Source organism: Streptosporangium sp. NPDC051022, from assembly GCF_040683035.1.
In the GTDB taxonomy this organism is placed as follows: domain Bacteria; phylum Actinomycetota; class Actinomycetes; order Streptosporangiales; family Streptosporangiaceae; genus Streptosporangium.
This window is the reverse complement of the sequence record NZ_JBFBCF010000012.1, coordinates 64,811-121,691: the sequence shown is the minus strand read 5'-3', so window position 1 is coordinate 121,691 and position 56,881 is coordinate 64,811. Positions and strand designations below refer to the sequence as shown.

51 protein-coding genes (1 of these 51 only partly in view) are annotated in these 56,881 nt (G+C 71.6%); 15 read left to right on the top strand and 36 right to left on the bottom strand.

What is annotated here, in order from left to right; all coding sequences use genetic code 11:
- A protein-coding gene (locus AB0N02_RS20985; protein WP_363948892.1) for a sulfotransferase crosses the window boundary here: on the top strand, positions 1–205 show its end. 677 nt of this gene lie to the left of the window's left edge; 205 of the gene's 882 nt are visible here — the last part of the coding sequence; the start codon falls outside the window, past its left edge; its stop codon occupies positions 203–205.
- 43 nt (positions 206–248) lie between these two features.
- Here the strand turns inward: AB0N02_RS20985 and AB0N02_RS20980 are convergent, their stop codons facing one another.
- From AB0N02_RS20980 to AB0N02_RS20960, 5 genes are all read right to left on the bottom strand, one after another.
- Positions 249–2,135, bottom strand: a complete 1,887-nt coding sequence (locus tag AB0N02_RS20980) for an ABC transporter ATP-binding protein (protein WP_363948890.1) — start codon at positions 2,133–2,135, stop codon at positions 249–251.
- 51 nt (positions 2,136–2,186) lie between these two features.
- Positions 2,187–2,996, bottom strand: a complete 810-nt coding sequence (locus tag AB0N02_RS20975; protein ID WP_363948888.1) for an enoyl-CoA hydratase/isomerase family protein — start codon at positions 2,994–2,996, stop codon at positions 2,187–2,189.
- Between the two features lie 132 nt (positions 2,997–3,128).
- Complete coding sequence (locus AB0N02_RS20970; protein WP_030507271.1) at positions 3,129–3,344, bottom strand: helix-turn-helix domain-containing protein; 216 nt, start codon at positions 3,342–3,344, stop codon at positions 3,129–3,131.
- A gap of 114 nt (positions 3,345–3,458) precedes the next feature.
- Complete coding sequence (locus AB0N02_RS20965; protein WP_363948885.1) at positions 3,459–5,057, bottom strand: ABC-F family ATP-binding cassette domain-containing protein; 1,599 nt, start codon at positions 5,055–5,057, stop codon at positions 3,459–3,461.
- A 239-nt stretch (positions 5,058–5,296) separates the two neighbouring features.
- A complete protein-coding gene (locus AB0N02_RS20960; protein WP_363948883.1) occupies positions 5,297–5,953 on the bottom strand; it encodes an acVLRF1 family peptidyl-tRNA hydrolase in 657 nt (218 codons plus the stop codon).
- Between the two features lie 135 nt (positions 5,954–6,088).
- Here AB0N02_RS20960 and AB0N02_RS20955 point away from each other — a divergent pair, with 135 nt between their 5' ends.
- The gene (locus AB0N02_RS20955; RefSeq protein WP_363948881.1) at positions 6,089–7,189 is read left to right on the top strand and encodes an EAL domain-containing protein; all 1,101 of its coding nucleotides are present in this window, start codon (positions 6,089–6,091) and stop codon (positions 7,187–7,189) included.
- A 226-nt stretch (positions 7,190–7,415) separates the two neighbouring features.
- On the top strand, positions 7,416–8,258 hold the full coding sequence (locus AB0N02_RS20950) for a siderophore-interacting protein (protein WP_363948879.1): 843 nt from the start codon (positions 7,416–7,418) through the stop codon (positions 8,256–8,258).
- A gap of 120 nt (positions 8,259–8,378) precedes the next feature.
- Here AB0N02_RS20950 and AB0N02_RS20945 read toward each other — a convergent pair whose 3' ends face one another.
- The 17 genes from AB0N02_RS20945 to AB0N02_RS20865 all read right to left on the bottom strand — a co-directional run bounded on the left by AB0N02_RS20945 (position 8,379) and on the right by AB0N02_RS20865 (position 24,518).
- Entirely contained in the window at positions 8,379–8,984 is a 606-nt protein-coding gene (locus tag AB0N02_RS20945) for a response regulator transcription factor (RefSeq protein WP_363949211.1), read from the bottom strand.
- Positions 8,981–10,153, bottom strand: coding sequence for a sensor histidine kinase (locus AB0N02_RS20940; protein ID WP_363948877.1), 1,173 nt, complete (start codon positions 10,151–10,153; stop codon positions 8,981–8,983). Before AB0N02_RS20940 ends, AB0N02_RS20945 begins: the two co-directional genes overlap by 4 nt.
- Positions 10,150–10,884, bottom strand: a complete 735-nt coding sequence (locus AB0N02_RS20935; protein ID WP_363948874.1) for an ABC transporter permease — start codon at positions 10,882–10,884, stop codon at positions 10,150–10,152. The genes AB0N02_RS20940 and AB0N02_RS20935 overlap by 4 nt, the downstream gene beginning before the upstream one ends.
- Entirely contained in the window at positions 10,884–11,768 is an 885-nt protein-coding gene (locus AB0N02_RS20930) for an ABC transporter ATP-binding protein (protein ID WP_363948872.1), read from the bottom strand. Before AB0N02_RS20930 ends, AB0N02_RS20935 begins: the two co-directional genes overlap by 1 nt.
- A gap of 160 nt (positions 11,769–11,928) precedes the next feature.
- The gene (gene hisG, locus AB0N02_RS20925; RefSeq protein WP_363948869.1) at positions 11,929–12,774 is read right to left on the bottom strand and encodes an ATP phosphoribosyltransferase; all 846 of its coding nucleotides are present in this window, start codon (positions 12,772–12,774) and stop codon (positions 11,929–11,931) included.
- A 55-nt stretch (positions 12,775–12,829) separates the two neighbouring features.
- Complete coding sequence (locus AB0N02_RS20920) at positions 12,830–13,093, bottom strand: phosphoribosyl-ATP diphosphatase (RefSeq protein WP_110705733.1); 264 nt, start codon at positions 13,091–13,093, stop codon at positions 12,830–12,832.
- A 218-nt stretch (positions 13,094–13,311) separates the two neighbouring features.
- On the bottom strand, positions 13,312–15,150 hold the full coding sequence (locus AB0N02_RS20915; protein ID WP_363948866.1) for a DEAD/DEAH box helicase: 1,839 nt from the start codon (positions 15,148–15,150) through the stop codon (positions 13,312–13,314).
- A gap of 378 nt (positions 15,151–15,528) precedes the next feature.
- Positions 15,529–15,894: a metal-sulfur cluster assembly factor gene (locus AB0N02_RS20910; protein WP_363948864.1), complete on the bottom strand. Its 366-nt coding sequence runs from the start codon at positions 15,892–15,894 to the stop codon at positions 15,529–15,531.
- The gene (gene sufU / locus AB0N02_RS20905) at positions 15,891–16,328 is read right to left on the bottom strand and encodes a Fe-S cluster assembly sulfur transfer protein SufU (RefSeq protein WP_363948862.1); all 438 of its coding nucleotides are present in this window, start codon (positions 16,326–16,328) and stop codon (positions 15,891–15,893) included. The genes AB0N02_RS20910 and sufU overlap by 4 nt, the downstream gene beginning before the upstream one ends.
- A 19-nt stretch (positions 16,329–16,347) precedes the next feature.
- Positions 16,348–17,607, bottom strand: coding sequence for a cysteine desulfurase (locus AB0N02_RS20900; RefSeq protein ID WP_363948860.1), 1,260 nt, complete (start codon positions 17,605–17,607; stop codon positions 16,348–16,350).
- Entirely contained in the window at positions 17,607–18,338 is a 732-nt protein-coding gene (gene sufC, locus AB0N02_RS20895; protein WP_363949208.1) for a Fe-S cluster assembly ATPase SufC, read from the bottom strand. Before sufC ends, AB0N02_RS20900 begins: the two co-directional genes overlap by 1 nt.
- A gap of 44 nt (positions 18,339–18,382) precedes the next feature.
- Entirely contained in the window at positions 18,383–18,700 is a 318-nt protein-coding gene (locus AB0N02_RS20890; RefSeq protein WP_363948858.1) for a non-heme iron oxygenase ferredoxin subunit, read from the bottom strand.
- Entirely contained in the window at positions 18,697–19,815 is a 1,119-nt protein-coding gene (gene sufD, locus AB0N02_RS20885) for a Fe-S cluster assembly protein SufD (RefSeq protein WP_363948856.1), read from the bottom strand. The genes AB0N02_RS20890 and sufD overlap by 4 nt, the downstream gene beginning before the upstream one ends.
- Entirely contained in the window at positions 19,815–21,227 is a 1,413-nt protein-coding gene (sufB, locus tag AB0N02_RS20880; RefSeq protein WP_363948855.1) for a Fe-S cluster assembly protein SufB, read from the bottom strand. Before sufB ends, sufD begins: the two co-directional genes overlap by 1 nt.
- Positions 21,224–22,015 (bottom strand): helix-turn-helix domain-containing protein, encoded by a 792-nt coding sequence (locus tag AB0N02_RS20875; protein WP_363949205.1) that lies wholly within the window; start codon positions 22,013–22,015, stop codon positions 21,224–21,226. The genes sufB and AB0N02_RS20875 overlap by 4 nt, the downstream gene beginning before the upstream one ends.
- Positions 22,016–22,120: 105 nt before the next feature.
- On the bottom strand, positions 22,121–23,362 hold the full coding sequence (locus tag AB0N02_RS20870) for a multidrug effflux MFS transporter (RefSeq protein ID WP_363948853.1): 1,242 nt from the start codon (positions 23,360–23,362) through the stop codon (positions 22,121–22,123).
- A 391-nt stretch (positions 23,363–23,753) separates the two neighbouring features.
- Entirely contained in the window at positions 23,754–24,518 is a 765-nt protein-coding gene (locus AB0N02_RS20865; RefSeq protein ID WP_363948850.1) for a VOC family protein, read from the bottom strand.
- Between the two features lie 256 nt (positions 24,519–24,774).
- Between AB0N02_RS20865 and AB0N02_RS20860 the strand changes: the two genes are divergently transcribed.
- From AB0N02_RS20860 to AB0N02_RS20850, 3 genes are all read left to right on the top strand, one after another.
- Positions 24,775–25,683, top strand: coding sequence for an ABC transporter ATP-binding protein (locus tag AB0N02_RS20860; RefSeq protein ID WP_363948848.1), 909 nt, complete (start codon positions 24,775–24,777; stop codon positions 25,681–25,683).
- A 103-nt stretch (positions 25,684–25,786) separates the two neighbouring features.
- Entirely contained in the window at positions 25,787–26,515 is a 729-nt protein-coding gene (locus AB0N02_RS20855) for an ABC transporter permease (RefSeq protein WP_363949202.1), read from the top strand.
- 67 nt (positions 26,516–26,582) lie between these two features.
- Positions 26,583–27,512, top strand: a complete 930-nt coding sequence (locus AB0N02_RS20850) for an EamA family transporter (protein WP_363948846.1) — start codon at positions 26,583–26,585, stop codon at positions 27,510–27,512.
- Between the two features lie 5 nt (positions 27,513–27,517).
- On the opposite strand, the gene AB0N02_RS20845 is transcribed toward AB0N02_RS20850, so the two are convergent.
- From AB0N02_RS20845 to AB0N02_RS20790, 12 genes are all read right to left on the bottom strand, one after another.
- A complete protein-coding gene (locus AB0N02_RS20845; RefSeq protein ID WP_363948844.1) occupies positions 27,518–28,198 on the bottom strand; it encodes a GntR family transcriptional regulator in 681 nt (226 codons plus the stop codon).
- A gap of 508 nt (positions 28,199–28,706) precedes the next feature.
- Complete coding sequence (locus AB0N02_RS20840; RefSeq protein WP_363948841.1) at positions 28,707–29,411, bottom strand: ABC transporter ATP-binding protein; 705 nt, start codon at positions 29,409–29,411, stop codon at positions 28,707–28,709.
- Positions 29,404–30,171 (bottom strand): ABC transporter ATP-binding protein, encoded by a 768-nt coding sequence (locus AB0N02_RS20835; protein WP_363948838.1) that lies wholly within the window; start codon positions 30,169–30,171, stop codon positions 29,404–29,406. Before AB0N02_RS20835 ends, AB0N02_RS20840 begins: the two co-directional genes overlap by 8 nt.
- Positions 30,168–31,142 (bottom strand): branched-chain amino acid ABC transporter permease, encoded by a 975-nt coding sequence (locus tag AB0N02_RS20830; RefSeq protein WP_363948835.1) that lies wholly within the window; start codon positions 31,140–31,142, stop codon positions 30,168–30,170. The genes AB0N02_RS20835 and AB0N02_RS20830 overlap by 4 nt, the downstream gene beginning before the upstream one ends.
- A complete protein-coding gene (locus AB0N02_RS20825) occupies positions 31,139–32,050 on the bottom strand; it encodes a branched-chain amino acid ABC transporter permease (RefSeq protein WP_363948833.1) in 912 nt (303 codons plus the stop codon). Before AB0N02_RS20825 ends, AB0N02_RS20830 begins: the two co-directional genes overlap by 4 nt.
- Positions 32,051–32,237: 187 nt before the next feature.
- Positions 32,238–33,434: a branched-chain amino acid ABC transporter substrate-binding protein gene (locus tag AB0N02_RS20820; RefSeq protein WP_363948830.1), complete on the bottom strand. Its 1,197-nt coding sequence runs from the start codon at positions 33,432–33,434 to the stop codon at positions 32,238–32,240.
- A 167-nt stretch (positions 33,435–33,601) separates the two neighbouring features.
- On the bottom strand, positions 33,602–35,014 hold the full coding sequence (locus tag AB0N02_RS20815; RefSeq protein ID WP_363948827.1) for an aldehyde dehydrogenase family protein: 1,413 nt from the start codon (positions 35,012–35,014) through the stop codon (positions 33,602–33,604).
- Positions 35,011–36,012, bottom strand: coding sequence for a proline racemase family protein (locus AB0N02_RS20810; protein ID WP_363948825.1), 1,002 nt, complete (start codon positions 36,010–36,012; stop codon positions 35,011–35,013). The genes AB0N02_RS20815 and AB0N02_RS20810 overlap by 4 nt, the downstream gene beginning before the upstream one ends.
- Positions 36,013–36,021: 9 nt before the next feature.
- Positions 36,022–36,918 carry a dihydrodipicolinate synthase family protein gene (locus AB0N02_RS20805; RefSeq protein ID WP_363948823.1) on the bottom strand — a complete coding sequence of 299 codons (897 nt, stop codon included), beginning with the start codon at positions 36,916–36,918 and terminating at the stop codon, positions 36,022–36,024.
- The gene (locus AB0N02_RS20800; RefSeq protein ID WP_363948820.1) at positions 36,918–38,330 is read right to left on the bottom strand and encodes an FAD/NAD(P)-binding oxidoreductase; all 1,413 of its coding nucleotides are present in this window, start codon (positions 38,328–38,330) and stop codon (positions 36,918–36,920) included. Before AB0N02_RS20800 ends, AB0N02_RS20805 begins: the two co-directional genes overlap by 1 nt.
- Positions 38,327–38,803: a (2Fe-2S)-binding protein gene (locus AB0N02_RS20795; RefSeq protein ID WP_363948817.1), complete on the bottom strand. Its 477-nt coding sequence runs from the start codon at positions 38,801–38,803 to the stop codon at positions 38,327–38,329. The genes AB0N02_RS20800 and AB0N02_RS20795 overlap by 4 nt, the downstream gene beginning before the upstream one ends.
- Complete coding sequence (locus AB0N02_RS20790; protein ID WP_363948815.1) at positions 38,800–39,987, bottom strand: FAD-binding oxidoreductase; 1,188 nt, start codon at positions 39,985–39,987, stop codon at positions 38,800–38,802. Before AB0N02_RS20790 ends, AB0N02_RS20795 begins: the two co-directional genes overlap by 4 nt.
- Positions 39,988–40,222: 235 nt before the next feature.
- On the opposite strand from AB0N02_RS20790, the gene AB0N02_RS20785 reads away from it, so the two are divergent.
- Positions 40,223–41,218, top strand: coding sequence for a COX15/CtaA family protein (locus AB0N02_RS20785; protein ID WP_363948812.1), 996 nt, complete (start codon positions 40,223–40,225; stop codon positions 41,216–41,218).
- A 57-nt stretch (positions 41,219–41,275) separates the two neighbouring features.
- Positions 41,276–41,992 (top strand): ElyC/SanA/YdcF family protein, encoded by a 717-nt coding sequence (locus tag AB0N02_RS20780; RefSeq protein ID WP_363948809.1) that lies wholly within the window; start codon positions 41,276–41,278, stop codon positions 41,990–41,992.
- Here the strand turns inward: AB0N02_RS20780 and AB0N02_RS20775 are convergent.
- The gene (locus AB0N02_RS20775; RefSeq protein WP_363948806.1) at positions 41,956–43,275 is read right to left on the bottom strand and encodes a PrsW family glutamic-type intramembrane protease; all 1,320 of its coding nucleotides are present in this window, start codon (positions 43,273–43,275) and stop codon (positions 41,956–41,958) included. The two genes, AB0N02_RS20780 and AB0N02_RS20775, sit on opposite strands and share 37 nt — an antisense overlap.
- 223 nt (positions 43,276–43,498) lie before the next feature.
- Positions 43,499–44,452: a heme o synthase gene (locus AB0N02_RS20770; RefSeq protein ID WP_363948803.1), complete on the bottom strand. Its 954-nt coding sequence runs from the start codon at positions 44,450–44,452 to the stop codon at positions 43,499–43,501.
- Positions 44,453–44,758: 306 nt separating this feature from the next.
- On the opposite strand from AB0N02_RS20770, the gene tkt reads away from it, so the two are divergent.
- The 7 genes from tkt to AB0N02_RS20735 all read left to right on the top strand — a co-directional run.
- The gene (gene tkt / locus AB0N02_RS20765) at positions 44,759–46,870 is read left to right on the top strand and encodes a transketolase (protein WP_363948801.1); all 2,112 of its coding nucleotides are present in this window, start codon (positions 44,759–44,761) and stop codon (positions 46,868–46,870) included.
- Positions 46,871–46,872: 2 nt separating this feature from the next.
- Positions 46,873–47,976 carry a transaldolase gene (tal, locus tag AB0N02_RS20760; protein WP_363948798.1) on the top strand — a complete coding sequence of 368 codons (1,104 nt, stop codon included), beginning with the start codon at positions 46,873–46,875 and terminating at the stop codon, positions 47,974–47,976.
- A gap of 5 nt (positions 47,977–47,981) precedes the next feature.
- A complete protein-coding gene (locus AB0N02_RS20755) occupies positions 47,982–49,610 on the top strand; it encodes a glucose-6-phosphate isomerase (protein ID WP_363948795.1) in 1,629 nt (542 codons plus the stop codon).
- Positions 49,610–51,289 carry a glucose-6-phosphate dehydrogenase gene (gene zwf, locus AB0N02_RS20750; RefSeq protein ID WP_363948792.1) on the top strand — a complete coding sequence of 560 codons (1,680 nt, stop codon included), beginning with the start codon at positions 49,610–49,612 and terminating at the stop codon, positions 51,287–51,289. The genes AB0N02_RS20755 and zwf overlap by 1 nt, the downstream gene beginning before the upstream one ends.
- Positions 51,290–52,201 (top strand): glucose-6-phosphate dehydrogenase assembly protein OpcA, encoded by a 912-nt coding sequence (locus AB0N02_RS20745; RefSeq protein ID WP_363948790.1) that lies wholly within the window; start codon positions 51,290–51,292, stop codon positions 52,199–52,201.
- 194 nt (positions 52,202–52,395) lie between these two features.
- The gene (pgl, locus tag AB0N02_RS20740; RefSeq protein WP_363948787.1) at positions 52,396–53,169 is read left to right on the top strand and encodes a 6-phosphogluconolactonase; all 774 of its coding nucleotides are present in this window, start codon (positions 52,396–52,398) and stop codon (positions 53,167–53,169) included.
- A 106-nt stretch (positions 53,170–53,275) separates the two neighbouring features.
- On the top strand, positions 53,276–56,881 hold a 3,606-nt coding region (locus AB0N02_RS20735; protein ID WP_363948784.1), incomplete at its 3' end, for a pentapeptide repeat-containing protein.

Sequence of the window (56,881 nt, the reverse complement as noted above, 5' to 3'; positions counted from 1 at the left end):
CCTGCGCTACGAGGACCTGGCCGCCTCCCCCTCCGAGGCGGCCGAGGGGCTGTCGGCCTTTCTGGGGACGCGGGTGTCCAGGGTCGCGCTGTACGGCGAGAACGCGCCGAAGGTCGGCGTCTGGCGCACCCGGCTGCGCGGCGCCGACGCCGAGCTCGTGGAGAAGGTCGCCCGCCAGGAGCTGACCCGGCTGGGCTATCAGTGAGCCCGGCGTGCCCCGCCGCGCGGGGCACGCGTGGCCCGCGGGCTCAGGCCCCGGCGTCGAGCTGGGTGCTGAACTGGGTGCGGTACAGCTCGGCGTAGACGGCGCCCCTGGCCAGCAGCTCCTCGTGACGGCCCCGCTCGACGACACGGCCGTCCTGGACCACCAGGATCTGGTCGGCCTCGCGGATGGTGGACAGCCGGTGCGCGATGACCAGTGAGGTCCGCCCGGCCAGCGCGGTCTTGAGGGCGCGCTGGACCGCGGCCTCCGACTCGGAGTCCAGGTGCGCGGTCGCCTCGTCGAGCACGACCACCCTGGGCGCCTTCAGCAGCAGCCGGGCCAGCGCCAGCCGCTGCTTCTCGCCGCCGGACAGCCGGTATCCCCGGTCTCCGACCACGGTCTCCAGCCCCTCGGGCAGGCTCTCGACCAGGTCGGCGATCTGCGCGGCGCGCAGGGCCTCCCAGATCTCCTCCTCGGTGGCGCCGGGCCTGGCGTAGGCGAGGTTGGACCCGATGGTCTCGTGGAACAGGTGCGCGTCCTGCATGACCACGCCCACGGTCTCGCGGAGGGAGTCGAAGGTGGCCTCGCGCACGTCCAGGCCGTTGATCCGGACCGTGCCCTCGTTGACGTCGTAGAGCCGGGAGACCAGGCTCGTGATGGTCGTCTTGCCCGCGCCAGAGGGACCGACCAGCGCGATCATCTCACCCGGGCGGGCGGTGAAGGAGATCCCGCGCAGCACCTCCTGTCCCGGCCCGGTCTCGGGGCGGGCGACCACCTCCAGCGAGGCCAGCGACACCTCCGAGGCCGCCGGATATCCGAACCGGACGTCCTCGAACTCCACGGCGGCGGGGCCGGGCGGGACGGCCACCGCCTCCGGCCGCTGGGCGACCATCGGCTTGAGGTCGAGCACCTCGAAGACCCGGTCGAAGCTCACCAGCGCGGTCATCACGTCCACGTGCACGTTGGACAGGCTGGTCAGCGGGCCGTACAGGCGCATCAGGAGGGCGGCGAGCGCGACCAGGGTGCCGAGCTCGAAGGCGCCGCCGACGGCCAGCACGCCGCCCACGCCGTAGACCAGGGCGGTGGCCAGCGCGGCGACCAGGCCGAGCGCGACCCGGAACACCGTCCCGTACATGGCGACGGTGACGCCGACGTCGCGCACCCGTCCCGCCCTGTCCCCGAAGGCGGCGGCCTCCTCGTCCGGCCTGCCGTACAGCTTGGCGACCGTCGCGCCCGCGACGTTGAACCGCTCGGTCATCATGGAGCTCATCTCGGCGTCGAGCTGCATCTGCTCGCGGGTGAGCCCGGACATCTTCCCGCCCACCCACTTGGCGGGGAGGAGGAAGACCGGCAGCAGCACGAGCGCGACGAGCGTGATCTGCCAGGACAGCGCCAGCATGGCGCCGAGCACGAGCACGAGCATGACCACGTTGGACACGACCGAGGACAGCGTGCTCGTCAGCGCCCGCTGCGCGCCGATCACGTCGCTGTTGAGCCGGGAGACCAGGGCCCCGGTCTGCGTGCGCATGAAGAAGGCCACGGGCATTCGCTGCACGTGGTCGAAGACCTCGGTGCGCAGGTTGTAGATCAGGCCCTCGCCGACCCGGGCGGAGAACCAGCGCTGGGCCAGCGTCAGCGCGGCGTCGGCGACCGCCAGGGCCGCGATGACCACCGCGAGGGTGATCACGACGTCCGTCCGCTTCGGGATGATGCCGTCGTCGATGATCGCCTTCATCAGCAGCGGGTTGACGATCACGATGACGGAGCCGAGCACCACCAGGGCCAGGAAGGCGGAGATGTGCCGCGCGAACGGCCGCGCGTAGCGCGCGATGCGCCGCACCGTGCCGGGGGTGAGGCGCTCCTTGGTCACCGAACTGTCGCGCCGCAGCGAACGCATTGCCTGGGGGCCGAAACCCCCGCCCATCATTGCCATCTGGCCTCCTTCGCCGGTGCGAGCACCGGGAGAGGCCTCCTCATTCCCTCGTCAGCTTCCGGCGAACAGCGCCTTGACCCGGGCGACCTGCTCGCGGCGTTCGGCCGCGCTCTGTTCTTCCAGCGTGCGGTTCCGGGCCCCTTGAAGCAACCGCTTGGTCGCTGTCGCGGCGTCCCTGTCGGCCGTCAGCAGCGCGGCGGTCAGATCGCCTACGGCCCCCGCCAGATCCTCGGGGGCGACGACCAGTTCGGCCAGCCCGATCACGGCCGCCTCCCGCGCCCCCACGACGCGGGCGGTAAGGCAGATCTCGATGGCCCTGGACGGTCCGACCAGGTCGACCAGCGGCTTGGTGCCGGTCAGGTCGGGGACCAGGCCGAGTGCGGGCTCTTTCATGCACAACTTGGCGTCGTCGGCGAGGACCCTCAGGTCACAGGCCAGCGCCAACTGGAATCCCGCGCCGATCGCATGCCCCTGGACGGCGGCGACGGAGACGATGTCGGGACGTCGCAGCCACAGGAACCCCTGCTGGGCCTGGGCTATCCGCTGCTCGAAGGCCGATTCGCCGAGCAGCGCGAAGTCCGCGAGCGACTCCTGTCCCGGAATTCCCTCGGGGGTGAACATACGCAGGTCCATGCCTGCCGAGAAGGACGGCCCCTCACCTCGGACCACGACGACCCTCACCTGCTGCGGCAGGGTTTCACCGATGTGAGCCAGCGCAGACCATGTGGCGAACGTCTGTGCGTTGCGCCGGTCCGGCCGGTCCAGTGTGATCGTCGCGATCTCGCCGTCCACCTCGAAGCGCAGACCGACCTCCTCGTGAGAGGTCCGCCCCGCGCTCCCCCCGATCGCCGATTCCGCCATCGCTCGTTCCCGCTCCTTCGTCTGTGCGTCTCGCCCGAGCCTATCGATTCTCTAGAATGAGGTTCTACAGGCCCGAGCGGGACGTCTCAGCGTGGAGGACGAGCGGCTGCGGTCGCGCGTTCCGAGGCGGGGTCAGCGCTTCGACTTACCTCGGGTGGCGCCGCCGCGCCCGCGCAGAGTCACACCGGACTCGCTCAGGATGCGGTGGATGAAGCCGTACGACCGGCCGGTCGAAGCTGCCAGGGCGCGGATGCTCTCACCCGCGCTGTAGCGCTTCTTCAGATCGGCGGCCAGCTTTTCACGGTCGGCCCCGGTTACCCGGGTGCCCTTCTTGAGAGTCTCGGCCACGAGTACCTCCTGTAGTGCCAGACTTCCGCAGCGTTACTCACGCCATGATCAGTCATTTCAGCGAGATCGGCTACCTACTCCATGGGAAAAGATCCGTACCCGCTCAAATTAAGATCAGGCAAGTGCCACAAGATCGGAAAATTCATCGCTCCAAGCGTCTTCCACTCCGTCCGGTAGCAAGATCACCCTATCGGGTCGGAGAGCCTCTACTGCACCCTCATCATGCGTGACGAGCACAATCGCCCCAGAATAGGACCTTAGCGCCGAAAGTACCTGCTCCCGGCTGGCCGGATCGAGGTTGTTCGTGGGCTCGTCGAGCAGCAGGACGTTGGCCGCCGAAAGCACCAGCGTGGCCAGGGCCAGCCGCGTCTTCTCCCCTCCGGAGAGCACCCCGGCGGGCTTGTCCACGTCGTCCCCGGTGAACAGGAACGAGCCCAGGACCTTGCGCAGTTCGACGTCGGCGAGCTCCCCGCCGGCCGAGCGCATGTTCTCCAGCACGGTCCGGTCCGGGTCGATCGTCTCGTGCTCCTGGGCGTAGTAGCCCAGCTTGAGCCCGTGGCCGGGCTTGACGGAACCGGTGTCCGGCTCCTCGATGCCGCCCAGGATGCGCAGCAGGGTGGTCTTGCCCGCGCCGTTCAGGCCCAGGATGACGACCCTGCTGCCCTTGTCGACGGCCGCGGCGACGTCGGTGAAGACCTCGAGCGAGCCGTAGGACTTCGACAGCCCCTCCGCACTGATCGGCGTGCGGCCGCAGGGCGCCGGGTCGGGGAAGCGCAGCTTGGCGACCCGGTCGCTGCGCCGCTCGACCTCCAGGCCCGCCAGCAGGCGCTCGGCCCTGCGCTGCATGTCCTGTGCCGCCTTGGCCTTGGTGGCCTTGGCCCGCATCTTGTCGGCCTGCGACATCAGCGCGGAGGCCTGCTTCTCCGCGTTGGCGCGCTCGCGCCTCCTGCGCTTCTCGTCGGTCTCCCGCTGGGCGAGATAGGCCTTCCAGCCGACGTTGTAGGTGTCGATCACCGCACGGTTGGCGTCCAGGTGCAGGACCTTGTTTACCGTCGCTTCAAGAAGCCCGACGTCGTGGCTGATAATGATCAAGCCGCCCTGATGCGATCGTAAAAAATCACGAAGCCACCCGATTGAGTCTGCATCGAGGTGGTTTGTCGGCTCGTCAAGAAGGAGAGTCTCCGCTCCGCTGAAGAGGATGCGGGCCAGCTCGACCCGCCTGCGCTGACCGCCGGACAGCGTCTCCAGCGGCTGGCCCAGCACCCGGTCCGGCAGTCCCAGGCTGGAGGCGATGGAGGCCGCCTCCGACTCCGCGGAGTATCCGCCCAGGACGTGCAGCCGGTCCTCCAGACGCCCGTAGGCGCGCACCGCGCGGTCCCTCGTCCGCCGGTCCTCCGACGCCATGCCCTGCTCGGCCGCGCGCAGCTCACGGAGAACCTCGTCCAGCCCGCGCGCCGACAGGATCCGGTCGCGGGCCAGCACCTGCAGGTCGCCGGTGCGCGGATCCTGCGGCAGGTAGCCGACGGCGCCGGTGGTGCTGACCGTGCCCGCGGCCGGGATGCCCTCGCCCGCCAGCACCCTGGTCAGGGTGGTCTTGCCGGCGCCGTTGCGGCCGACGAGACCGATCTTGTCACCCGCATTCACCCGGAACGACGCGCCCTCGATGAGCAGCCGGGCTCCGGCGCGAAGTTCGATGTCAGAAGCTACGATCATGGTTGGAGAACACTCCCAGACTGGACATACACAGGCTCACCTCGCTGGCCGAACCCGCCGCCGCCCTGTGTCTTTCCGGCTCTCGGCTCGGCTGTCTCGCCTCATCCGGGCGGCGTCAATCGGAAGTGCGCATACCGATCAGTGTACGGCGCGCGAACGGCCGAGCCACCCCTGATCAGCCCGTGACCGGCCGTGACCGGAGCCCGGTGATCGGCCACGACACCCGGCGCCCCCGGCGCTCAGCAGGGATCGGTGACCCTGATGCGGACCGCGCGGAACTCCGCGGGAGTGCCCGCCAGCACGACCAGCCGGGGATCGGGGACCGTCAGGAAGGGCCCGCTCTCCAGCGCGAAGACCGGCGCGAGCCTGCGGTCGGACCGCAGCGCGTCCACCGCGCGCCTGTCACCGCCGAGGACCACCGCCTCCAGCTCGGCCACGTGCGGGCCGAGGACGCGCAGCGCCACCTCCGCCGCCGCGTCGTGCGCCTGGTCCACCTGCTTCTCCCTGCGCCGCGCGAACCTCCGCTGGGACCAGCCGCCCGCCGCGCTGCGGCCGTGGACCTGCCTCGACCCCACCTTCGAGGCCAGCAGCTCGTCGCCCTGGAAGATCCCGGCCGCGTGGCCGCCGAGCCGTACCAGCAGGACCCCGATCCTGCGCTCGGTGCGCGCGTGGGTGATGAGACGGGCCAGCGGCCCTCCTCCCGAGGGGGTCAGCGGCGGGAACGGCACCTGGCACTCGGCCACCGCGCCGTCGGCGCCCCGCAGCCGCACGACGTCGTCGCCGGCCGTCACGCTCGGCGCCCCGTGCCGCTCGACGAAGCCGTCGACCCAGCGGCCGAGGCGTGCCGGGCCGACCGAGACCCAGCGACCGCCTCCCTTCGCGGGGCGTGACGTCATGGAACGGGACACTACCGGTTGATCGCCTCCGCGTCCCGGTCCCCGTTGACGATCAGCTTCAACGAACAGCGAAATATCGGTGAACATCGCTGAACGTGACTTATGCGGCTGCTGAAGATGGTTCATTCTCTGTACGTGTCGAGTAGAACGCATCTCCTCCCGCCGGCCTCCGCAGCGGCCACCGTGGACATCACCCCGATCGTCGACCTCGACACCGGGGGCGTCATCGCCCTCCACGCGCCCGGTGACGGTCACGGCAACATCTCCACCGCCATCCGGACGGTCCTGCAGGTCTCCAGGAGCGAGGCGCTCCTGCCCCTGGTGCTGCCGGTGCCGTCGTCGGCGGTGATCGGCGGCTCGGCCGCGCTGGCCCCCCTCCACGAGGCCCTGCGCACCGCCGGCCGACGGCCGCGCGAGGTCATCCTCATGATCCGGGGCGACTTCGCCCAGGTCGAGCGGCAGTCCCTGCTCACCGGGCTCGACGGGTTGCGGGCCATCGGCTACCTGATCGCGGTCGGCGACCTGGGCACCGCGCACATCCCGCTGGACCTGCTCACCGACGCGGCGCCGTACCTCGCGGTGATCTCTCCCGACCTGATCGCCCGGATGCCCCGCGACCCGCGCCGCGCGGCGCTCGCCGAGTCGCTGGCCGCGCTCGCCCGCGGGGTCGGGGCCCACGTGCTGGCGCCGGGCGTGGCCGAGGAGGCGCAGCTGGCCTCGGTGCGCAACTGGGGCGTACGGCTCGCCCAGGGCCCGCTGCTGGTCCCCGGCCCCTCGGGACGGGTCCACGTGCCGCTCGCGGTCACCCAGCAGGAGCCGTCCCAGGCACTGCTCGGCCCCCGTGTCCAGGAGTTCCTGCTGCCGGCGGTGACCCTCCCCGCGGAGGCCACCGCGGAGGAGGCGGTCGACGCCTTCGGCACCGAGCCGTCCATCACCAGCGTGATCCTGGTCGACGAGTACCAGCGCCCCAAGGGCAGCCTCGACCGCAGCCGCTTCCTGCTGTCCATCGCCAGCCGGTTCGGCCACGCCCTGCACGCCAAGAAACCCGCCCTGCGCCTGGCCGACCCGCCCCGCACCGCCCCCAAGACCACCCCGGCCATCGCCGCCATGCAGGTGGCGGGACGCGACGCCGAGCGCGTCTACGACGACCTGGTCGTCATCGACGAGTTCGGCCGCTGCATGGGGATCGTCCGGGTGGCCGACCTGATCCGTCAGGTCGCGGCCATGCAGCGCTGACCGGGCACCGGCCGCGCGGCGACGCCCGCGACCGCCCCGCGGAGACGGCACGCGACCCTCTGTGACGGCCCTGGACGGCCCTGTGGCGGCCCTGGGAGCCGCGTGCGGCCCGTCCGCCCATTCCGGCTACCCCCGAGGCCTCCCGGCCTGCCAGTCGGCCATATCACTCAAATCACCGTATGCTACGACTTAGGTGCACCTAACTTGATCAGCATCAGGAGTGATGATGGCAGAGGGCAAACGAGCGCGGAAGGCCATCCGCGGCGAGGTGAAACGGGTCGAACGACTCACCCCGCACATGATCCGGGTAGTGCTCGGCGGCGACGGCCTCGCGGGGTTCGGCGCGGGCGAGTTCACCGACCACTACGTGAAGCTCCTTTTCGCCCCGGAGGGAGTGACCTATCCCGAGCCGTTCGACCTTGAGCGGATCCAGCGGGACCTGCCCCGCGAGCAGTGGCCGACCACCAGGACCTACACCGTCCGCACGTGGGACTCCGAGAAGCTGGAGCTGACCCTGGACTTCGTCCACCACGGGGACAGCGGCATCGCGGGTCCCTGGGCGGCGGCCGCACAGCCGGGTGAGGAGATCTACTTCTTCGGCCCCGGCGGCGCCTACGCACCCGACCAGGAGGCGGGCTGGCACCTGATGGTCGGCGACGAGAGCGCCCTGCCCGCCATCGCCGCCTCCCTGGAGCGGCTGCCCGCCGGGGTCCCGGCCCACGTGTTCGTCGAGGTGGCGGGGCCGGAGGAGGAGCAGCCGCTGGACTCCCCCGGCGACACGAAGATCGTGTGGCTGCACCGGGGCGACGCGCCGGTCGGCGACTCGCTGGTCGCGGCCGTACGCGAGCTCGACTTCCCCGAGGGACCCCTGCACGCCTTCGTCCACGGCGAGGCCGGCTTCGTCAGGACGCTCCGCCGTCACCTGCGGGCCGAGCGCGGGATCCCGCTGTCGCAGCTGTCCATCTCCGGCTACTGGCGTCTCGGCCGCGACGACGAGACCTGGCGCGCCTCCAAGCAGGAGTGGAACAAGCAGATCGAGGAGGAAGAGTCCAGAGCCCTGTCGTCCTGAGGACTCCGAGAGGATTCTGAGAGAACTCTGAGAGGACTTCCGGGCCCTTTCCGGCCCTTCCTGTCCTCCTCGGGCCCCTCCCCGGTCCTTTTCCGGCTCCCTCCCAGCCCCGGAGCCGGATCAGAGCCACCCCTGCGCCTGGGCGCGCTGCACGGCCTCGATGCGGTTGCGTGCCCGGGTCTTCTGGATGGCCGAGGACAGGTAGTTGCGGACCGTTCCCTCGGACAGGTGCAGGCGCAGGGCGATGTCGCCCACCGTGGAGCCGTCCACCGCGGCGGCCAGGACGTCGCACTCCCGGGGAGAGAGCGGGTTCGGGCCCGCGCTGAGCGCGGCGGCGGCCAGGCCCGGATCGATGACCCGTTCACCGCCGCGGACCCGGCGGATGGCGGCAGCGAGCTCGCGGGCGGGACTGTCCTTGACCAGGAAGGCCACCGCACCCGCCTCCATCGCCCGCCGCAGATAACCGGGACGGCCGAAGGTCGTCAGGATCATGACCTGGCACGCGGGCAGGGCCGCGCGGATCCGCGCCCCCGCGGCGATGCCGTCCTCACCGGGCATCTCGATGTCCAGCAGCGCGACGTCCGGACCGGTCTCCAGCGCCACGCGGAACGCCTCCTGGCCCGAGGCCGCCTCCCCGACCACCTCGATGTCGGGCTCCAGGCTCAGCAGCGAGGCCAGCGCGCCCCGGACCATCGCCTGGTCCTCCACCAGCAGGACCCGGATCACCCGCACGCCCCTCCCGCCGGAACCGCGACCCTGAGCGCGAATCCCTTCTCACGGCCCTTCTCACGCGGCCCGGCGCACACCGTCCCTCCGGCCGCCTCGATGCGCTCGGTCAGCCCGGCCAGCCCGTTGCCGGGGCCGTACGGCGTGGCCGCCCCGCACCCGTCGTCCACGATCTCCAGGACCGTGGTCCTTCCGTCGTAGCGCACGTCGATCTCGCACCGGGCCGCCCGCGCGTGCCGGATGACGTTGGTCACGCCCTCGCGCACCGCCCAGCCGAGCAGCCCGTCCAGTTCCTCGGGCAGCGGGGTTCCCGCCATCCTGACCTTCACCCTCGTCCCCGCCGCCTCCAGCGCCGCACGGGCGCCGTCCAGCTCACCGGTCAGGCCGCGCTGCCGGTAGCCGGTGACGACGTCGCGCACCTCGACCAGCGCCTGCCTGGCCACCGACTCGATGTCGCGGATCTCCGGCAGGGCCCGTTCCGAGCCGTTCTCGGCCAGCCGGCCGGCCAGCTCGCTCTTCAGCACGATCAGCGACAGGCTGTGGCCGAGCAGGTCGTGCAGGTCGCGGGCGATGCGCAGGCGCTCCTCGCTCGCGGCCAGCCTCGCCACCTCGTCCCGCGCCTGGCGCAGCTGGACCAGCAACATCCTGGTCTTGCGCACGCGGATGAACAGGACCGCGAGCGTGAGGACCTGGAGGACGAGCACGACGGTGCTGCCGAGGTCGTGGTCCTTCAGCAGGCCGATCAGCAGGACGACGACCCCCATCACGACGGCGCCGGCCATCGACAGGCGCGGGGGCAGCGCCATGCTGTAGATCACGGTCGTGTAGATCGGCAGGGTCAGCCAGCCGCCGCCGAAGGCCACCGGCAGCACGACGGCCAGGACCGTGGTGGCCGCCAGCAGCCCGTAGGTCAGGGGGGCCGGCCTGTCGTCGTTCCAGTGGCTCAGCGCGGTCCCGAGATAGCTCGCGACGAAGGCGGCCAGGCCGAGGACTCCCCACACGGCCCGGGCGCCTTGCAGCTCGCCCGTGACGATCTCCATCGCCGGGAAGAACAGGTAGACCAGGCCGATGGAGATCCAGATCAGCCTGCGCCACCGGGGCCGGCCGTCGTCCGCCCAGCCCGAGGTGTCGTCCGCTCCGCCGAAGGCGATCGTCACGGCCCGTCTCATGCCCGCGCGGTCGCCCTGTGGTAGGCGAACAGCGCGGCGCCCCCGAGCGTGACCGCCCACGCCAGGATCGTCACCACGTCCTGCGACGGGGGCGCCTGGCCCGCGATGATGTGCCAGCCGATGTCGGCGTAGGAGTAGGAGGGCAGCACGTGAGCGATGGTCCTCATGGTCTCGGGCATGCTGTCCAGAGGAAACCACAGACCGCCCAGGATCGCCAGACCGAACATGCCGATCATCGCGGCCGGCTGGGCGGTGTCGGGGGGCAGCAGCGAGCCGACGATCAGGCCGAGCGCGGCGAACGGCACGGTGCCGATCCACATGGTCAGCAGCAGCGAAACCCACTGGCCCGGCGGCAGTGAGACCCCCTGGGTGACGACCGCGCACAGGAAGACCAGCAGCAGCGACGGCAGCACCAGCAGCAGCGCGGCGATCAGCTTGGTCAGGATGATCGACCAGTTCGGCAGCGGGGTGATCTGCAGCTGGCGGAGCCAGCCCGACTGCCGCTCCTGCGCCCACGGTACGGCGGTGCTCATGATGGAGGCCGCCAGCGCGCCGTAGGCGCCCATGGACACCATCAGGAAGACACTGGCCCTGACCCCGTCGGAGCCCGTCTGGTTGCCGAAGAGGTTGGAGAAGAGCAGGTAGAAGACCACCGGGAAGGCCATGACGAAGACGATGTAGCGCTTGTTGCGCAGCATCCTCAGCGCCTCGATCCTGATGTAGTTCGGCATCATGACTCCCGGGTGAGGGCGAGGAAGGCGTCTTCGAGGTCGGCGCCGGTGATCCGGAGGTCGCGGATCTCCAGCGAGGTGCCCCGGTAGAGGGCGGCCACGGTGGCGTCGAGGTCGGAGGTGCGGAGCGTGGCGTCGCCCGCGGAGACCTCGACGGCGGAGACACCGGGCAGGGCGTCCAGCCCGGCCGTGGGCTGCCCGTCTAGGGCGAAGCGCACGGTGTGACCGCCGACCCCCGCCTTGATCTGCGCGGCGGTGCCGTCGGCCACCACCCGCCCCCTGGCGACCACGATCACCCGGTCGGAGTTCTCGTCGGCCTCCTCCAGATAGTGGGTGGCGAACAGGACCGTACGGCCCCCGGCCGCGTACTCACGCATACTGGACCAGAACCGCTGCCGCGACTCCACGTCCATGGCCGCGGTCGGCTCGTCCAGGACCAGCAGCTTGGGCGCCCCCGCGATGGCCAGGGCGAACCTGACCCGCTGGGTCTGGCCTCCGGACAGCTTGTCGGCCCGCCTTCTCACCAGGTCGGTGAGGTCGGCCATCTTCAGGATCTCGTCCAGGCCGAGCGGCCGGGGGTAGAGCCTGCGGACGAAGTCCACGAGCTCCCTGACGGTGAGTTCGGGGATGAGCTCGCCGCTCTGCAGCATGGCCCCGACCTCGCCCCTGGCGACCGCCTCGTCGGGGAGGTGCCCGAAGACCTCGATCCGGCCCCCGCTCGGACGGATCAGACCCAGCAGCATGTTGATCGATGTGGACTTGCCCGCCCCGTTGGGGCCGAGGAGCGCGACGGTCCTGCCCGCCTCTACTGTGAGGTTCAGGCCGTCGACGGCGAGCACGTTCCCGTAGCTCTTACGCACGTCGGTGAAGGCGATGGCGTTCATGCCGTCAACGCTAGGAGCGGGCGGCCGGGATCATCAGTGCCGACGATCCGGGATCGACCATGACATTTGTCAGACGCCCGGCCGTCAGAGGCCCGGCTCCGCGCGGCCCGCGGCATCGCGGCCCCGGCGGGCGGCGCCCGCCGGAAGGTCCGCGCCGGGGTCAGATGCGGCAGGCGAAGATGGCGGTGACCAGGATGGCCTTGGCGCCGATCTCCCACAGCTGGTCCATCACCTGCTGGTGGCCGTTGCGCGGCACCATCGCGCGGACCGCCACCCAGCCCTCCCGGTGCAGCGGGGAGACCGTGGGGCCCTCCATGCCGGGGGTGAGGGCGATGGCCTCCTCGATCCGCTCGGCCCTGATGTCGTAGTCCATCATCACGTAGTCGCGCGCCATCAGCACGCCCTGCAGGCGGCGGACGAGCTGCCGCAGCCCCGGGGTCTCCTCCGCGCCGATCCGCTTGATCAGCACGCCCTCCGAACGGGCGATCGGCTCGCCGAAGACCTCGAGCCCGATGTTGCGCAGCGTGGTGCCGGTCTCCACGACGTCGGCGACCGCGTCGGCCACTCCCAGCCGGATGGCGGTCTCGACGGCGCCGTCCAGCTTGATCACCCTGGCCTCGACGCTCTGCTCGGCGAGGTAGGACTCCAGCAGGCCGGCGTAGGAGGTGGCGACGCGCTTGCCCTTGAGGTCGGTGACGGAGGAGAAGTCGCCAGGGTTGGCCGCGAAGCGGAAGGTCGACCGGCCGAAGCCGAGCGGCATGATCTCCTCGACCTGCGCGCCGGAGTCGCGGAGCATGTCACGGCCGGTGATGCCCGCGTCGAGGGTGCCCTCGCCGACGTAGACGGCGATGTCCTTGGGGCGCAGGAAGAACAGCTCGCAGGAGTTGTCCGGGTCGACGACCACGAGCTCCTTGCTGTCCTTGCGGGGACGGTATCCGGCTTCCTTGAGGATGGTCTGGGCTGCCTCGGTGAGGGCGCCCTTGTTGGGAACGGCGAGACGGAGCATGACGTGGCTTCCTTACCTGGATGGCGGTCTGAGGACTGGAGCCGGGCGCACCGGCTCACAGATGCTTGTAGACCTCGTCCAGCCCGATCCCTTTCGCGATCATGAGGACCTGCACGTGGTAGAGGAGCTGGGAGATCTCCTCGGCCGCGCGATCGTTCGACTCGTGCTCGGCCGCCATCCAGCTCTCGGCGGCCTCCTCGACGACCTTCTTGCCGATGGCATGGACTCCGGCGTCCAGCGCGGCCACGGTTCCCGAGCCCTCGGGCCGGGTGCGCGCCTTGTCTGACAGCTCGGCGTACAGCTCTTCGAAGGTCTTCATGGTCTCTCTCGGCGTCGTGGGATGTCGTTGCCAAGCCTAACGGGCCCGCGGACCTGCCAGGGTGCGCGTCCACGCTCTGGACACGTTCCGGTTCCGTCCCGGGATCCGTCTCCGCCCTCCCCCGGCCGGCCGCTCCGGGACGGACGGCACAGGGCCGGTACGGCGTCGCCGTACCGGCCCTGGCGGTCGAGGTCACGCGTCACGAGAACGCGCGGCGATCAGCGGCCGTAGTGGCCACCGCGCCTGCCGCGCCCCTCCGGACGGCCCCCGGCGCGGAACTCGCCGCCGCGGAAGCCGCCGTTGCCGGCCCGGTCGCCGCGGAACGGCTCGCGCCGCTCGCCGCCCCGGAAGGCCTCGCGGTCGCCCGCGGGACGCTCGGAGCGGAAACCGCCGTTGCTCGGACGGTCCGTACGGAAGCCGCCGTTGCTCGGACGGTCGCCACGGAACGGCTCACGGCGCTCGCCACCGCGGTAGCCCGCGCCGCGGCCGTCCTGGCGGCCGTCGAAGCGGCGCTCGGGACGCTCGGAGCGGTACTGCCCGCGAAGGTCGCTGACGCCGCCGCCGCCGTTGCCGTTGCCGTTGCCGCGCTCGCCGCCGCGGTACTCACCGCGCTCGCCGCCGCGGTATTCGCCACGGTGCTCACCGCGCTCACCGCCACGGTACTCACCGCGCTCACCACCGCGGCCGCCGTCGGCGGAGCGCTCGCGGGGCTGGTAGCCCTCGCCGCCGTGACCGGGACGGTCGCGGAAACGACGCGGGCCGCGGCCGCCGCCGCCGAAACCGCCGCGCCGCTCACGCTGCTTGGCGGCCGGCGCCGGGGGCTCCCAGACCGGGATCGACTCGCCGCTGGGCTGACGCGCCCCGGCGACCTCCTCCAGCCGCGGGTGACCCGGGGTGGCCTTGAGGCGGAAGGGCTTGATGCCCGCGCGGCGGGTCATCGCGTCGGTCGAGCGGCGCTCGTTGGGGAGCACCAGCGTCATGACGGTGCCCTTCTCCCCGGCGCGGGCGGTACGGCCGCCGCGGTGCAGGTAGCTCTTGTGGTCCTGCGGCGGGTCGACGTGCAGCACGAGGCTGATGTTGTCGACGTGGATGCCGCGGGCGGCGACATCGGTGCAGACCAGGACGTTGATCTCGCCTTCCTTGAACTCGGCGAGGATGCGGGTCCGCTGGTTCTGGCGCTTGCCGCCGTGCAGGCCGCCGGCCTTGACGCCGACCTGGGCGAGCTGCTTGCACAGCCGGTCGACCCCGTGCTGGGTGCGCACGAAGATGATGGTCTTGCCCTCGCGGTTGGCGATCTCGGCGGTCACCGGGAACTTGTCGTCGCGGTGGACCTCCACCACGTGGTGCTCCATGGTGTCGACCGAGGAGGCGGCCGGGGCCATCGAGTGGGTGATGGGGTCGGTGAGGAAGCGCCGCACCAGCTTGTCCACGTCGCCGTCGAGGGTGGCGGAGAACAGCAGACGCTGGCTGTCGGCCGGGGTCTGCTGCAGGATCGCGCTGACGACCGGGAAGAAGCCGAGGTCGCACATGTGGTCGGCCTCGTCCAGGATGGTGACCTGGACCTCGTCCAGCGCGCACTCACCCTGCTGGATCAGGTCGGTCAGCCGGCCGGGGGTGGCGACGACGACCTCGACGCCCCGGCGCAGCGCCTCGATCTGGCGGCCCATGGACATGCCGCCGACGACGGTCTTCATCCGCAGCGACAGGCCCCTGCCCAGCGGTTCGAGCGCGTCGGTGACCTGCATGGCCAGCTCGCGGGTCGGCACCAGGACGACGGCGAGCGGGTGGCCGGGACGGGCCTTGACGCCGGCGACACGGGCCATCATGGGCAGGCCGAAGGCCAGGGTCTTGCCGGAGCCGGTCTGGCCGCGCCCGAGGACGTCGTTACCGGCCAGGATGTCGGGGATGGTGGCGCGCTGAATGGGGAAGGGGCTGTCGATGCCCTGACGGGAGAGCCCGTTCACCAGAGGCTTGGGCAGACCGAGGAGGGTGAACTCGGAGGTGCCGGAGGAGGCCTCGGGGATGTCGGTGATTTCGGGCAGGACAGCGTCAAGCATGGTCACGAAGATTCGTGCCTTTCGATAGAAGAACGGGGCACGTCACTCCTGCGAAAGGACGAGCCTGGGACGCACGGCCTGAGGCCGCGCTCGATCAACGCCCACTGTGGGGGCGGTGGTGCGGTGCAAGTCGAGGCGCACCGCACGGGGCGGGTGAAGCTTACCCGCACGCAGTCAAACCACGATCAAGCATACCCGGCGTTCGCAGTGCCGGGTTCATCCGGGGCGTCCTGCACGTGGCGAACGCTTGTCCGTTGGCGGAGACAACGCTCCGCACCGGGCGTTTCTTCCCGGCGTCGGGCATTCTCTCACACAATCCGCTACGGCCCGCACCCTTTTCGGGCGCGGGCCGTAGCGGGAGATGGGTCGGACGATGGATCAGACGTTGAAACCGAGCATGCGCAGCTGCTCGCGCCCCTCATCGGTGATCTTGTCCGGCCCCCACGGCGGGAGCCAGACCCAGTTGATCTTCACGTCGGAGACCATGCCCTCCAGGGCCGAGTGCGCCTGGTCCTCGATGACGTCGGTCAGCGGGCAGGCCGCGCTGGTCAGCGTCATGTCGATGGTGGCGATCGGCGGCGTCCCCGCCCCGGCCTCGTCCAGGTTGATCCCGTAGATCAGGCCGAGGTCCACGACGTTGATGCCGAGCTCGGGGTCGACGACGTCCTTGAGGGCCTCCATGACCTCGTCGAGGGTCGTCTCCCCGTCGTAGGCCGTGGTCGGCGTCTCAACAGGCTTGCTCATTCAGAACTCCTCACGACCGCGTCCTTGTAGGCCATCCAGGCCAGAAGCGCGCACTTCACCCGGGCGGGATACTTGGCGACCCCGGCGAACGCCACGGCGTCGCCGAGCACCTCCTCGTCCGCCTCGATCTGTCCCCTGCTCTGCATGAGCCGGGTGAACTCCTCCACCACCGCGAGGCTGTCGTGCACCGTCGAACCGGCCGCCAGCTCGTACAGCACCGAGGCGGCGGCCTGGCTGATGGAGCAGCCCTGACCGTCGTAGGAGACGTCCTCGACCTTGCCGCCGTCGCCCAGTTTCACGCGCATGGTGATCTCGTCGCCGCACGTCGGGTTCACGTGGTGCACCTCGGCGTCGTACGGGTCGCGCAGACCTCGCCCCTGAGGGTGCTTGTAGTGCTCCAGGATCAGCTCCTGGTACATGGACTCGGCGATCATCTGGGCTGCTCCGGCATGGCTAGGCGAACACCTTCTGCACGTGGTGGAGGCCGCGGACCAGGGCGTCGATCTCGGCCGGGGTGTTGTAAAGATAGAACGACGCCCGCGTGGTCGCGGGAATCCCGAACCTCAGGTGCAGCGGCCGGGCGCAGTGGTGCCCCACCCGTACGGCCACCCCGAAGTTGTCATCGAGGATCTGCCCGACGTCGTGTGGATGAATCCCCTCAAGGGTGAAAGAGACCGTACCACCACGCTCGTCCAGATTCTCCGGGCCGATCACCCGCAGCCCGGGGATCTCCCGCAGCGCCTCCAGGGCGTAGCCGGTGAGCTCGTGCTCGTGCTCGGCGATGGCGTTCATACCGATCCCGGACAGGTAGTCCAGTGCGGCGCCGAGGCCGACGGCCTCGACGATCGGCGGCGTTCCCGCCTCGAACTTGTGGGGCGCGGGCGCGTAAGTCGAACGGTCCATCCAGACCGCCTCGATCATCTCCCCGCCCCCCAGGAACGGCGGCATGGCCTCGAGCAGCTCACCCCGGGCCCACAGCACGCCGATCCCGGAGGGGCCGACGGCCTTGTGCCCGGTGAAGGCCAGGAAGTCCACCCCGAGCGCGGCGACGTCCACCGGCCGGTGGGGCACCGACTGCGAGCCGTCGAGCATGGTCAGCGCGCCGACCTGGCGGGCCCTGGCGAGCACCTGGGCGACCGGGTTGACGGTGCCGAGCACGTTCGACTGGTGCGCGATCGAAACGATCTTCGTGCGCTCGGTGACGAGCTCCTCGAGGTTCGACAGGTCGAGCCTGCCCTCGTCGGTGACGGAGAACCACTTCAGCGTGACACCGGTGCGCTGCGCGAGCAGCTGCCACGGCACGATGTTGGAGTGGTGCTCCATCTCGGAGATGACGATCTCGTCACCGGGCTCGATCCGGAACCGGGGGTCCTCGCCCATCGGGTTGCCGAAGGCGTAGGCCACCAGGTTGAGCGCCTCCGAGGCGTTCTTGGTGAAGACGATCTCGTCACGGCTCGGCGCGCCGATGAAGGCGGCGACCTTGTCGCGGGCGTTCTCGTAGGCCTCGGTCGACTCGGCGCCCAGCACGTGCATGGCGCGGCCGACGTTGGCGTAGTGCACGGCCAGGTGCTCACGCATGGCCTCGATGACCTGCGTGGGCTTCTGCGAGGAGTTGCCCGAGTCGAGGTAGACCAGCGGCCTGCCTCCGGGCAGCTCGCGGGAGAGGACCGGGAAGTCCTTCCTGATCCGTTCCACATCGAAGCCGGTGTTCATCAGGCGATTGCCTTCGTGTAGGCCTCGTAGCCCTCGGCCTCCAGCTTCTCGGCGAGCTCGGGGCCGCCCTGCTCGACGATCCGGCCGCCGGCGAAGACGTGGACGAAGTCCGGCTTCACGTAGCGCAGGATGCGGGTGTAGTGGGTGATGAGCAGCACCCCGGTCTCGCCGGAGGAGCGGAAGCGGTTGATGCCCTCGGAGACCACCCGCAGCGCGTCCACGTCGAGTCCCGAGTCGGTCTCGTCGAGAACGGCGATCTTCGGCTTGAGCAGCTCCAGCTGGAGGATCTCGTGGCGCTTCTTCTCGCCGCCGGAGAAGCCCTCGTTCAGGTTGCGCTGGGCGAAGGCGGCGTCGATGGACAGCGCGTCCATGCCGGCCTTCAGGTCCTTGGCGAACTGGCGGAGCTTGGGCGCCTCGCCGCGCACGGAGGTGACCGCGGAGCGCAGGAAGTTGGAGACGCTGACGCCGGGGACCTCGACGGGGTACTGCATGGCGAGGAAGAGGCCGGCGCGGGCACGCTCGTCGACCGACATGTCCAGCAGGTCGGCGCCGTCCAGCAGCACCTGGCCGCCCGTGACGGTGTACTTGGGGTGACCGGCGATCGCGTAGGCGAGCGTGGACTTGCCCGAGCCGTTGGGGCCCATGATGGCGTGGGTCTCGCCGGCCCGCACGGTGAGATTGACCCCGCGCAGGATCTCCTTGTCCGCGACGGAGACCTGCAGGTCACGGATCTCAAGGGTGGACCCGGGGTGGACTCGGCTCGAATCAGACACTGTTACGACTCCTTCGAGAGCGAGACGAGAACGTCATCGCCGTCGATCTTGACTTGGTAGACGGGGACGGGCTTGGTCGCGGGCGGCCCGGTGGGCTTGCCCGAGCGCAGGTCGAAACACGAGCCGTGCAGCCAGCACTCCAGGCTGCCGTCGTAGACCTCGCCCTCGCTGAGCTTGACCTCGGCGTGGGAGCACACGTCGTGCAGGGCGTAGACCTCGGTGCCCCGGCGGACCAGGGCGACCGGCGTCTCCTCGACCTCGACGCCGATCACGCCGTCGTCGGGGATGTCGGTGAGCTTGCAGACCTTCTCGAATGTCACTTCTCGAGCTCCGCCTCAACCTTGGCGAACACCCGCTCGCGCAGCTCGTCCAGTTCGATCTTCTCCAGGAGCTGTGCGAAGAAGCCCCGGATGACCAGGCGGCGGGCCTCCTCGAACGGGATGCCGCGGGCCTGGAGGTAGAAGATGTGCTCGTCGTCCAGGCGGCCCGAGGCGCTGGCGTGGCCGGCTCCCGCGACCTCTCCGGTGAGGATCTCCAGGTTCGGCACCGAGTCGGCGCGCGCGCCGTCGGTGAGCAGGAGGTTCCGGTTGAGCTCGTAGGTGTCGGTGCCCTCGGCCTCGACCCGGATGATGACGTCGCCGATCCACACGGCGTGCGCGTCGTCGCCCTGCAGCGCGCCCTTGTAGACGACGTTGCTCTTGCAGTTGGGCGTGGAGTGGTCGACCAGCAGGCGGTGCTCCAGGTGCTGGCCGGCGTCCACGAAGTACAGGCCGGTCAGGTCGGCGTCTCCGCCGGGCCCGGTGTAGGAGACCGACGGCGAAAGGCGCACCAGGTCGCCGCCCAGGGTGACCACGAAGCTGCGGAAGGTCGCGTCCTTGCCGAGCAGGGCGTGGTGGTGGGAGACGTGCACGGCGTCGTCGGCCCAGTCCTGCAGGCTGACGACCTTGAGCGTGGCGCCCTCGCCGACGACGAACTCGACGTTGTCGGCGTAGACGGCGCTGCCCTGGTGCTCCAGGACGACGACGGCCTCGGCCATCGCCTCGAGCTTGACCAGGGTGTGGCCGTAGGCCGCGCCCTCGCCGGAGCCGGTCACGGTGATCACGGTCGGCTTGGAGGCGACCGCCTCGCGCGGGACCGTGATGACGGTGGCCTTCTCGAAGGATCCGTAGGCCTGGGCGCTGACCCGGTCGGCGGGCACGTACGCCTTGCCCAGCCGCAGGTCGTCGCGGCCGACGGTCTCCACGGTGACCTCGGGGGCGGCGTCCACCTGGACCACGACGCCGCCGGAGGCGGCGGCGCCGGTGTGCAGGCCCTTCAGACGGGACAGCGGGGTGAAGCGCCACTCCTCCTCGCGCCCCGTGGGCACCGGGAAGTCGGCCAGGTCGAAGGAGGCCTTCTCATGAAGGGTCGACACGGGTTTGGTTTCGAGACCCATCAGCCGACGGCCCCTTCCATCTGCAGCTCGATCAGGCGGTTCAGCTCGAGGGCGTACTCCATCGGCAGCTCACGCGCGATCGGCTCGACGAAGCCGCGCACGATCATCGCCATGGCCTCGTCCTCGTTCAGGCCGCGGCTCATCAGGTAGAACAGCTGGTCCTCGGAGACCTTGGAGACGGTGGCCTCGTGCCCCATGGAGACGTCGTCCTCGCGGACGTCGACGTAGGGGTAGGTGTCGGAGCGGCTGATCTGGTCGACCAGCAGCGCGTCGCACTTGACCGTGCTGGCGCTGCCGTGCGCGCCCTCCTCGATCTGGACCAGGCCGCGGTAGGAGGTGCGGCCGCCGCCCCGGGCGACGGACTTGGAGATCACGGTCGAGCTGGTGTTCGGCGCCAGGTGCACCATCTTGGATCCGGCGTCCTGGTGCTGCCCCTCGCCGGCGAAGGCGACGCTCAGCGTCTCGCCCTTGGCGTACTGGCCCATCAGGTAGACGGCGGGGTACTTCATCGTGACCTTGGAGCCGATGTTGCCGTCGATCCACTCCATGGTCGCGCCCTCGTACGCCACGGCGCGCTTGGTGACCAGGTTGTAGACGTTGTTCGACCAGTTCTGGATGGTCGTGTAACGGCAGCGGGCGCCCTTCTTCACGATGATCTCCACGACCGCGCTGTGCAGCGAGTCGGAGGAGTAGATCGGCGCGGTGCAGCCCTCGACGTAGTGGACGTAGGAGTTCTCGTCCACGACGATCAGGGTGCGCTCGAACTGGCCCATGTTCTCGGTGTTGATCCGGAAGTAGGCCTGCAGAGGGATCTCGACGTTGACGTTCGGCGGCACGTAGATGAAGCTGCCGCCGCTCCACACGGCCGTGTTCAGCGCGGCGAACTTGTTGTCGCCGACCGGGATCACGGTGCCGAAGTACTCCTTGAAGATCTCCTCGTGCTCCTTGAGCGCGGTGTCGGTGTCGACGAAGATGACACCCTTCTCCTCGAGGTCCTCACGGATCTTGTGGTAGACGACCTCGGATTCGTACTGGGCGGCGACGCCGGCGATCAGGCGCTGCTTCTCCGCCTCCGGGATGCCGAGCTTGTCGTAGGTGTTCCTGATGTCAGCGGGCAGCTCCTCCCAGGAGGCCGCCTGCTTCTCGGTCGAGCGCACGAAGTACTTGATGTTGTCGAAGTCGATCCCGCTGAGATCGGAGCCCCAGGTCGGCATGGGCTTCTTGCCGAACAGGCGCAGACCCTTCAGGCGGAGGTCCAGCATCCACTCCGGCTCGTTCTTGAGCGCGGAGATGTTGCGGACGACCTCCTCGGACAGGCCACGGCGGGCCGCGGCTCCGGCGACATCGGAGTCGGCCCAGCCGAACTTGTAATTCCCGAGGCCTTCCAGCTCCGGGCGGTCGGTGACAGTCACCTTCCGGTCTCCTTGCTCGTTTCGTCGATCGATTCTTGGGTCGCCGAGGGCGATGCCCCGGATGCCTGCCGTCGCGCCTGCCGCGCCACCGCACCGGGCTCGGCCGTCCCTCGGTGAGGGCTCACGTGGGTGGTGCACACCCCGTCGCCATGGGCTATGGTCGCCAGCCTCTGCACCGGTGTGCCGAGGATCTGCGCGAACGCCTCCGTCTCCGCCTCGCAGAGCTGCGGGAACTCCGCGGCCACGTGCGCCACCGGGCAGTGGTGCTGGCACAGCTGCTCACCGCCGAGGCTCGCCCTGCTGGCCGAGGCGGCGTAGCCGTCGGCCGACAGGGCCTCGGCCAGCACGCGCACGCGCTGGTCGGCGGGGACCTCGCGCATCTTGTGCCGCAGGCGCGTGACGAGTCCGGAGACCTGTGACCGGGCGAACTCGGCCACGGCCTGCTCGCCGGCCCGCTCGGCCAGGAAACGCAGCGCGCTTCCCGCGAGCCCGTCGTAGGCGTGCTCGAAGGCGCTTCGGCCGGCGTCGGTTATCGCGAACAGCTTGGCGGGACGTCCCCGGCCACGCTGGCCGCGAGGGCGGGCCGTACGGGGCTCGATCATCCCGTCGGCGAGCAGCGCGTCCAGATGGCGGCGGACGGCGGCCGGGGTGAGCCCGAGCCGCTCGCCAAGGGCGGGGGCCGTGATCGGTCCGTGTTCCAGGATGAGCCGGGCGACACGCGCGCGCGTGCTCCGCTCGGCGGACACGCCGGAGAGCCGCACGGCGGCGGCCTCCTCCGTGTCCGGCATCTCGGTCACGTATTTCACAACATCAGTGTGCCTTAATTGCTTCCCCGCTTACAAACCATCGCCCGACTTGCGGAGAATGCGATTAATCACGCAGGCAAGGCTTACCTAAGCTGCGGAAACGTCGGCCGATGATCTGCGCAGACCCGCGAACGCGACGACGGAGCCGAGGGTGAGCCCGGCCAGGACGAGGGCCATCGGCAGCGCCGAACTCTGGTCGCCCAGGCCGACCAGCGGGGCCGCGGCCGCGCCGATCGCGAACTGCAGCACCCCCGTCAGCCCGGAGGCGCTGCCCGCGACCTGCCGCGGCTGGCCCGCCAGGGCCAGCGCGCCGACGCTCGGCAGGGCCAGGCCCAGCCCGCACAGCATCACGAGCAGCCCGGCGACCAGCGCCGCGAGGGGCAGGTGGAGGAGCCCGACGACGACCAGCGCCCCCGCCCCGGCGACCGAGAGGAGCAGGCCGATCACGACGAGCCGCGCGGGGGTCGTCACGCGCCCGGTGAGCCGGCCGCCGATCTGCGAGACGAGGGTCATGCCGATCGCGTTCAGGCCGAACACCAGGGAGAAGGTCTGGGGCGAGGCGCCGTAGACCTCCTGGAGCACGAAGGGCGAGCCGGAGATGTAGGCGAACATGGCGCCGAAGCCCAGACCGGCGGCCAGCGCGCAGGCCATGAAGGACCGGTCGCGCAGCAGGTGCCCGAAGGTGACGAGGGTGTGCCGCAGGCCGCCCCCCTCGCGCCGGTCGGCGGGAAGCGTCTCGCCGACGGTGCGCAGCGAGGCCGCCAGCAGCAGGAGCCCGGCCACGCTCAGCGAGACGAACACCCCGCGCCAGGAGGTGTGGGCGAGCAGCTGCGCCCCCGCGATCGGGGCCAGGACCGGCGCCAGGCCGCTGACGAGCATGAGCGTGGCGAAGATGCGGGCGATGGCGGCGCCCTCGTAGAGGTCCCTGACGACCGCGCGGACGATCACCAGCGCGGCGCCGCCCGCGACCCCCTGCAGCAGGCGGAACCCGACCAGCCCGTACACCGAGGGGGAGAACGCGCACAACAGCGAGGCGATCGCGTAGGCGGCGATACCGGCCAGCAGCGGCCCGCGCCGCCCGCGCGTGTCGCTGATCGGGCCCGCGAGGACCTGGCCGATCGACAGGCCGACGAGGCAGGCGGTCAGGGTGAGCTGCACCTGGGCCTGGCCGGTGCCCATCTCCCCGGCGATGGCCGGCAGCGCGGGCAGGTACATGTCGATCGAGAGCGGGCCGATGGCGGACAGCGCCCCCAGGACGAGCAGCAGCACTCTTCTGCGCCGCGCGGCGGGGGCGACCCCGGCCTCGGCCTCGGTGACGGCCGCGGTCATATCCGATCCCCCTCATCCCTCACGGGCCACGACGGGCCCATGGGGGCCAGGGGTTCCCAACCAGGATCAGGTCGACCGAATTCCCGAACATGGAAAATTTCCGCAAGGAAGATTTACCACCCCGAGTAATCCTCGGCGTGGTCAACCGGTCCGCTCAGACCTCTCACAGGGCCCTCACAGGGCCTCTCACGGACCCCTCACGGACCCCTCACGGACCCCTCACGGACATGGACGGCCGTGCGCGGTCACGGAGGGCCCGCGGCGCCCTCACCCGCGGCCCGCTGTTTCCGGACATCCCTAACTCCCCCGGCGACTCCCCCGGCGCCCGTGACGGACACGGCGCCTCCGGCCCGGAGAGGCCGGTGCGGGCGGACGGGCCCGGTCCGCCTCGTCACGGCGCGCCTCCCGGCTCGATCAGCCCGAACACCGCGAACTGCGGATCGGCGACCACCGCCCGCCGCCCCGCGGGCGTCGGCGCGGGCGGCACGAGCACGGCACCGCCCAGATCCCGGACCCGCTCCACCGCCGCCGCCGCGTCGCCGACGGCGAAGCAGGCCCTCCAGTGCGACGGCGTGTCCGGCGGGAGGGAGGCCTCCGGCCTCACCGCCCCCGCGACGGGACGGCCGTGCAGGTGCCACCGGGCGTACGGCGCGCCCGGCAGGCCGTCGTCCTTGAGGCTCCAGTCGAAGACGGCCCGGTAGAAGGCCTCGCCCACACCGGCCTCCCGGGTCACCAGCTCGCTCCAGGCCGGCCTGCCGGGACCGACGGCGTCCCTGATCCCCGTGCTCCCTGTGATCCCCGTGATCGTCGCGGCGGGCCGCCCCGCCTGCCAGGCCATGAGGAAGGCCCCCGAGGGGTCCTGGAAGGCGGTCACGACTCCCTCGCCGAACGCCCGCGCGGGCTCCAGCTCGACCCCGCCCCCGGCCGCGCGGACGGCCGAGGCGGTGGCCTCGGCGTCGCCGGTGGCGACGTAGGTGTTCCAGACCGAGGGGACGCCGTCGCCGAGGCCGGGACCGATCCCCGCGACGACCTTCCCGTCCAGCGTGAACCGCCCGTACCCGCCGGACTCCGGGCGCGGGTCGAACACCGCCTCCCAGCCGAAGAGCTCCCGGTAGAACCTGACCGACAGGGTGACGTCGGTGCTCGACAGATCCACCCGGCAGGGAACACCTGATTCGCAACCACTCCGCTCGGACACGCCGAACCTCCTCATGTCATGATTCGGGACACGCTCAGCGTGGCACGCGCGGATCGGGGCGCCCCGGGAAGATCAAAAGCCTTGGCGGGATCCGCCCGAAGCCTTTTATCGGACATGGTCAGGGCGTGATCAGGACATGTCCCCCGGGCACCGCGGGCTTCTCCCCGCAGGTCCGGCAGCGTGACCGCCCGGCGCAGTCCCTAAACTCGTGGCCATGGAATCCCCAGCCGTCGAGGTGACCGATCTGGTCAAGAGATACGGCCGAACGACCGCGATCGACGGCCTCACGCTCAGTGCCGCCCGTGGCGCGGTGACCGCGATCCTCGGCCCGAACGGCGCGGGCAAGACCTCGACCATCGAGATCTGCGAGGGGTTCCGGCCTGCCGACGGCGGCACCGTGCGGGTGCTCGGGCTCGCCCCGTCCAGCCTCGAGCTCAGGGCCAGGGTCGGGGTGATGCTCCAGGCCGGAGGCGTGCCCCCCGCGGCGCGCTGCGGGGAGTGGCTGCGCCTGATGTCCCGCTTCCACGCCGCCCCGCTGGACCCGGCGGCGCTGCTGGAGCGGCTCGGCCTGACCGAGCACGCCCGCACGCCGTACCGCAGGATGTCGGGCGGCCAGCAGCAGCGCGTGTCACTGGCGGCGGCCGTCATCGGCCGCCCCGAGCTGGTCTTCCTCGACGAACCGACCGCGGGCCTGGACCCGCAGGCACGGCACGCGTGCTGGGAGCTGGTCGGCGACCTGCGCGCCGCCGGGGTCTCGGTCGTGCTCACCACCCACCACATGGACGAGGCGGAGAGGCTCTCCGACCGGGTCGTGATCATCGATCACGGCAGGGTCGTCGCCGAGGGCACGCCCGCCTCGCTCACCGGCGCGGAGCGGCAGCTGCGCTTCCGCGCCCGCCCCGGCCTCGCCCTGGACGAGCTGCTCACCGCGTTGCCGGCCGGCAGCGCGGCCAAGGAGTCGCCCTCCGGGCACTACATCATCGAGGGGCTGGTCGCGCCCGAGCTGCTGGCGACGGTGACCGCCTGGTGCGCCGCCGAGGGCGTGACCGCCGACGACCTGAGCATCGAGCGCCGCACCCTGGAAGACGTCTTCCTCGAACTGACCGGACGTGAGCTCCGATGACCCCCTCCCCGACCCGCCGCGCGCGGCCCGCCCAGATTCGCAGGAGATCCCAGTGACGACCCTGGACCTCACGCCCGCCCCGGGGGCCGCGCCGCTGCACCGGATGGTGCTGGCGCAGACGGGGGCGGAGATCCGGGCGACGCTCCGCAACGGCGAGCAGCTCCTGCTGACGCTGATCATCCCGGTGCTGCTGCTCGTCGGGTTCTCGGCCGCGCCGCTGGTGAACGTCGGCGGCGGCCCCCGGGTGAACTTCATCACCCCCGGCGTGCTCGCGCTGGCCGTGATGTCCACGGCCTTCACCGGCCAGGCCATCGCCACCGGTTTCGAACGCCGGTACGGCGTGCTGAAGCGGCTGGGCGCGACCCCGCTGTCGCGGACGGGGCTGATGCTGTCCAAGACGCTCGCGGTGGTCGCCGTGGAGATCGTCCAGGTCGTCGTCATCGGCGCCGTGGCGGCCGCACTCGGCTGGCGTCCCACCGGCTCCCCGCCGGCCGCGCTCGCGGAGGTCCTGCTGCTCGTCCTGCTGGGCACCGCCGCGTTCAGCGGGCTGGCCCTGCTGATGGCGGGCACGCTGCGCGCCGAGGCGACGCTCGCCGGGGCCAACCTGGTCTACCTGGTCCTGCTCGGCTGCGGCGGGGTCGTCTTCCCGCTGTCGGTCTTCCCCGACTCGGTCGAGCCGGTGCTGCGGCTGCTGCCGATCACCGCGCTGACCGGCGGCCTCCGCTCGGTCCTGAGCGAGGGCGCCGGGCTCTCTCTCGGGCCCGTGCTCGTCCTGGCCGCCTGGGCCGTCGCCTCCCTCGCTCTCGCGTCGCGGACGTTCCGCTGGGAGTGACCCTTCCTGGGGTTTTCCCGACCGGTAAGGTGTGAACACCCGTGTGGCTAGTGACGCGAGGAGTTCCATGACCGCCGACGCCCTGCAGGGGCCCGCCGAGCCGTACAAGCGGGGTCTGCCCAGGCCCGGCACGCTGCTGCGAGCCGCCTCCGACGCCGTCCCGCCCTCGGGACTGGTGCTGCTGGCGATCCTGTCGGTGCAGGTGGGCGCGGGCTTCGCCAAGGACCTGTTCTCCCAGCTGCCGCCGAGCGCCGTGGTGTTCCTGCGCATCGCGACGGGCGCGCTGGTCATGGGGATCATCGGCCGGCCGCGACTGAGGGGCCTCAGCCGCGGCGACGTCGGGGCCGTGGTGGCCTTCGGCGTGGCGCTGGGCGTGATGAACCTGTCGTTCTACGAGGCGCTGTCCCACATGCCCATGGGCGTCGCGGTCGCGATCGAGTTCCTCGGCCCGCTCGGGGTCGCGGTGGCGGCCTCGCACCGCCGCCTCGACCTGCTCTGGGTGGCGCTGGCGGGCTCCGGTGTGGCGCTGCTGGCCCCGTGGGGCACGGCGGCCTCGCGGATCAGCTGGGCCGGGATCGGATTCGCCCTGATCGCGGCCGTCTGCTGGGCCGCCTACATCCTGCTGTCGGCCTCCGTGGGACGCCGCGTCCCCGGCACCACCGGCCTGTCCCTCGCGATGATCGTGTCGTTCCTGCTGATCGCCCCGGTGGGGATCGGCACCGGCGGCGCCGACCTGCTGCGGCCCGAGGTGCTGCTGATCGGGCTCGGCGTCGGCCTGCTGTCGTCGGTCATCCCCTACTCGCTCGAGCTGGAGGCGCTGCGCAGGATGCCGAAGCGGGTGTTCGGCATCCTGATGAGCCTGGAGCCCGCGGTGGCCGCGATGGTGGGACTGCTGGTGCTGGGCGAGGTGCTCGACGTGCGCGAGTGGGCGGCCATCGGCTGCGTGGTCGTCGCCAGCGTGGGCGCGACCCGCTCCTCCCGGGGGACACCCGGCTGAGCCGTCTACTCCGGGTTGCTGGCCCAGATGCCCCGGACGTGCTGGATGTGGTCGTGCATCAGCCGCTCCGCGCCCGCGGTGTCGCCGGCGGAGAGCAGGTCGAGCAGCCGGAGGTGCTCGCGGGCCGAGTCGATCAGGGCGCCGCGCGCGGACAGGGCCGACAAGCCGTACAGACGGGCGCGCTTGCGCAGATCGCGCACCACCTCGACCAGGTGCGCGTTGCCGGCCAGCGCCAGGAGGTCCACGTGGAAACGGATGTCGGCGTCCACGTAGGCGAGCAGGTCACCGCGTTCGGCGGCGTCGACGATCTCCTGGGCCACGGGACGCAGCGCCTCGAAGCTCCCGGCCCGGTCCGCTCCGGCCAGCCGCGCGACCGTGGGCACCTCGATGAGCCTGCGGATCTCGGTGAGATCGTCTAGGTCGCGCTCGGACAGCTCGGTGACCCGGAAGCCCTTGTTGCGCACCGCCTCGACCAGGCCCTCCTTGGCCAGGTCGAGCATCGCCTCGCGCACCGGGGTCGCGGAGACGCCGAACTGGGCCGCCAGCACGGGAGCCGAGTAGACCACGCCGGGCCGCATCTCACCGGTGATCAGGGCCGCCCGCAGCGCGTGGGCCACCTGCTCGCGCAGGCTCTGCCGCTCACCCACGGCCGGCAGGTCGAGCCGATCCTCCGCCGAAGGAACCATTCCAGCGCCTCTCATCTCGCATTCGTCCACGCCTCGTGGGCGCCTCGTGAACGGAGGCCGCCACCGGGCCCTCCCACGCCATGCCCACGCTCTCGAACATCCGGGATCCCGGGCCGTGAGGCACGGGACCGGCGACCGGTTCCCCGGGGTTCCCGGCCAGATGACCAGTGGTGATCGTACCGTTCCGCAGCGGGACGATCGGATCTCCCGCCTCGGCCAGAGCGGCGGTGCGGGCCCCGGCGACCACGGTGGCCCGCGCTAGGAGACGATCGCCGACCTCCCGGGCGCCGGGCTCGCGGGAGCCGACCGCGACCACGGTAGCGTCGTCGCGGGTCAGCCTACCGCCGAACAGGGGAATCCCCGCGCCGATACCGCGGCCCTCACCGCGCCCCTCACCGCGCCCCTCACCGCGGCCCTCACCGCGCCCCTCACCGTGCCCCTTACTGTGGCGCTCCCGCCCTCTCCCGCCTTCCGGCCCGCCCGCCGCATCCCGGCTTCCCTCCGGGTCTCAGCCGCCCAGGTAGGCCGCGACGACCCGCGGGTCCTCGCGCAGTCCCGCGGCCGGGCCGTCCAGGGTGAGGACGCCGCCGCCGACCACGTACCCCCTGTGGGCGATCCCGAGCGCGGCGGTCGCGTTCTGCTCGACGAGCAGCACCGAGGTGCCCTCGGCGTTGACGCCCGCGATCAGCTCCATCACCGAGGCGACCATCATCGGGGCCAGGCCCATGGAGGGCTCGTCGAGCAGCAGCAGCTCCGGCCCGGCGACCAGGGCCCTGCCGATGGCCAGCATCTGCTGCTCGCCGCCGGAGAGCGTCCCCGCCTGCTGGCCGCGCCGCTCGGCCAGGCGGGGCAGCAGCCCGTAGACGCGTTCGATCCGCCCGCGGACCTCGGCCCGGTCGCGGACCGGGTGACCGCCCAGCTGCAGGTTCTCGTGCACGGTGAGGGTGCCGAAGACCCCGCGCCCCTCGGGGACGTGCGCCAGGCCGCGCGCGGCGATGCGGTGGGGCCGCTCGCCCGTGATGTCCTCGCCGCGGAAGACGATCGTGCCCGCGCTCGGCCGTACCAGCCCGGAGACCGCCGCCAGCGCGGTGGTCTTGCCCGCGCCGTTGTTGCCCAGCAGCGCGACGATCTCCCCCGGTGAGACGGCGAGCGACAGGCCGCGCAGGGCGTGCACACCGCCGTAGTGGACGTGCAGCCCGCGGATCTCAAGCATGGATCTCACCTCCGAGGTACGCCTCGATGACGGCCGGGTTCCTGCGGACGTCCCGGGGGCTCCCCTCGGCGATCTTCCGGCCGAAGTTGAGCACGATCACGCGCTCCGAGACCTCCATGACCAGGCCCATGTCGTGTTCGATGAGCACGACGGCGACGCCCAGCTCCCCGATCCGCCGGATCAGGCCGAGCATCTCGGCCTTCTCGCCGTGGTTGAGCCCGGCGGCGGGCTCGTCGAGCAGCAGCAGGCGGGGGCGGCGGGCCAGCGCCCTGGCGATCTCGGTACGGCGCCGCTCACCGTAGGGCAGGGCGCGGGCGGCGCCGTACCGGTCGCCGCGCAGGCCGACGAAGTCCAGCCAGTGGTTGGCCTGCTCGGTGCACTCGCGTTCGGAGCGGCGGTAGCGGGGGGTGTGCAGCAGGGCGTCGAGCACGCTCTGCCGCAGCCACAGGTGGGATCCGGCGCGCACGTTGTCCAGGACGGACAACTCGCCGAACAGCCGCGGGTTCTGGAAGGTCCGCGCGACGCCGAGGGCGGCGACGGCGGACGGTCTCAGGCCCGTCAGCCGCCTGCCGTCCAGAGTGATCCGGCCGGAGTCGGGGCGGTAGAACCCTGTGACGCAGTTGAAGACCGACGTCTTGCCCGCGCCGTTCGGCCCGATGACGGAGACGATCTCCGCCTCGCCTGCCGAGAACGTGAGGCCGTCGACGGCGGTCAGGCCGCCGAACGACAGGCGCAGGTTCTCCACGCTCAGCAGGCTCACGGGACCTCCCGGGAACGGACGGGCCACAGTCCCTGGGGACGCAGCAGCATGACGGCGATGAGCAGGAGGCCGAACAGCAGGAACCGGTGGCCGGCCAGGTCGCGCAGGACCTCGGGCAGAAGACTGATCACGACGGCGCCGACGACGACGCCGGGGACCGACCCCATGCCGCCCAGGACGACGGCCATCAGGACCAGCGCGGACGACAGGAAGGTGAAGCTGGCCGGGGAGACGGCCGACAGCTGGGCGGCGAACAGCACCCCGGCCAGGCCGCCCCAGACGGCCCCGGCGACGTAGGCGGCGAGTTTGACGCGGTAGGTGTGCACGCCCATGGCCTCGGCGGCGTTCTCGTCCTCGCGGACGAACCGCCAGGCCCTGCCCAGGCGGGAGCGGCCGAGGCGGGCCGCGCCGAGGACGGCCAGGGAGACCACCGCGACGGTCAGGTAGTAGAAGAGCACCGGGTCCTCGACCAGATGCGGGATGCCGTAGATGCCGGAGGGGCCTCCGGTGACGTCCAGGTTGTTCGCGGTGATCCGGATGATCTCGCCGAAGCCGAGGGTGACGATGGCGAGATAGTCGCTGCGCAGCCGCAGGGTCGGGGCTCCGACGACGATCCCGGCGATGACCGTGGCCACGACGACGGCGGGCACGGTGAGCGGGAGCGGCAGGCCGAAACGGGTGGACAGCACCCCGCTGGTGTAGGCGCCGACCGCGAAGAAGGCGACGTAACCGAGGTCGAGCAGGCCGCAGTAGCCGACCACGATGTTCAGCCCCGCGGCGAGCATCACGAAGACGGCCGCGCTGGTCATGACCGACAGCGCGTACGGCCTGGCGTCCACGAAGGGCGCGAGCAGGGCGATCAGCAGCCCGGCGGGTCCCGCCCACCGGCCGGCCGTCGGCCCGGGGCGCCGGAGCCGTGGTCGGGGCCGGGACCCGCCGGTCCCCGGGCGGCGTGTCCTGGCCACGGTCATACCCGCTCCGCGACGCGCTCGCCGAGCAGGCCGGTGGGCCGCACGGTCAGGAACAGGATCAGCACCCCGAAGGCGAACACGTCCCGCCATTCGCCGCCCAGCCAGAACGTGCCGAACGACTCCAGCAGCCCGAGCAGCAGCCCGCCGAGCATCGTGCCCGGGATGTTGCCGATCCCGCCGATGACCGCCGCCGTGAAGGCCTTGAGGCCGATCAGGAAGCCCATCAGGAAGTCGATCTTCCCGTAGTAGGCCCCGGCCATCACCCCGGCTCCCCCGGCGAGGGCCGAGCCGAGGAAGAAGGTCCGGGTGATCACCGCGTCGACGTCGATGCCCATCAGCGAGCTGGTGCGCGGATCCAGGGCGACGGCCCGCATGGCCCGCCCCTCCCCCGTCCGGGTGACCAGCAGGTCGAGCCCCGCCATGAGCGCCACCGCCACGCCGACCAGCACGAGCTGCTGGAGGGTGAGGCGGGCGCCCAGGACCTCCATGGGGGTGCCGCCGAGCCGGAGCGGGTAGACGCGGGGGTCGGCGCCGGCGGCGGCGCGCATGCCGTACTCCAGGGCGAAGGAGGCGCCGACCGCGGTGATCAGCAGGGAGAGGCGGGGGGCGCGGCGCAGCGGCCGGTAGGCGATCCGCTCCAGCACGACTCCGGCGAGGCCGGTGACCAGCATGGTCACCAGGAGCACCGCGAGCAGCACCGGCAGGGTCATCGCGGGCGAGACCCCGCCCGTCGCGCCGAGGATCGCGAAACCGACGAACGCGCCGAGCATGTACAGGTCGCCGTGGGCGAAGTTGAGGAGTCTGACGATCCCGTAGACCATGCTGTAGCCCAGCGCGACCAGGGCGTAGAAGGAGCCGACGAAAAGCCCGTTCCAGACGAGCTGTGTCACCGGGGTCGCCGGGGTCATTGGGCCTCCCGCGCCCGCCGGGCGGCCGGCGCGCCGTGCGCCCGGACACACCCGCCGCCACCCCCGCCGACTCCGTGCCCACCGCTTACGTGCCCACCGCTTACGTGCCCGCCGACTCCGTGCCCGCTGCCTCCGTGCCCGCTGCCTCCACGCCCGCCGGCTCCGCGGGCGCTCTCGTCTCGCCCGCTCATCCGAGCGTGTCCTGCAGCCGGAACCTGCCGCCGGTGACGACGAGGATCTGGAAGCCCCCGTTCGCCAGCGTGTGCTCCGGGGTGAACCTCAGCGGCCCGGAGAACATCGGGAAGCCGTCGATCGCCTCCAGCGCGGCGATGACCTTGGTTCCGTCGGTGCCGCCCGCCCTGGTGATCGCCTCGGCGGCCAGCCGTACCGCGTCGTAGGCCTGGTTGGAGTAGGGGCCGGGGTCGGCGCCGTACCCGGCGCGGTAGGCGGAGATCCACTTCTCCGCGCCGCGGAGCGTTTCGGGGGTCTGGGTCATGGTGGCGTAGACGCCCTCGGCGGCGTCCGCGCCCGCGATCTCGACCAGCTTGGGGGAGACCGCGCCGTCGGCGACCATGATGGATCCCCGGTACCCGGCCTGGCGGAGCTGGCGGGCGATCAGGCCGCCCTCCTGGAAGTAGCCGGTCCAGTAGACGAAGTCGGGTTCGGCGGCCAGGATGTCGGTGACGTTGGCGCTGTAGTCGCTCTCCTTGGGGGTGACCGCCTCGACGAGCACGGCCTCGGCGCCGCCCGGGGCGTCGAGCAGGGCCTTGGCCCGGACCGCGATGTCCTTGGAGTAGCTGGTGTTGTCGTGTACCAGCGCGACGCGTTTCGCGTCCTTCTTGGTGATCCACTTCTCGGCCGCCGCCGCCTGCTGGGAGCCGGTGCCGTTGATCAGGAAGACGTGCTTGAGCCTCTGGTCGACCAGTTCCTGGGAGTTGGCCGCGGGAATGATCATTGGGATTCCGGCCTTGCCGAAGATCGGCAGGGTGGGCAGGGTCGCGCCCGAGCAGTAGCCGCCCACCGAGATGGCCACGCCCTCCGTGACCAGCTTGCCGGCCCCGGCCGCCGCCGACTGGGCGTCACAGGCGTCGTCGGCGGTCCTGAGCTCCAGCTTGCGGCCGAGCACGCCGCCCCTGGCGTTGATCTCGTCGACCGCGAGCCGGGCGGCGTTGCTCATGTAGGGGCCGATGGCGGCCTCGCCGCCGGACTGCGGGATCAGCATGCCGAGCAGGATCGGGCCGCCGTTCTTTCCGCTCCCGGCGGCGTCGCCGCCGGTGCGCTGCCCGCCGCCGAGCAGGCCCTGGCCGCATCCGGCGGTCAGGAGGGCGGCGAGAACCAGTGCGGCCAGAGGTCTGAGGGAGGACTTCCGGGGGGTGACGCGCATGCGCGGCTCCTCACATCAACTGATGTGTGACATTGCACTAACTGTGGGTACGTGCGTCAGAACCGCGACACAGGACCGTTGACGTTCACACCTCGTTTTTTGGCCGGTGACGAGCAAAAGTCAAGGGACACCCCCCGGCCGGAAGATGCCCCTTTTAGCCACCTTTTTTAGCTTGACGGACTGATGGTGATGGTGTGAGAGGAGGTGTAGAACTCCTGGGCCGCCTTGCCCTGCTCCCTGCCCCCGTAGCCCGACTCCTTCTCCCCGCCGAACGGCAGGTAGAAGTCGACCCCGCTGGTCGGGGCGTTCACCTTGATCAGTCCCGTGTCCAGGCGCGCGCCGAGGTCCAGGGCCCGGTCCAGGTCGCGGGTGTAGACGGCCGAGGCGAGCCCGTGGCGAACGCCGTTGGCCAGCGCCACCGCCTCGTCGGCCGAGGACGCGTCCTGCACCACGCAGATCGGCCCGAACACCTCCTCCCGGGCCAGGGGATGGTCGGCCGGCAGGCCGTCGACGACCGTCGGCTCGACGTACCAGCCGCTCCCGCCCCAGTCCGTCGCCGCGCCTCCCGCGCGTCTCGCGCTCCCTGGGATCCGGCCGCCCGTCAGGATCCGGCCGCCCGCGGCGACCGCGCCCGCGGCGGCCTCCAGGACCCGGTCCCGGGCCGCCCGGTCGATCAGCGGGCCGACGGCGGTGCCCGGATCCGCGGGATCGCCGACCCCGAGCCTCGCCACGGCCGCGACCACCGCCTGGCGCACCTCGTCGCCGTTGCCCACCGCGATGATCCTCTTGGTGGCCGTGCACTTCTGCCCGGCGAAGCCCATCGCCGCCGCCGCGATCTGGGCCGCGGCACTCTGCAGGTCGGCGTCCGGCAGCACGATGGCGGCGTTCTGACCGCCCATCTCCGCCTGCACCGGCACGCCGCGCCGTACGGCGGCGGCCCGCACCGACGCGCCCGCGGCGCCCGATCCGGTGAAGGAGACCACGTCGGCGGCCTCCGCCAGCGCCGCGCCCTCCTCCGCGCCGCCGGGCACGACCTGGAACTCGTTGAGGTCGAGCAGCTCGGCCAGCCGCAGCGCGCACGCCAGGGCCTGCGGAGCGGGCTTGAGCACGACGGTGTTGCCGAACGCCAGCGCGGGCGCGGCCTTCCACAGCGGGATGGCCAGCGGGAAGTTCCACGGGGTGATCAGCCCTGCGACGCCGAGCGGGCGCCGCCGGGTGAACAGCAACCCGGCGCCGGACGGCTCGTGGACCGCGCCCACCGGGTCGAACACCTGCTGGGCGTAGTAGCGCAGGATCGACACCGAGCGGGCGACCTCGCCCCTGGCCTCGGTGACCGGCTTGCCGACCTCGCGGACCACCAGGGCGGCCAGTTCATCGCCCGCCGCCTCGACGGCGTCGGCGGCCCTGGCCAGCGCCGCGGCGCGCGCGGCGGCGTTGCGCGCCGCCCAGTCGTGCTGTACGGCCTGGGCCAGGAGGACGGCGGCCTGGACGCCCGCCTCCCCCGCCGCGGGGAAGGAGGCCACGATGTCGGCGGGGGCCTGCGGGGAACGGCTCTCGATCAGTTTGATTGCGGGGATCAAAGCAGGAAACCTTCGGGGAACGGGTCACGGGGGTCGAGGAAGTACTGGGCGGTTCCGGTGATCCATGCCCTCCCGGTGATCGTCGGAACCACCGCGGGCAGATCCGCGACGCTCGTCTCCCCGACGAGGCGGCCGACGAACCGGGTGCCGATGAACGACTCGTTCACGAAGTCGGTGTCCAGGGCCAGTTCGCCCCTGGCGTGGAGCTGGGCCATCCTGGCGCTGGTCCCGGTACCGCACGGCGAGCGGTCGAACCATCCGGGGTGGATGGCCATCGCGTGCCGCGAGTGCCGGGCGGTGGAGCCGGGAGCGGTGAACTGCACGTGGTGACAGCCCCTGATCGCGGGGTCGAGCGGGTGGACGGGCTCGTCCTGCTCGTTGATCGCCTCCATGATCGCCAGGCCCGCGTCGAGGACGCGCTGCCCGTGCGAGCGGTCGAACGGCAGGCCGACGGACTCGATCGGCAGGATCGCGTAGTGGTTGCCGCCGTAGGCCAGGTCGTAGACGACCTCGCCGAGGCCGGGCACCTTGACCGTGCGCTCCAGCCCGAGACAGAAGGAGGGCACGTTGGTGATGGTGACCGCCGTGGCGGCGCCGTCCTCGACCCGCACCTCGGCGACCACCAGGCCGGCCGGGGTGTCGAGGCGGATGACGGTGACCGGCTCGACGACCTCGACCATCCCCGTCTCCACCAGGACCGTGGCGACACCGATGGTGCCGTGGCCGCACATCGGCAGGCAGCCGGAGACCTCGATGAAGAGCACCCCGTAGTCGGCGTCGGGGCGGGACGGCGGCTGCAGGACGGCCCCGCTCATCGCCGCGTGGCCGCGCGGTTCGTACATGAGCAGGGTCCGGACGTGGTCCATCTCGGCCATGAAGCGCAGGCGGCGCTCGGCCATGGTCGCGCCGGGGATGACACCGACTCCCCCGGTGATCACCCGGGTGGGCATGCCCTCGGTGTGGGAGTCCACCGCATGGAAAACCCGTTTTGTCCGCATCGGCCCTTCCTACCCCAGGCCCTCGGCCAGGATCTTCTCGGTCGCGGCGCGCACGGCCGCCTCCTCCTCGGGGACCAGCGACAGCCTCGGCGGCCTGCTGGGCCCGCCCCGGCGCCCGGCCAGGTCCATGGAGAGCTTGATGGCCTGCACGAACACGGTCCTGGAGTCCCAGCGGAGCAGCGGGTGCAGCGCGCGGTAGAGCGGCAGGGCCGTGGCCAGGTCCCCGGCGACGGCCGCCCGGTACAGGGCCACGCAGGAGCGGGGCAGCGCGTTGGGGTATCCGGCCACCCAGCCGACCACGCCCGCGACGGCCAGTTCGAGCAGCACGTCGTCCGCGCCCGCCAGCAGGTCCAGGCCGGGGGCGAGCTCGGCCAGCCGGTAGGCCCTGCGGACGTCGCCGCTGAACTCCTTGACCGCCGTGATCAGGCCCTCGGCGTACAGCCTGGCCAGCAGTTCCGGGGTGAGGTCGACCCTGGTGTCGAAGGGGTTGTTGTAGGCCACGATCGGCAGGCCCGCCTCGGCCACCTCGCGGTAGTGCTCGATCACGGTCCGCTCGTCGGCCCGGTAGGCGTTCGGCGGGAGCAGCATCACCGCCCTGCATCCGGCGGCGCGGGCACGCTCGGCCCAGCGGCGGGCCTCCAGCGCCCCGTAGGCGGCGATTCCCGGCATGACCCGGTCGCCGCCGACGGCCGCGACCGCGGTCTCGACGACCCGGGTCCGCTCCTGTTCGCTCAGCGTCTGGTACTCGCCCAGCGACCCGTTCGGCACCACGCCGTCGCAGCCGCTCGCGACCAGCCAGCGGCAGTGCTCCGCGTAGCCGTCCAGGTCGATCGAGAGATCGTCCTCCAGGGGCAGCGCGGTGGCCACCATCACTCCGTGCCACGGTCTCACACGGGTCGTCGTCATCACGGTCGTCCTTCCACGGGGGGTTCGGTCAAGGTGGCCAGGTCGCCGAGCCGGATCGGCTGGGCGATCGGGCGCCGGGGGGCCTCCGGGTCCCCACCCGCGAGGCAGGCCACGGCGTGGGCGCACATCCGGCCCTGGCACCAGCCCATGCCGGTGCGGGCCAGCAGTTTCACGGCGCGCGCGTCGGTCGCGCCCAGTTCCAGGGCCTGCTGTACGGCCGACAGCGGTACCTCCTCGCAGCGGCAGATCAGCGTGTCCCGGCGCAGCCATCCCTGCCAGCCCGGCCGTACCGGGTAGGCCCGGTGCAGTGCCCGTGCGAAGGCGGACAGGCGGTCCACGCGCCGTGACAGGACGGGCGCCGGGGGGACGCGGCGGCCCAGGTCGGCGGCCGCGGTACGGCCCGCGAGACGTCCCTCGGCCTCGGCCAGGCCGGCCCCGCCGACCCCGGTGGTCTCCCCGGCCGCGTAGACGCCGGGCACGCTGGTGCGCTGTCCCGCGTCGACGGCGGCCACCGGGACGCCGTCCGCGCCGCGGCGGGTCTCGCAGCCGAGTTGCACCGCCAGTTCGAGCTGGGGGACGAACCCGTAGCCGCAGGCAAGGGTGTCGCACTCGACGGTCCTGGTGGCGAGGGGGCGCCACTCCGCGTCCAGTCTCGCCACCGTGACGTGGGTCAGCCGGTCCTCGCCGTGGGCCTCGATCACCGCGTGGCGGCCGTGGTAGGGGACCCGGTGCCTGGCCAGGCTCACGCCGTAACCGAGGGCCTCGGCGGTCTTGCGCGCGGCGAGCAGCGGGTGCCTGGCGAGCCCGAAACGGCCGTTGGCCTCGTAGACGCCGCGCACGCGCGCGCCCGCCTCGGCGAGCCCGGCGGCGACCGGGAGCAGGAAGGGGCCGGTCCCGGCGACCACGATCTCGCGGCCCGCGACGACGAGGTCGCCCTTGAGCAGGGCCTGGGCCCCGCCCGCCGTGAGCACACCGGGCAGGTCCCAGCCGGGGAACGGCAGCGGCCTGTCGTGGGCGCCGGTGGCGATCAGCAGGGCACGGGCGACAACCGTGCGGGGCCGTTCCTCACGGTCCCCCGCCAGGCACCGTACGGTCACCGTGCCCTCGCGCCCGCCGTCCCGCCTCCCGGCGCGTTCCCCTGCGCGTTCCACCGCCCACACCCGGTGGCCGAGCAGCACGGTCGCGCGCTCGCCGAGCGCCTCCCACTGCCGGAGGAACCTGTCCAGGCCGTGGTGGAGGGCTCCGGGCCTGCGGGCGCCGAACCCCTCGGGCAGGTGGCGGAAGTACTGGCCGCCCGGCCTGCTCGCGCCGTCGACCAGCACCACGTCCAGCCCCGCGAGTGCGGCGCTGAGCGCGCCCGCGACCCCGGCGGGGCCCGCGCCGATCACGGCGAGGTCGTACACGCGACTCACCCCGCACTCCTCCCTTCCCCGCCCGTCTCGCCCGCGGTCCCGCCGGCGGCGGCCCCGGCGCCCGCGGTGTTCGCGTCGCCGGTGGTCCCGGCGCCCCCAGGGGTTCCGGTGGTCCCGGTGGTCCCGGTGGTCCCGGTGGTCCCGGTGGTCCCGGTGGTCCCGGTGGTCCCGGTGGTCCCGGTGGTCCCGGTGGTCACGGTGTCCCCCGGGCGTGCCTCGACCAGGCAGGCCCGCAGTGACGTGCCGCCGTTGACCGTGACCAGGCAGTCGAAGCAGACACCGATGCCGCAGAACAGCCCGCGCGGACGTCCGGCGATCCGGGTGGTGCGCCAGGAGCGGATGCCCGCGCCGTACATGGCGGCGCCGATGCTCTGGCCGGGGACCACGGGAACGGGGACGCCGTCCACGCTGATCTCGAACCCCGGCTCGGGACGGGCCCGCACGAGATCGTACGGCTGCCTCCTCGGCTTCATCGGCGTTCCTTCGTGAAGCGATCGCCCGGCGGACGATCGACGGCGGGACGATCGTTCCCGAAACGATCGGGGCGGAAGGAGCGCAGGTCCAGGTCGGGGCCGGAGCCGGTCAGCGTCTGGGCGATGAGGTGGCCGGTCGCGGGTGCGAGGCCGACGCCCGCGCCCTCGTGACCGCAGGCGTGATGGAGACCGGGAGCCCTGGGGTCCTCGCCGATCACGGGAAGATGGTCGGGGCAGTAGGGGCGGAACCCGCAGTAGGCCCGGATCACCCTGCGCCCGGCCAGCACGGGGAACAGCGCGACGGCCTGGCGGGCCAGGCGTTCCAGCACCGGAACGGACGTCGTGCGGTCGAAGCCGACGCGTTCGCGGCTGGCGCCGATGAGCACCGGGCCCGACGGGGTCGCCTCGACGACGGCGGAGGTCTCCAGCCCCTCCGCGTCACTGGCCACGTTGGCGACGTAGGCGGCCGTGTAGACCTTGTGCCTGATCAGCGGCTCCCGGATCGGCTCGGTGACCAGCACGAATCCGCGCCTGGGCAGGATCGGCAGGCGCACCCCGGCCAGTGCGGCGACCTCGCCGCCCCAGGTGCCGGCGGCGTTGACGACGGCCCCGGCCAGGATGTCGCCGCGATCGGTCCTGACGCCGGTGACCCGGTCGCCGGAGCGGAGGAAGCCGGTGACGGTGACGCCGGTGCGCAGCATCAGGGTGCCGCGGCCGAACCGCTCCGCGCCCCGCCGGATCAGCGTGGCCGCCGCCAGCATGGGCTGGACCTGGGCGTCCTGCGGGTAGAGCACGCCTCCGGCGAGCCCCTTCGCCAGATGGGGCTCGTGGTCGCCGAGCTCCTCCGCGGCGACCACGGTGTGCTCGACCCCCTGCGCGGCCGCCAGGCCGGTGAGGGCCTCCATCGTCTCGCCGGTCTCGGCGACCACCAGCCCGCCCTTGGGCTCGAACTCGAAGCCGTCGCGTCCGGCCAGGTCGCGCCAGAGGCCGTTGGAGAGCACGGCCAGGTCGAGCTCGGGCCCGGGTTCCTTGTCCGAGACCAGGACGTTCCCCTCTCCCGCGCCGGTCGTGCCGCCCGCCACGGATCCCCTGTCGACGACGACCACGTCCAGCCCCGCGCGCGCCGCGTAGTAGGCGCAGGCGGCCCCGACCACCCCCGCGCCGATCACCACGACATCCGGCATCCCTCACCCACTCCCGTTCAACCGGCAGGTCAGTAATATGTCACATATTTCTAGGGAGATCAATCGTCCGCCGAAGTGTCTTTCCGGGGCTCTCCGAGGCTTTCCAGGTCTCTCCAGTTCAGCCGATCCGTACCCGGCGGTCCACCGCGTAAGCCGCGCCCCTTCCGGCCGTCCGCCGTCCGGCACCCATGGGTCACCGGCGGGACCACCGCCTCCGCCGCCTAGCATGTGAGCCGTGAGTCACCTCCTTGACCAGCCACGTTCGCGCATCGTGAACCTCTGGCGGACCGTGTGGTCCCCCAGGCCCGTCGACCTGCGACGATGGGCGCTGGTCGGCGTCGTCGCCAACGCGGGCATCACGGTGACCGGCGCGGCCGTGCGGGTCACCGGATCGGGGCTCGGCTGCCCGACCTGGCCGAAGTGCACCCCCGACAGCTTCGTCCCGGTCGCCCACGCCGACATCTCGCCGATCAACATGGCCGTCGAGTTCGGCAACCGGCTGCTGACCTTCGTGGTCCTGGTCGCCGGCCTGGCCTGCCTGGTGGCCGCGATGAGACTGGTGCCGCGCCGCCGCGACCTGGTCCGGCTGGCCTGGGTACAGCCCGCCGGCGTGGCCGCGCAGGCGCTCTGGGGCGGCCTGGTGGTGCGCAGCGCGCTCAACCCCGTCACCGTGGGCGTGCACTTCCTGATCTCCATCGGCATGCTCGCCGCCGCCGTCGCACTCCACGCCCGCGCCAAGGAGGGCGACGCCCCGCCGGAGCCGCTGGTCCACCGCGACATCCGCAGGCTGGGGTACGCGCTCACCGCCGCGGTGGCCGTCCTGCTCGTCATGGGAGTGGTGGTGACCGGCACCGGGCCGCACTCCGGGGACGAGATGGCCTCCCGGTTCGACTTCGACATCGAGACCGTGGCCAGGCTCCACGCCGACGTGGTCTACCTCGTGGTGGGACTCACCTTCGCCCTGCTGTTCGCCCTGCACGTCACCAAGGCGCCCGCCCCCGCGCGGCGGGCGGCGCTGATCCTGCTCGGCGTCGAGCTCGCCCAGGGCGTCATCGGCTACGTCCAGTACTTCCTGGCCGTGCCCGCCTTCCTGGTCGGCCTGCACGTGCTCGGTTCGACGCTGGTGTGGATCTGCACGCTGCGGGTGGTGTTCGCGCTGCGGTCGCGGGGAGCGCTGGAGGCCCCGGCGGACGGCCACGACCGGCTCGGCTCCCTCGCGGCACGCACCTGACCCCTCGTTTCACGCCTTATCGAGTCATGGCATGAAGATCGCGGCGACAATGACCGTATGGCACTTTCACGCCCGGCCCTCCGGCGCATCTACCAGGGCACCGTCCTGCTGAGCACGCTGGCGCTCGCCCCGCTGACCTGGGCCTGGCTGTCCAGCTCGGAGCACAGAGCCGTCGCGGACTCCGCTCCCGGCTGGACGGCCGGGGTCCCCTCCGCGCCCACGGCGCTGGTCCTGGGGGCGGCGGCCTTCGACGGCCGTCCCTCCCCCATGCTGGCCAGGCGGCTGGACATCGCCGCCGAGCTGTACCGGACGGGCAGGGTGAAGGCGCTCCTGCTGTCCGGCGACAACGGCAGGAGCGGCTACGACGAGCCCACCGCCATGCGCGACTACCTGATCGCCCACGGCGTCCCCGGCGACGCCCTCGTGCTGGACTACGCGGGCTTCGACACCTGGGACTCGTGCGTGCGGGCCCGGGAGGTGTTCGGGGCCACCCGGGTGACCGTGGTGACCCAGCTGTTCCACCTGCCGAGGGCCGTGACGCTGTGCCGTACGGCGGGCCTGGAGACCTTCGGCGTCGGCGACGACTCGGCCGGGCGCTGGCCCGTCACCTACGTCTACGCGGCCCGCGAGTTCCTCGCCTCGGCGAAGGGCTTCCTGGACTCCGTGGTCCTCCACTCCTCCCCCGTCTTTCCCGGCCCGCGCGAGACCACTCTGGAGACCGCGCTGCACCGGACCGCTCAGTCGGGACCGACGCCCCACCCCGGCAGCGGGTAGGGCCCGGGACCCGGCGGGGGCGGTGAGCAGGCCCCCTGGCCGGGCCGCTGATGAGGCCCCCAGGCCTGCGGGTGAGGGGCGTTCGGCGGAACGTGACCTCCCGGGGACGGCTGCGGGGGCGCGGCGTAGGGCGGGACGTTCCCGCCGGGGGCCGGATCCCGGGGCGCGGGGAAGGCCGAGCGCGCGGCGGCCATGCAGTGCAGCAGCGCCTGCTGCTCCTCGTTGAAGGTGCGCTCGTCGATGATGTGACGCCTGGCCCGCTCGTGCAGCAGCCCGAGCTCGGTGGCCGCGAGCTGGTAGTCCTTCATCGCCCGCAGCCCGGGGCCGCCGCCGTTCTCCTTGGCCCACTGCCTGGCGTGACGGCGGCCGGGCAGCGAGGAGAGCATGGCGACGTCGTGCGGGGCGATCAGACCTGTCGCCTGGTAGGCGGGCAGGTAGCCGTTGATCAGGCCGACGATCCGTTTGCGGTCGCGGAAGACGATCCAGATCAGCACGATCAGCACGATCATCAGCAGCAGGTAGGCGACGGCCAGGCCGCCGATGCCGGCGTAGGAGGCGAAGCCGTTCCAGATGCCGTGCAGCAGCATCGCCCCCGTCCAGCCCGCCGCGACCACCCAAACGCGTCCCGGACCAGGGCGCTGGGCGGCGTAGGCGACCGCGACCCCGATCATCGAGGTGAACAGCGGGTGCGCGAACGGCGACAGGATCCCCCGCAGCACGACGGTCACCGCCAGCCCCTTGGCGCCCGTGTCGTGCAGCGCGGTCACGTAGTAGCTGACGTTCTCGCTCATCGCGAAACCCAGGCCGACCATGCTGGCGTAGATGACGCCGTCGGTCGGCCCGTCGAGCTCGGCCCGCCTGAACCTGAGCAGGCCCAGCAGGACCAGGCCCTTCATGCTCTCCTCGACCACCGGGGCGCCGAAGGTGGCGGCGATGTTGCGCGCGGTGTCGTAGGTGAGGCGGACGGTGTTCTCGATGTAGACGAGGTTGAAGGAGTTGATCAGGCCCGCGAACAGCACCGCGATGCCCGCGCCCCAGGCGAAGGCGAAGATCAGGTTGCTGCGGGGCTCGGGCTCCATGCGGTCGAGCGCCAGCACGGCCGCCAGCAGCACCGGCACCGGGGCCAGGGCCAGGGCGAGCGCGATGAAGAAGTAGACCGGATCCCCGTTGAGCAGGTCGAAGGAGAACGACGCCAGCGCGCACAGACCCGCGACGACCAGTCCGGCGATCAGCGCGACAGACGGGCGGTCCCTCAAGACCCAGCGGGGATCACGGCTCGCCATGCGGCAACCGTAACCGATCAGCCACGACGTGTCCCCTCTCCCCTCGCGCCGGACCACAAACGGCCACGAGGAGGTATTGCCGGACATGGCGCCGTGAAAACGACGGGAACATCTCGCGAGCGGCGGGGAACGCGCACCTGGCGTCGCGGTGAGGTCCGGACGGCACCCGCGAGGCGCGGTCGCGACACCCCGGGCAGCGGTCGCGGCACCCCGGACAAGCGCCTCAGACGAACATGGAGTCGACGGCCACGGCGAGGAAGAGCAGCGCCAGGTAGGCGTTCGACCAGTGGAAGAACCGCATCGGGCGCAGGTCGACGCCGGTCTTGCCCGCGTTGACGCGGCCGAGGAGGCGGTAGACCTCCCACAGGCAGGCGGCGCCGAGGACGGCGGCCACGACGGGGTAGAGCAGGGTGGTCCCGGCGATCGGCCACAGCAGCAGCGAGCACAGCACGGTGGCCCAGGTGTAGGCGAGGCTCTCCAGCACCACGCGGCGCTCGGTGGCGACCACCGGGAGCATGGGGACCTTCGCCGCAGCGTAGTCCTCCTTGTAGCGCATGGCGAGGGTCCAGGTGTGCGGAGGCGTCCAGAAGAACACCACCCCGAACAGCACCACCGGGGCCCAGGCGAGGCTGCCGGTGACACCGGCCCAGCCGATGAGCACCGGCATGCAGCCGGCGATGCCGCCCCAGACCACGTTCTGGGGGGTCCGCCGCTTGAGGATCATCGAGTAGACGAGCACGTAGAAGAGGTTCGCGGCCAGCGACAGGCCCGCGGCGAGCCAATTCACCGTCAAGCCGAGGCCAAGGGTCGACAGCACGCCGAGGATGACGCCGAAGATCAGCGCGTTGGCCGGGGGCACCTGCTCCCTGGCCAGCGGACGGCGGCGGGTACGGCGCATCGCGGCGTCGATGTCGCGGTCGATGTAGCAGTTCAGCGCGTTGGCACTGCCCGCGGACAGGGTCCCGAACACCAGCGTGCAGACGGCGATCCACAGCGGGGGCAGCCCCTTGGCGGCCAGGAACATCACCGGCAGCGTCGTGATCAGCAGCAGCTCGATGATCCGCGGCTTGGTGAGGGCGACGTAGGCCTTCACGACGTCGCCGAACGAGCGCGGTGCGGTGACCGCGGCCGCTGCCGTCGCGGACGGGGCCGTCGATTGCTTCTCGGTGAGCACCATTAAGGCGCTTCCAGCACGTGCGGGGTCAACGCGTAACCTCTGATTAGAGCGAATCCGTGGATGCGGGCACCAGCCAGCCTTGAGCACTCAACTGTAGTTGTTGGGGTGGCCGGTTCCGGCATGGGGTGGGGAAGCGGCGTGATGTGACGTCTTCCATGAGGATATGTCCTGGCTGCTCCGACTCTTACGGGCTCGCCCCGGGACGGCCTACGCAACGGTAGCGAGGCCGAACCGTTAGGGTCCGGTGTGGGCGGGAAAAGCCAAACCGGCGCCACCATCACACAACTAGATCCGGAGATCGAGCACTTGAGCAGCGAACTCGTGCCAGCCCTTGAATGGAGCGACCTGGACCGTCGGGCGGTCGACGTCGTACGGGCCCTGGCGATGGACGCGGTAGAGAAAGCGGGTTCGGGTCACCCCGGCACCGCGATGAGCCTGGCGCCCGCCGCCTACCTGCTTTTCCAGCGGATGATGCGACACGACCCGTCCGACCCCGCCTGGGTGGGCCGGGACCGCTTCGTTCTCTCGGCCGGGCACTCCAGCCTGACCCTCTACATTCAGCTGTTCCTGTCGGGCTACGGCCTGACCCTCGACGACATCAAGAGCCTGCGCCAGTGGGGCAGCCTGACCCCGGGACACCCCGAGCACGGTCACACCGTCGGTGTCGAGACCACCACGGGCCCGCTGGGGCAGGGCATCGGCAACGCCGTCGGCATGGCCATGGCCGCCCGCCGTGAGCGCGGCCTGTTCGATCCGGACGCCGCCACGGGCGCCAGCCCGTTCGACCACACGATCTGGTGCATCGCCTCCGAGGGTGACATCGAGGAGGGCGTCAGCCACGAGGTCAGCGCCATCGCCGGCCACCAGAAGCTCGGCAACCTGGTCGTCGTCTTCGACAGCAACCACATCTCGATCGAGGACGACACCCAGATCGCTCTGAGCGAGGACATCGTCAAGCGCTACGAGGCGTACGGCTGGCACGTCCAGACCGTCGACTGGACCGCAGGCGGCGAGTACTCCGAGGACGTCGAGGCGCTGCACCAGGCCATGGAGGCGGCCCGCGCCGAGACCGGCAGGCCCTCCTTCATCCGCCTGCGCACCGTCATCGGCTGGCCGGCGCCCAACAAGCAGAACACCGGCAAGGCCCACGGCTCCGCCCTGGGCGCCGACGAGGTCGCCGCGACCAAGAAGATCATGGGCCAGGACCCGGCCAAGAGCTTCGACGTCCCCGACGAGGTCCTGGAGCACGCCCGCGGCGTGGTCGAGCGGGGCCGGGCCGCCCGCGCCGAGTGGGAGAAGGCCTACGCCAGCTGGCGCGAGGCCAACCCCGAGCGCGCCGCGGAGCTCGACCGCATCTCGCAGCGGCTGCTGCCCGCCGGCTGGACCGAGGCCCTGCCGATCTTCGAGCCCGGCGCCTCCGTCGCGACCCGCAAGGCCTCCGGCGAGGTGCTCAACAGCCTGGCGCCGGTGCTGCCGGAGCTGTGGGGCGGTTCGGCCGACCTGGCCGAGTCGAACAACACCACGATGAAGGGCGAGCCGTCCTTCATCCCCGAGGAGTACCAGACCAAGGAGTTCCCCGGGAACCGCTACGGCCGCACGCTGCACTTCGGCATCCGCGAGCACGGCATGGGGTCCATCCTCAACGGCATCGCGCTGCACGGCGGCACCCGCCCCTACGGTGGCACGTTCCTGGTCTTCAGCGACTACATGCGGCCTGCCGTACGGCTCGCCGCGCTGATGAAGCTGCCGGTCATCTACGTGTGGACGCACGACTCCATCGGCCTGGGCGAGGACGGCCCGACCCACCAGCCGATCGAGCACCTGTGGGCGCTGCGCGCCATCCCCGGCCTCGACGTGGTGCGCCCGGCCGACGCCAACGAGACGGCCGCCGCGTGGCGGACCGTGATCGAGCACACCGACCGCCCGGCCGCGCTGGCGCTGACCCGGCAGAACCTCCCGGTCTACGAGGGCACGGGCGACGTCTCGAAGGTCTCCAAGGGCGCCTACGTGCTCCAGGAGGCCTCGAACGGGCAGCCCGCCGTCATCCTGATCGGCACCGGCTCGGAGGTCGAGCTGGCCGTCGAGGCCCGTGAGCTGCTGGAGCAGCAGGGCATCCCGGCCCGGGTCGTCTCGATGCCGTGCGTCGAGTGGTTCCACGCCCAGGACTCCGCCTACCGGCAGACGGTGCTGCCTCCGGCGGTCCGCGCCCGCGTCGCAGTCGAGGCGGGAATCGGGCTGGGCTGGCGGGAGTTCGTGGGAGATGAAGGGGAAGTGGTCAGCCTGGAGCACTTCGGTGCCTCGGCCCCCTACAAGACCCTCTACGAGCAGTTCGGCCTCACCGCCGAGCGCGTGGCCGCCGCCGCCAAGGCGAGCCTCGCCCGGACCGGGGCCGACAAGGGCGAGACGACGGGAAACTGATCATGAGTGAGATTCTCAAGAACCTGTCTGAACAGGGCGTTTCCATCTGGCTTGACGACATCAGCCGGGAGCGTCTGCGCACCGGCAACCTGGCGTCGCTGATCCGCGACAAGTACGTGGCCGGCGTCACCTCCAATCCGACGATCTTCGCTTCGGCCCTGAGCAAGGGCGACGCCTACGACACCCAGCTCCACGACCTGGCGGTGCGGGGGGTCGAGGTCGAGGAGGCGGTGCGCGCCATCACCACCTACGACATCCGCTGGGCCGCCGACGTGCTCAGGCCCGTCTACGACGCCACCGGCGGCGTGGACGGCAGGGTCTCCATCGAGGTCGACCCGCGTCTGGCCCGGGAGACCGACAAGACCGTCGCCGAGGCACGCGCGCTGTGGTGGATGGTCGACCGCCCCAACCTGTTCATCAAGATCCCGGCGACGGTCGAGGGCCTGCCCGCGATCACGCAGGCGATCTCCGAGGGCATCAGCGTGAACGTCACGCTGATCTTCTCCCTCGAGCGCTACCGCGCGGTGATGGACGCCTGGCTGACCGGCCTGGAGCGGGCCAAGGCCAACGGCCTGAACCTCGCGGGCATCGAGTCGGTCGCCTCGTTCTTCGTCAGCCGGGTGGACACCGAGATCGACAAGCGCCTGGACAAGATCGGCACCCCCGAGGCCAAGGCGCTCAAGGGCAAGGCGGCGGTCGCCAACGCCCGCCTCGCCTTCGCCGCCTACGAGGACGTCGTCAACTCCCCGCGCTGGCAGGCCCTGAGCGCCGCCGGAGCCCGCCCGCAGCGCCCGCTGTGGGCCTCGACCGGCACCAAGGACCCCAGCTACCCCGACACCCTCTACGTCGACGAGCTGGTCACGAGGGGCACGGTCAACACGATGCCCGAGAAGACCCTCGGCGCCACGGCGGACCACGGCCGCGTCACCGGCGACACCGTCCGCCCCTTCTACGAGGACGCCTGGAACACCATGGCCGCCCTCAAGGAGATCGGCATCGACTACGACGACGTGGTCCGGGTGCTTGAGGACGAGGGCGTGGAGAAGTTCGAGGCGTCCTGGAACGAACTGCTGGCCACCGTCTCCTCCGAGCTCCGGAAGGCGTGAACCACATGTCGGTTTCCGTAACGTTCGGTGAGGAGAACCTGGCCGAGCAGGCGTCGGAGGCGGCCGCACGGCTCGTCTCCGAGGGGGTTCCCGAGGCCCTCTCCAAGGGGGATCCGACCCTCTGGGGGCCCGAGGCCGAGGCCGAGGCGGCGATCCGCCTGGGCTGGCTCACCCTCCCGCTGACCAGCAGGGAGCTGCTACCGGAGATCGGCGAACTGGTCGAGAGGGCCCATGCCGAAGGCCTGGACCACGTGGTCCTGGCCGGCATGGGCGGCTCCTCACTCGCCCCCGAGGTCATCACCTCGACCGCCGACGTGCCGCTGACCGTGCTCGACACCACCGATCCCGGCCAGGTGCTGCGCGCGCTGCGCGACCGGCTCGACCGCACGATCCTGGTGGTCGCCAGCAAGAGCGGCGGCACGGTCGAGACCGACAGTCACCGCCGGATCTACGAGAAGGCCTTCCGTGAGGCGGGCATCGACCCGGCGGAGCGGATCGTCGTGGTCACCGACCCCGGCTCGCCGCTGGAGCAGACGGCGATCGAGGCCGGCTATCCGGTCTTCCTGGCCGACCCCAACGTCGGCGGCCGCTACAGCGCGCTGTCGGCGTTCGGCCTGGTGCCCAGCGCGCTGGCCGGGGCCGACGTCGCGCGGCTGCTCGACGACGCCGACGAGGTGCGCCCGCTGCTCGCGCTGGCCGAGGGCAACCCCGGCCTGGAGCTGGGCGCCGCCCTCGGCGCGGCGGCGGTCTCCGGGCGCGACAAGCTCGTGCTGGAGGACGGCCTCTCGGAGATCAACGGCCTGCCCGACTGGATCGAGCAGCTGATCGCCGAGTCGACCGGCAAGTCCGGCAAGGGCATCCTGCCGGTCGTCGGCGCCGATCCCGGCGAGGCCGAGGACGAGCTGGTCGCCGGGATCGACTCCGACGGCGCGCTCACCGTCGGCGGCCCGCTGGGGGCGCAGTTCCTGGTGTGGGAGTACGCCACGGCCGTCGCGGGCCGCGTTCTCGGCATCGACCCCTTCAACCAGCCGAACGTCGCCGAGTCCAAGGAGAACACCGGCAGGCTGCTGGAGCAGGAGGAGCTGCCGGTCGGCACGCCGATCCTGGTCGACGGCCCGGTCGAGGTGTACGGCGAGCTGCCCGGCGGCCACGCCCCCAAGGACCTGTCGGAGGTGTTCACCCGGCTGCTGGAGGCCGTCCCCTCCGACGGCTATCTCGCGATCATGGCCTATCTCGACCGGGAGGCGGCCTTCGACGCCCCCCACGCCGAGGGCGCCTCGTTCGAGGAGATGACCGACGCGTGGAGCGAGGCCGACCCGGCCACGCTGCGCGGGCGGCTGGCGGTGCGGACCGAGCGGCCGATCACCTTCGGGTGGGGTCCCCGTTTCCTGCACTCCACCGGCCAGTACCACAAGGGCGGACCGCAGAACGGCGTGTTCCTGCAGATCACCGGGGCCGTCGAGGAGGACGTCGAGATTCCCGGCAGGCCGTACACCCTGGGCCGTCTGCAGCTCGCGCAGGCCCTGGGAGACCTGGGCGCGCTGGCCGGCCGCGGACGCCCGGCCGTACGGCTGCACCTGACCGATCGCGCCGCCGGTGTCACACGCCTGCTTGAGGCAGCGCGGGAGGTCTGATGAGCGACAAGCAGTCCGAGACCCATCCTCTCGACACCGGCACCGTCGAGCCCAGCTCGGACGGCGTGCAGGGCGGCGAGACCGGTACCGCGGGGCTCCCCGACCGGTCGACGGCCGCCGCCTCGGTGGTGGCCACCGCCGCCACCACCGAGGCGCTGGTCGAGGCCAACCCGCTGCGCGACCCGCGCGACAAGCGCCTGCCGCGCGTGGCGGGGCCGTGCGTGCTGGTGCTGTTCGGGGTGACCGGTGACCTGGCGCGCAAGAAGCTGCTGCCGGCGATCTACGACCTGGCGAACCGGGGGCTGCTGCCCCCCGGTTTCTCCCTGGTCGGCTTCGCCCGCCGCGACTGGCAGGACCAGGACTTCGCGCGGCTCACCCACGACGCCGTCAAGGAGCACGCGCGGACGCCGTTCCGCGAGGAGGTCTGGAAGCAGCTGTCGGAGGGCATCTTCTTCTGCCCGGGCGAGTTCACCGACGACGGTGCCTTCGACGCGCTGGCCATGATGCTCAAGGAGATCGACCAGACCCGGGGCACCGGTGGCAACTACGGTTTCTACCTGTCGGTGCCGCCGAAGTTCTTCCCGGTGGTGGTCGAGCAGCTCAAGCGGACCGGCCTGGCCAACGGCCCCGAGGGGGCCTGGCGCCGGGTGGTCATCGAGAAGCCCTTCGGGCACGACCTGAAGAGCGCCCAGGAGCTCAACGCGATCACCAGCGCGGTCTTCCCCGAGAGCTCGGTGTTCCGCATCGACCACTACCTGGGCAAGGAGACCGTCCAGAACATCCTGGCGCTGCGGTTCGCCAACAACCTGTTCGAGCCGATCTGGAACCGGGGCTACGTCGACAACGTCCAGATCACGATGGCCGAGGACATCGGCATCGGCGGCCGGGCCGGATACTACGACGGCATCGGCGCGGCCCGCGACGTGATCCAGAACCACCTGCTGCAGCTGCTGGCGCTGGTGGCGATGGAGGACCCGACGTCGTTCGGGGCCGACTCGCTGCGCCGGGAGAAGGAGAAGGTGCTCAGGGCGGTGCAGCTGCCGCCCGACCTGGCGCTGTCCACCGCCCGCGGCCGCTACGGTCCGGGCTGGCAGGGAGGCGAACCGGTCGCGGGCTACACCCAGGAGGACGGCATCCCGCCGGACTCCATCACCGAGACCTACGCCGCCGTCAAGCTGCACATCGCCAACCGCCGCTGGGCCGGGGTGCCGTTCTACCTGCGCACCGGCAAGCGGCTCAGCCGCCGGGTGACCGAGGTGGCGGTGATCTTCCAGCGCGCGCCGCACCTGCCGTTCAGCAAGGACGACACCGAGATACTGGGGCAGAACGCCCTGGTCATCCGGGTCCAGCCGGACGAGGGCATCACGGTGCGCTTCGGCTCCAAGGTGCCCGGAACCGCGATGGAGGTCAGGGACGTCTCGATGGACTTCGCCTACGGCGAGTCGTTCATGGAGTCCTCCCCCGAGGCCTACGAACGACTGCTGCTGGACGTGCTGATCGGCGACCCGCCGCTCTTCCCGCACCAGCGCGAGGTCGAGCTGTCGTGGAAGATCCTCGACCCGATCGAGGACTTCTGGGCCACCCAGGGAGCGCCGGAGGAGTACCCCGCGGGCACGTGGGGTCCCGCCTCCGCCGACGAGATGATGGCCCGCGACGGGCGCACATGGAGGAGGCTGTAGATGACGAGCTTCATGCTCACCGGCACGACCGCGTCGAAGATCTCCTCCCAGCTCACCCAGCTGCGGCACCAGATGGGCACCCCCGCGGTCGGCATGGTGCTGACCCTGGTGGTGGTCGCCGACGAGAGCAACCAGTACGACGCGGTCCGGGCGGCGACCGATGCCGCCCGGGAGCACCCCTCCCGGATACTGGTCGTCATCCCCCGCGACCCGAAGGAGCCGAACCGCCTCGACGCCGAGATCCGTTTCGGCGAGTCCACCCCGGGCGAGGTGATACTGCTGCGCCTGTACGGCGAGCTCACCGAGCACGCCGACTCGGTGGTCGGCCCGCTGCTGCTCACCGACACCCCGGTGGTGGCCTGGTGGCCGGGTGAGGCCCCGGAGATGCCCGCCAAGGACGCCATCGGCGTGCTGGCCCAGCGCCGCATCGTCGACGCGCGCTCGGCGGCCGACTCGGTGAAGGAGATCGTCGGCCGGCTCAAGGGCTACGTGCCCGGCGACACCGATCTGGCCTGGACCCGGCTGACGACGTGGCGGAGCCTGCTGGCCGCCGCGTTCGACCAGCCGGTCGGCAAGGTGAAGAAGGGCAGCGTCGAGGCCGTGGCCGGTCACGCCAGCGCGTCGCTGCTGGCGGCCTGGCTGAGCGATCGTCTCGGCGCGCCGGTGAAGGTCACCGAGTCCGAGGGGCCCGGCCTGACCGCGGTCAAGCTGTCCACGGCCGAGGGGGACATCACCATCACCCGCGGCGACGGGCGCCTGGCCACGCTGTCGCGTCCCGGTCAGCCGGACCGCCAGGTCGCCCTGACCCGGCGCCCGACCTCGGAGCTGCTGGCCGAGGAGATGCGACGCCTGGACCCCGACGAGATCTACGAGGCCACGCTCCGGCGGCTGTCCCGCGGCCACAGGTCCTGACCCGTGCGCAGCGCCCCGCGGTCCGCCGCGGGGCGCTGTTTCATCGCGAGCCCCGTCCCGCGGGCCCGGCCTCGCCGAAGACCGTTCTCACCGAAGACCTGTTCCAAGATCCGAAGACTCGCTGACGCGGTCCCCGTGCCGGAAGACGGCCGCGGGATCCGCCGGGAGTCCGTCGAAGTCGAAAGAGAAGTCCCGTGAGCGTTCCCACTGTGATCATCCATCGCGACGCCGACATGCTCGCCAAGGCCGTCGCCGCCCGGGTGATCACCCGGGCCGTCGACGCCCAGTCGGGCAAGGGCTCGGCCTCCCTGGTGCTGACCGGCGGCACCGTCGGCATCGCCACCCTGGCCGAGATCGCGGCCAGCCCGGCCCGAGACGCGATCGACTGGCGGAACCTGGACATCTGGTGGGGCGACGAGCGTTTCCTGCCGTCCGGCGACCCCGAGCGCAACGAGACCGGCGCCCGCCAGGCCCTCCTGGACCACGTGGACGTCGACCCCGCCCGCGTCCACGTGATGCGCGGTCCCGACTCGGGCATGACCGCCGAGGAGTCGGCCGACGCCTACGCCGAGGAACTGCGCCGGGCCGCGCGCCCCGAGGACCACGGCCCCACCCCCTCCTTCGACGTCCTGATGCTCGGCATGGGCCCGGACGGCCATGTGGCCTCGCTGTTCCCCGGCCTGCCGGCGCTCTACGACACGCGCCCCGTGGTCGCGGTGCACGGCTCCCCGAAGCCTCCGCCCACCCGGATCTCGCTGACGCTGCCGGTCATCCAGAGCGCGCGCGAGGTGTGGGTGGTCGCCGCGGGTGAGGAGAAGGCGGGAGCCGTACGGCTGGCGCTGGCGGACTCGGGGCCGATGCAGGTCCCGGCGGCGGGCGCCCGCGGCCGCCAGCGGACGCTGTTCCTGCTGGACAGGGCCGCCGCCTCCAAGATCCCCCCGTCCCTGGGCCGCATCTCCTCTCCCTGATCCCGCGTTTCCCGTCAAGCCCCGTGAATGGCATGTCCGTTCACGGGGCTTTTCTCATAAAGAATCGCCCTATGATTACCGCCACGGCGACGCGGGCGGGGGGACGATGAACAGGGAACGGTCGATTACGGTGCTCCATGTCTCCGACACGCAGTTCGGTGGAGAGCATCGATTCGGAACCGAGGGGATAACAGCCGGAGACCGGCGATTCTCCTCATTGGCCGCCCGGCTGCTGGAGGACGTCGCCTGGCTCGGCGAGGAGTACGGCGTGCGCCCCGACCTGGTGGTGGCCTCGGGCGATCTGGCCGAGTGGGCGCTTCCCAACGAGTTCACCAGGGTCGGCGAGTTCCTCACCGAGTTGTCGGAGGGGCTGGGCCTGGGACGCGAGCGCGTGGCGATGGTGCCGGGAAATCACGATGTCAACTGGAAGAAGTGCCGGGCGTATTTCGAGGACTGCGAGGGGGACGAAACTACACCAACTCCTCCTTACTGGCCAAAATGGCAGCCGTACTTCAGGATGTTCGGGCAGTTTTATGCAGATAAGTCGGGCATATCCTTCCCCAAGGACCAGCCCTGGACTCTGTTCGAGATGCCGGAGCTGAGGACCGTCGTCGCCGGGCTCAACTCGACCGTCGCCGAGACCCACCGGGACACCGACCACTACGGATACTGCGGCGAGGAGCAACTGCGCTGGTTCGCCGAGCGATTACGCGAGCACACCCGGCGGGGCTGGCTGCGGATCGGCGTGATGCACCACAACCCGGGGATCAACGATCCGGGCGACGACGCCTTCCTGCGTGACCGCGACCGGTTCGAGGAACTGCTCGCCCCGCACCTGCACGTGCTGCTGCACGGCCACACCCACGAGGGCAGGATCGGCAGCTTCGGCGCCGACGGCCTGCCGGTGCTGTGCGCCGGCAGCGCCGGCGTGCGCAAGCAGGCCCGCCCCGAGGAGGTGCCCAACCAGTACCAGCTGATCCGGCTGTCACGGACGGGCCTGACCGTGTACGGCAGGCGCTACAACGCGGCCCGCTCCCGCTGGGAGGGCGACACGGGCGTGGGCAGGAGGCCGGACGAGCCGACCCGGACGGTACGGCGTTCCTTCGACCAGGCGGGCGCCGCGTTCCCCGATCCGGCCGGTGACGACGACCAGGAGGGGGACAGAGACGAGTACCGGGAGGTCAAGTCCTTCGCCCAGGCGGGCGGCCGCTCGGAGCGTCGGCGCGACGATCTCCTCACCCGGGTGCAACGGGTCTGCGAGGTCCGTCATCCGGGCGCGCTCGTGGAGAAGGTCACGACGAGCGGCGGGCGTTTTTCCGGCTATCTCCGGGTGGCCGTGCCGGGCGAGCCCCAGGTGTCGCTGTATCCGGTGGGCGCCCACGAGGGAACACCGGCCCGGGAGACAATCGAGACCTTCCTTTCCGGCGTGGACGCGCGCTACCGGGCGGGCGATCCGCACCTGACCTCGGTCCTCGTCTACGACGGCGACCCGGCCCCCGAGGAGCTGCGCCGGTGGGCGGGCATGCGCGGCCTGCGGTTACAGCGCCTGATGGAGTTCCAGGGCATGTACGACCTGCAGCCCTACGCCAGGGGACAGGCCGAGCGGCTGGCGAACAGCAAGATCTACCCGCCCTCGCTCTACGTCCCGCAGCGGTTCGGCGTCATGGGCGACCGGGAGCGAACGGCCCAGGCCCGGACGGACCTGCTGGAGCGGCTGCGGGAGTGGGTCGCCGACCACGAGGGCCGGTTCGTCGTCGTGCTCGGCGAGTTCGGGCACGGCAAGACCTTCCTGCTGCGCGAGCTGACCCGGCTGATCTACGAGGAGGGCGTGCCACCGGTCATCCCGGTCCTGATCCAGCTGCGGGACCTGGAGAAGGCCCACGGCCTCGACGAGTTGCTGGCCGCGCACCTGACGGCCGGAGGTGAGGAGGTCATCGACCACCGGCTGCTGCGCTACCTCATCCAGGAGGGGCGGGTGCTGCTGCTGTTCGACGGCTTCGACGAGCTGGCGCTGCGGGTGACCTACGAGCAGGCCGCCGAGCACCTGAGCACGCTGGTGCGGGCCGCGCAGGGGCGGGCGAAGGTGGTGCTGACCAGCCGTACCCAGTACTTCCTGTCGGACCGGCAGGTGGAGACGGCCCTGGCCACCCGGCTGGCGGGCATGCCGGGCCGCAGGCTCGTCAAGATCCACGACTTCGACGACGCGCAGATCCTGGCCTTCCTGACCCGGCTGCTGGACGGCGACGAGGCCGGGGCACGCGCCCGGCTCGGGCTGCTGCGCGACGTGCGCGACCTGCTGGGCCTGTCGCGCAACCCGCGCATGCTCAGCTTCATCGCCCGCCTCGACGAGGACCGGCTTCGCCGGGTCCGCGACCGGGAGGGCACGATCAGCGCGGCGGTGCTCTACCGCGAGCTGCTGCAGCGCTGGCTGGAGTTCGAGTACGACCGGGCCCAGCCGAGGGGCGCGGCGCCGTCGCTGTCGGTCGAGGACCGCTGGAACGCGGTGCGGACACTGGCCCTGCGGCTGTGGAGCTCCGGTGAGGAGGCCCTCGACCTAGAGACGCTCGGCGCCGCCGCCGGAGCGCTGGAGAGCCTGGCCGACCTCCAGCTCACCATGGACCAGGCCTCCCACATGATCGGATCGGGCACCCTGCTTGTCCGCCCCGAGGCGGACCGCTTCAAGTTCGTGCACCGCTCGGTGATGGAGTGGCTGGTCGCCGAACAGGTCGCCGACCAGCTCGGCGAGCCGGGCCTCGACCCGGCCGAGCTGACGCTGCGGCCCGTCTCCGACTTGATGATCGACTTCGTCGCCGAACTCGCGGGCCGAGAGAGGGCGATCGGCTGGGCCCGCTCCCGGCTCTGGGCTCTGCCGGAGGAGACAACCGAGGCGGCCAAGCTGAACGCGCTGACCCTGCTCCGCAGACTGGGCGCCTCCGCGCACGCGGGCATCGTCCCCTTCCCGGTCGTCAGGCTGCCGGAGGCGAACCTCAGAGGAGCCGACCTCAGAGGAGCCGACCTGCGCGACGCGGACCTGTCAGGCGCGGATCTCCGGGAGGCCCGGCTCGACGACGCCGACCTCTCCGGGGCGAACCTGGCCTCCGCCGACCTACGGCACAGCTCAGGGGTAGGACTCCGGCTGCGGAACGCCGATCTGACGGGAGCCGCCTTCTCCTTCGCGAAGCTGATCGCCACCGATCTCACCGGTATCCGAGCTGACGGGACACGCTGGTCACGGACGATCCTCCTGGGAGCGACCGTCCCGTCGGGTCTCCTCGACGGCCGGGACACCTTCGGAGCCGCCCTCCCCTGGCACACCGTCTCTGCGGCCCGGCTGACCATCCTGCCGGACGGATCCGCCAGAACGGTGGCCTGGAGCCCAGACGGCACCCTCCTGGCATCCGCCTCCGGCGGGAAAAGGGCACACATCTGGGACCCGACCACGGGTGCCCTCATCCGTACCCTTGGAGATCGCATCGGCAGGGTTCACACGGTGGCCTGGAGCCCCGACGGCACCCACCTCGCCACCGGCGGCGACAACGGCACCGTACACCTGTGGGACCTCGCCACCGGCACCCCGACCCGCACCCTCGAAGACCACACCGGCAGCGTGCTCCCGATGGCCTGGAGCCCCGACGGCACCCACCTCGCCACCGGCGGCGACAACGGCACCGTACACCTGTGGGACCTCGCCACCGGCACCCCGACCCGCACC

Excerpts from the sequence above, each read along its gene's own strand:
- AB0N02_RS20810 (WP_363948825.1), bottom strand. The coding sequence starts at position 36,012 with ATGCGGACAAAACGGGTTTTCCATGCGGTGGACTCCCACACCGAGGGC.
- tal (WP_363948798.1), top strand. The coding sequence starts at position 46,873 with ATGAGTGAGATTCTCAAGAACCTGTCTGAACAGGGCGTTTCCATCTGG.
- AB0N02_RS20840 (WP_363948841.1), bottom strand. The coding sequence starts at position 29,411 with ATGCTTGAGATCCGCGGGCTGCACGTCCACTACGGCGGTGTGCACGCC.
- AB0N02_RS20940 (WP_363948877.1), bottom strand. The coding sequence starts at position 10,153 with ATGAGACGGGCCGTGACGATCGCCTTCGGCGGAGCGGACGACACCTCG.
- AB0N02_RS20980 (WP_363948890.1), bottom strand. The coding sequence starts at position 2,135 with ATGGCAATGATGGGCGGGGGTTTCGGCCCCCAGGCAATGCGTTCGCTG.
- AB0N02_RS20850 (WP_363948846.1), top strand. The coding sequence starts at position 26,583 with ATGACCGCCGACGCCCTGCAGGGGCCCGCCGAGCCGTACAAGCGGGGT.
- AB0N02_RS20780 (WP_363948809.1), top strand. The coding sequence starts at position 41,276 with ATGGCACTTTCACGCCCGGCCCTCCGGCGCATCTACCAGGGCACCGTC.
- AB0N02_RS20775 (WP_363948806.1), bottom strand. The coding sequence starts at position 43,275 with ATGGCGAGCCGTGATCCCCGCTGGGTCTTGAGGGACCGCCCGTCTGTC.
- AB0N02_RS20875 (WP_363949205.1), bottom strand. The coding sequence starts at position 22,015 with ATGCCGGACACGGAGGAGGCCGCCGCCGTGCGGCTCTCCGGCGTGTCC.
- AB0N02_RS20935 (WP_363948874.1), bottom strand. The coding sequence starts at position 10,884 with ATGCCGAACTACATCAGGATCGAGGCGCTGAGGATGCTGCGCAACAAG.
- AB0N02_RS20790 (WP_363948815.1), bottom strand. The coding sequence starts at position 39,987 with ATGCCGGATGTCGTGGTGATCGGCGCGGGGGTGGTCGGGGCCGCCTGC.
- AB0N02_RS20900 (WP_363948860.1), bottom strand. The coding sequence starts at position 17,607 with ATGAACACCGGCTTCGATGTGGAACGGATCAGGAAGGACTTCCCGGTC.
- hisG (WP_363948869.1), bottom strand. The coding sequence starts at position 12,774 with ATGCTCCGTCTCGCCGTTCCCAACAAGGGCGCCCTCACCGAGGCAGCC.
- AB0N02_RS20910 (WP_363948864.1), bottom strand. The coding sequence starts at position 15,894 with ATGAGCAAGCCTGTTGAGACGCCGACCACGGCCTACGACGGGGAGACG.
- AB0N02_RS20950 (WP_363948879.1), top strand. The coding sequence starts at position 7,416 with ATGGCAGAGGGCAAACGAGCGCGGAAGGCCATCCGCGGCGAGGTGAAA.
- AB0N02_RS20975 (WP_363948888.1), bottom strand. The coding sequence starts at position 2,996 with ATGGCGGAATCGGCGATCGGGGGGAGCGCGGGGCGGACCTCTCACGAG.
- AB0N02_RS20960 (WP_363948883.1), bottom strand. The coding sequence starts at position 5,953 with ATGACGTCACGCCCCGCGAAGGGAGGCGGTCGCTGGGTCTCGGTCGGC.
- AB0N02_RS20830 (WP_363948835.1), bottom strand. The coding sequence starts at position 31,142 with ATGACCGTGGCCAGGACACGCCGCCCGGGGACCGGCGGGTCCCGGCCC.
- AB0N02_RS20795 (WP_363948817.1), bottom strand. The coding sequence starts at position 38,803 with ATGAAGCCGAGGAGGCAGCCGTACGATCTCGTGCGGGCCCGTCCCGAG.
- AB0N02_RS20845 (WP_363948844.1), bottom strand. The coding sequence starts at position 28,198 with ATGGTTCCTTCGGCGGAGGATCGGCTCGACCTGCCGGCCGTGGGTGAG.
- AB0N02_RS20770 (WP_363948803.1), bottom strand. The coding sequence starts at position 44,452 with ATGGTGCTCACCGAGAAGCAATCGACGGCCCCGTCCGCGACGGCAGCG.
- AB0N02_RS20745 (WP_363948790.1), top strand. The coding sequence starts at position 51,290 with ATGACGAGCTTCATGCTCACCGGCACGACCGCGTCGAAGATCTCCTCC.
- AB0N02_RS20860 (WP_363948848.1), top strand. The coding sequence starts at position 24,775 with ATGGAATCCCCAGCCGTCGAGGTGACCGATCTGGTCAAGAGATACGGC.
- AB0N02_RS20870 (WP_363948853.1), bottom strand. The coding sequence starts at position 23,362 with ATGACCGCGGCCGTCACCGAGGCCGAGGCCGGGGTCGCCCCCGCCGCG.
- sufU (WP_363948862.1), bottom strand. The coding sequence starts at position 16,328 with ATGATCGCCGAGTCCATGTACCAGGAGCTGATCCTGGAGCACTACAAG.
- zwf (WP_363948792.1), top strand. The coding sequence starts at position 49,610 with ATGAGCGACAAGCAGTCCGAGACCCATCCTCTCGACACCGGCACCGTC.
- sufD (WP_363948856.1), bottom strand. The coding sequence starts at position 19,815 with ATGGGTCTCGAAACCAAACCCGTGTCGACCCTTCATGAGAAGGCCTCC.
- AB0N02_RS20805 (WP_363948823.1), bottom strand. The coding sequence starts at position 36,918 with ATGACGACGACCCGTGTGAGACCGTGGCACGGAGTGATGGTGGCCACC.
- AB0N02_RS20755 (WP_363948795.1), top strand. The coding sequence starts at position 47,982 with ATGTCGGTTTCCGTAACGTTCGGTGAGGAGAACCTGGCCGAGCAGGCG.
- AB0N02_RS20825 (WP_363948833.1), bottom strand. The coding sequence starts at position 32,050 with ATGACCCCGGCGACCCCGGTGACACAGCTCGTCTGGAACGGGCTTTTC.
- AB0N02_RS20920 (WP_110705733.1), bottom strand. The coding sequence starts at position 13,093 with ATGAAGACCTTCGAAGAGCTGTACGCCGAGCTGTCAGACAAGGCGCGC.
- AB0N02_RS20855 (WP_363949202.1), top strand. The coding sequence starts at position 25,787 with ATGGTGCTGGCGCAGACGGGGGCGGAGATCCGGGCGACGCTCCGCAAC.
- AB0N02_RS20965 (WP_363948885.1), bottom strand. The coding sequence starts at position 5,057 with ATGATCGTAGCTTCTGACATCGAACTTCGCGCCGGAGCCCGGCTGCTC.
- AB0N02_RS20930 (WP_363948872.1), bottom strand. The coding sequence starts at position 11,768 with ATGAACGCCATCGCCTTCACCGACGTGCGTAAGAGCTACGGGAACGTG.
- AB0N02_RS20820 (WP_363948830.1), bottom strand. The coding sequence starts at position 33,434 with ATGCGCGTCACCCCCCGGAAGTCCTCCCTCAGACCTCTGGCCGCACTG.
- AB0N02_RS20915 (WP_363948866.1), bottom strand. The coding sequence starts at position 15,150 with ATGCTTGACGCTGTCCTGCCCGAAATCACCGACATCCCCGAGGCCTCC.